This is a genomic window from Gillisella vitis (assembly GCF_001541345.2).
Classification (GTDB): domain Bacteria; phylum Pseudomonadota; class Alphaproteobacteria; order Rhizobiales; family Rhizobiaceae; genus Allorhizobium; species Allorhizobium vitis.
This window is the reverse complement of the sequence record NZ_LMVL02000005.1, coordinates 115,344-173,014: the sequence shown is the minus strand read 5'-3', so window position 1 is coordinate 173,014 and position 57,671 is coordinate 115,344. Positions and strand designations below refer to the sequence as shown.

At 58.6% G+C, this 57,671-nt stretch carries 46 protein-coding genes and 2 pseudogenes (2 of these 48 cut by a window edge); 23 read left to right on the top strand and 25 right to left on the bottom strand.

Annotation, left to right across the window (positions count from 1 at the left end; genetic code table 11):
• From ASB66_RS18100 to ASB66_RS18080, 5 genes are all read left to right on the top strand, one after another.
• On the top strand, positions 1 to 124 hold the 3' portion of the coding sequence (locus tag ASB66_RS18100; protein WP_060718765.1) for a hypothetical protein. The gene continues 104 nt to the left of window position 1, outside the view; the window shows 124 of its 228 coding nt (coding positions 105–228); its start codon lies beyond the left edge, outside the window; the stop codon is at positions 122 to 124.
• Between the two features lie 269 nt (positions 125 to 393).
• A complete protein-coding gene (locus ASB66_RS18095) occupies positions 394 to 1,887 on the top strand; it encodes a murein hydrolase activator EnvC family protein (protein ID WP_060718766.1) in 1,494 nt (497 codons plus the stop codon).
• On the top strand, positions 1,877 to 3,211 hold the full coding sequence (locus ASB66_RS18090) for a S41 family peptidase (RefSeq protein ID WP_060718767.1): 1,335 nt from the start codon (positions 1,877 to 1,879) through the stop codon (positions 3,209 to 3,211). Before ASB66_RS18095 ends, ASB66_RS18090 begins: the two co-directional genes overlap by 11 nt.
• Positions 3,212 to 3,395: 184 nt before the next feature.
• On the top strand, positions 3,396 to 4,586 hold the full coding sequence (locus ASB66_RS18085; RefSeq protein ID WP_114386865.1) for a divergent polysaccharide deacetylase family protein: 1,191 nt from the start codon (positions 3,396 to 3,398) through the stop codon (positions 4,584 to 4,586).
• 148 nt (positions 4,587 to 4,734) lie between these two features.
• Positions 4,735 to 5,262, top strand: coding sequence for an RNA pyrophosphohydrolase (locus tag ASB66_RS18080; RefSeq protein ID WP_060718768.1), 528 nt, complete (start codon positions 4,735 to 4,737; stop codon positions 5,260 to 5,262).
• A 6-nt stretch (positions 5,263 to 5,268) separates the two neighbouring features.
• Here ASB66_RS18080 and ASB66_RS18075 read toward each other — a convergent pair whose 3' ends face one another.
• Positions 5,269 to 6,015: a ParA family protein gene (locus ASB66_RS18075; protein WP_060718910.1), complete on the bottom strand. Its 747-nt coding sequence runs from the start codon at positions 6,013 to 6,015 to the stop codon at positions 5,269 to 5,271.
• A 278-nt stretch (positions 6,016 to 6,293) separates the two neighbouring features.
• On the opposite strand from ASB66_RS18075, the gene ASB66_RS18070 reads away from it, so the two are divergent.
• The 4 genes from ASB66_RS18070 (at position 6,294) to ASB66_RS18055 (ending at position 8,991) form a co-directional block, all read left to right on the top strand.
• Complete coding sequence (locus ASB66_RS18070) at positions 6,294 to 6,620, top strand: PadR family transcriptional regulator (protein WP_060718769.1); 327 nt, start codon at positions 6,294 to 6,296, stop codon at positions 6,618 to 6,620.
• Positions 6,617 to 7,189: a DUF1700 domain-containing protein gene (locus ASB66_RS18065; protein WP_060718770.1), complete on the top strand. Its 573-nt coding sequence runs from the start codon at positions 6,617 to 6,619 to the stop codon at positions 7,187 to 7,189. The genes ASB66_RS18070 and ASB66_RS18065 overlap by 4 nt, the downstream gene beginning before the upstream one ends.
• A 34-nt stretch (positions 7,190 to 7,223) precedes the next feature.
• On the top strand, positions 7,224 to 7,931 hold the full coding sequence (locus ASB66_RS18060; protein WP_060718771.1) for a GIN domain-containing protein: 708 nt from the start codon (positions 7,224 to 7,226) through the stop codon (positions 7,929 to 7,931).
• Between the two features lie 487 nt (positions 7,932 to 8,418).
• Positions 8,419 to 8,991: a hypothetical protein gene (locus tag ASB66_RS18055; RefSeq protein ID WP_060718772.1), complete on the top strand. Its 573-nt coding sequence runs from the start codon at positions 8,419 to 8,421 to the stop codon at positions 8,989 to 8,991.
• 375 nt (positions 8,992 to 9,366) lie between these two features.
• Here ASB66_RS18055 and ASB66_RS18050 read toward each other — a convergent pair whose 3' ends face one another.
• The 14 genes and pseudogenes from ASB66_RS18050 to putA all read right to left on the bottom strand — a co-directional run bounded on the left by ASB66_RS18050 (position 9,367) and on the right by putA (position 27,351).
• Positions 9,367 to 10,461, bottom strand: coding sequence for a protein-glutamate methylesterase/protein-glutamine glutaminase (locus ASB66_RS18050; protein ID WP_060718773.1), 1,095 nt, complete (start codon positions 10,459 to 10,461; stop codon positions 9,367 to 9,369).
• A 7-nt stretch (positions 10,462 to 10,468) separates the two neighbouring features.
• Positions 10,469 to 11,320 carry a CheR family methyltransferase gene (locus ASB66_RS18045; protein ID WP_060718774.1) on the bottom strand — a complete coding sequence of 284 codons (852 nt, stop codon included), beginning with the start codon at positions 11,318 to 11,320 and terminating at the stop codon, positions 10,469 to 10,471.
• Between the two features lie 26 nt (positions 11,321 to 11,346).
• On the bottom strand, positions 11,347 to 11,841 hold the full coding sequence (locus ASB66_RS18040; RefSeq protein ID WP_015917538.1) for a chemotaxis protein CheW: 495 nt from the start codon (positions 11,839 to 11,841) through the stop codon (positions 11,347 to 11,349).
• 1 nt (position 11,842) lies between these two features.
• Positions 11,843 to 13,669, bottom strand: coding sequence for a methyl-accepting chemotaxis protein (locus ASB66_RS18035; protein WP_060718775.1), 1,827 nt, complete (start codon positions 13,667 to 13,669; stop codon positions 11,843 to 11,845).
• Positions 13,670 to 13,754: 85 nt separating this feature from the next.
• A pseudogene (locus ASB66_RS18030) lies at positions 13,755 to 15,080 on the bottom strand (methyl-accepting chemotaxis protein); the annotation flags it as partial.
• A 96-nt stretch (positions 15,081 to 15,176) separates the two neighbouring features.
• Positions 15,177 to 15,692 (bottom strand): annotated as a pseudogene (locus ASB66_RS27150) (MCP four helix bundle domain-containing protein); the annotation flags it as partial.
• 98 nt (positions 15,693 to 15,790) lie between these two features.
• Positions 15,791 to 17,485: a methyl-accepting chemotaxis protein gene (locus ASB66_RS18025; protein WP_060718777.1), complete on the bottom strand. Its 1,695-nt coding sequence runs from the start codon at positions 17,483 to 17,485 to the stop codon at positions 15,791 to 15,793.
• A gap of 8 nt (positions 17,486 to 17,493) precedes the next feature.
• On the bottom strand, positions 17,494 to 18,021 hold the full coding sequence (locus tag ASB66_RS18020) for a chemotaxis protein CheW (RefSeq protein ID WP_060718778.1): 528 nt from the start codon (positions 18,019 to 18,021) through the stop codon (positions 17,494 to 17,496).
• Positions 18,018 to 20,075 (bottom strand): chemotaxis protein CheA, encoded by a 2,058-nt coding sequence (locus tag ASB66_RS18015; protein WP_060718779.1) that lies wholly within the window; start codon positions 20,073 to 20,075, stop codon positions 18,018 to 18,020. Before ASB66_RS18015 ends, ASB66_RS18020 begins: the two co-directional genes overlap by 4 nt.
• Complete coding sequence (locus ASB66_RS18010) at positions 20,072 to 20,440, bottom strand: response regulator (RefSeq protein WP_015917544.1); 369 nt, start codon at positions 20,438 to 20,440, stop codon at positions 20,072 to 20,074. Before ASB66_RS18010 ends, ASB66_RS18015 begins: the two co-directional genes overlap by 4 nt.
• A gap of 4 nt (positions 20,441 to 20,444) precedes the next feature.
• Positions 20,445 to 20,765: an STAS domain-containing protein gene (locus tag ASB66_RS18005; RefSeq protein WP_070153174.1), complete on the bottom strand. Its 321-nt coding sequence runs from the start codon at positions 20,763 to 20,765 to the stop codon at positions 20,445 to 20,447.
• A gap of 2 nt (positions 20,766 to 20,767) precedes the next feature.
• Positions 20,768 to 21,916 (bottom strand): HD domain-containing phosphohydrolase, encoded by a 1,149-nt coding sequence (locus ASB66_RS18000; protein WP_114386863.1) that lies wholly within the window; start codon positions 21,914 to 21,916, stop codon positions 20,768 to 20,770.
• A 429-nt stretch (positions 21,917 to 22,345) separates the two neighbouring features.
• The gene (locus ASB66_RS17995; protein ID WP_060718782.1) at positions 22,346 to 23,566 is read right to left on the bottom strand and encodes a TIGR03862 family flavoprotein; all 1,221 of its coding nucleotides are present in this window, start codon (positions 23,564 to 23,566) and stop codon (positions 22,346 to 22,348) included.
• A 65-nt stretch (positions 23,567 to 23,631) separates the two neighbouring features.
• Positions 23,632 to 27,351: a trifunctional transcriptional regulator/proline dehydrogenase/L-glutamate gamma-semialdehyde dehydrogenase gene (gene putA / locus ASB66_RS17990; protein ID WP_081089095.1), complete on the bottom strand. Its 3,720-nt coding sequence runs from the start codon at positions 27,349 to 27,351 to the stop codon at positions 23,632 to 23,634.
• Between the two features lie 142 nt (positions 27,352 to 27,493).
• Here putA and ASB66_RS17985 point away from each other — a divergent pair, with 142 nt between their 5' ends.
• Positions 27,494 to 27,955, top strand: coding sequence for an Lrp/AsnC family transcriptional regulator (locus ASB66_RS17985; protein ID WP_411910086.1), 462 nt, complete (start codon positions 27,494 to 27,496; stop codon positions 27,953 to 27,955).
• A gap of 27 nt (positions 27,956 to 27,982) precedes the next feature.
• On the opposite strand, the gene ASB66_RS26280 is transcribed toward ASB66_RS17985, so the two are convergent.
• A complete protein-coding gene (locus ASB66_RS26280; RefSeq protein ID WP_087729479.1) occupies positions 27,983 to 28,147 on the bottom strand; it encodes a hypothetical protein in 165 nt (54 codons plus the stop codon).
• 299 nt (positions 28,148 to 28,446) lie between these two features.
• On the opposite strand from ASB66_RS26280, the gene ASB66_RS17980 reads away from it, so the two are divergent.
• Complete coding sequence (locus ASB66_RS17980; protein WP_060718783.1) at positions 28,447 to 29,046, top strand: IMPACT family protein; 600 nt, start codon at positions 28,447 to 28,449, stop codon at positions 29,044 to 29,046.
• Positions 29,047 to 29,062: 16 nt separating this feature from the next.
• Here ASB66_RS17980 and ASB66_RS17975 read toward each other — a convergent pair whose 3' ends face one another.
• From ASB66_RS17975 to ASB66_RS17965, 3 genes are all read right to left on the bottom strand, one after another.
• The gene (locus ASB66_RS17975; RefSeq protein WP_060718784.1) at positions 29,063 to 29,851 is read right to left on the bottom strand and encodes an SDR family NAD(P)-dependent oxidoreductase; all 789 of its coding nucleotides are present in this window, start codon (positions 29,849 to 29,851) and stop codon (positions 29,063 to 29,065) included.
• Between the two features lie 11 nt (positions 29,852 to 29,862).
• Entirely contained in the window at positions 29,863 to 31,230 is a 1,368-nt protein-coding gene (locus ASB66_RS17970) for an aminotransferase class I/II-fold pyridoxal phosphate-dependent enzyme (protein WP_060718785.1), read from the bottom strand.
• Positions 31,231 to 31,344: 114 nt separating this feature from the next.
• On the bottom strand, positions 31,345 to 38,916 hold the full coding sequence (locus tag ASB66_RS17965; protein ID WP_060718786.1) for a type I polyketide synthase: 7,572 nt from the start codon (positions 38,914 to 38,916) through the stop codon (positions 31,345 to 31,347).
• Between the two features lie 529 nt (positions 38,917 to 39,445).
• Here ASB66_RS17965 and ASB66_RS17960 point away from each other — a divergent pair.
• From ASB66_RS17960 to ASB66_RS17950, 3 genes are all read left to right on the top strand, one after another.
• Positions 39,446 to 40,600, top strand: coding sequence for an MFS transporter (locus tag ASB66_RS17960; protein WP_114386817.1), 1,155 nt, complete (start codon positions 39,446 to 39,448; stop codon positions 40,598 to 40,600).
• A gap of 87 nt (positions 40,601 to 40,687) precedes the next feature.
• Entirely contained in the window at positions 40,688 to 41,950 is a 1,263-nt protein-coding gene (ispG, locus tag ASB66_RS17955) for a flavodoxin-dependent (E)-4-hydroxy-3-methylbut-2-enyl-diphosphate synthase (RefSeq protein ID WP_114386861.1), read from the top strand.
• A 106-nt stretch (positions 41,951 to 42,056) separates the two neighbouring features.
• A complete protein-coding gene (locus tag ASB66_RS17950) occupies positions 42,057 to 42,722 on the top strand; it encodes a YiaD family glycine zipper/OmpA-like lipoprotein (RefSeq protein WP_060718789.1) in 666 nt (221 codons plus the stop codon).
• A gap of 75 nt (positions 42,723 to 42,797) precedes the next feature.
• Here ASB66_RS17950 and ASB66_RS17945 read toward each other — a convergent pair whose 3' ends face one another.
• Together ASB66_RS17945 and ASB66_RS17940 are read right to left on the bottom strand one after the other, a co-directional pair.
• Positions 42,798 to 43,436, bottom strand: coding sequence for a LysE family translocator (locus ASB66_RS17945; RefSeq protein WP_060718790.1), 639 nt, complete (start codon positions 43,434 to 43,436; stop codon positions 42,798 to 42,800).
• A gap of 88 nt (positions 43,437 to 43,524) precedes the next feature.
• Positions 43,525 to 44,421, bottom strand: coding sequence for a polyprenyl synthetase family protein (locus tag ASB66_RS17940; RefSeq protein ID WP_060718791.1), 897 nt, complete (start codon positions 44,419 to 44,421; stop codon positions 43,525 to 43,527).
• Positions 44,422 to 44,705: 284 nt separating this feature from the next.
• Here ASB66_RS17940 and mtgA point away from each other — a divergent pair, with 284 nt between their 5' ends.
• The 3 genes from mtgA to rpmF all read left to right on the top strand — a co-directional run bounded on the left by mtgA (position 44,706) and on the right by rpmF (position 46,490).
• Positions 44,706 to 45,374 (top strand): monofunctional biosynthetic peptidoglycan transglycosylase, encoded by a 669-nt coding sequence (gene mtgA / locus ASB66_RS17935; protein ID WP_156544755.1) that lies wholly within the window; start codon positions 44,706 to 44,708, stop codon positions 45,372 to 45,374.
• 72 nt (positions 45,375 to 45,446) lie between these two features.
• Positions 45,447 to 46,106 (top strand): glutathione S-transferase family protein, encoded by a 660-nt coding sequence (locus ASB66_RS17930; protein ID WP_060718792.1) that lies wholly within the window; start codon positions 45,447 to 45,449, stop codon positions 46,104 to 46,106.
• Between the two features lie 198 nt (positions 46,107 to 46,304).
• Entirely contained in the window at positions 46,305 to 46,490 is a 186-nt protein-coding gene (rpmF, locus tag ASB66_RS17920; protein WP_007604390.1) for a 50S ribosomal protein L32, read from the top strand.
• A 125-nt stretch (positions 46,491 to 46,615) separates the two neighbouring features.
• Here rpmF and phaR read toward each other — a convergent pair whose 3' ends face one another.
• On the bottom strand, positions 46,616 to 47,191 hold the full coding sequence (phaR, locus tag ASB66_RS17915) for a polyhydroxyalkanoate synthesis repressor PhaR (protein WP_015917562.1): 576 nt from the start codon (positions 47,189 to 47,191) through the stop codon (positions 46,616 to 46,618).
• 239 nt (positions 47,192 to 47,430) lie between these two features.
• Between phaR and ASB66_RS17910 the strand changes: the two genes are divergently transcribed.
• The gene (locus tag ASB66_RS17910) at positions 47,431 to 48,612 is read left to right on the top strand and encodes an acetyl-CoA C-acetyltransferase (RefSeq protein WP_060718794.1); all 1,182 of its coding nucleotides are present in this window, start codon (positions 47,431 to 47,433) and stop codon (positions 48,610 to 48,612) included.
• A 347-nt stretch (positions 48,613 to 48,959) separates the two neighbouring features.
• Positions 48,960 to 49,685, top strand: coding sequence for a beta-ketoacyl-ACP reductase (phbB, locus tag ASB66_RS17905; RefSeq protein WP_060718795.1), 726 nt, complete (start codon positions 48,960 to 48,962; stop codon positions 49,683 to 49,685).
• 70 nt (positions 49,686 to 49,755) lie between these two features.
• On the opposite strand, the gene ASB66_RS17900 is transcribed toward phbB, so the two are convergent.
• Positions 49,756 to 50,013 carry a YMGG-like glycine zipper-containing protein gene (locus tag ASB66_RS17900; RefSeq protein ID WP_060718796.1) on the bottom strand — a complete coding sequence of 86 codons (258 nt, stop codon included), beginning with the start codon at positions 50,011 to 50,013 and terminating at the stop codon, positions 49,756 to 49,758.
• A 34-nt stretch (positions 50,014 to 50,047) separates the two neighbouring features.
• The gene (locus ASB66_RS17895) at positions 50,048 to 50,203 is read right to left on the bottom strand and encodes a DUF3309 family protein (RefSeq protein ID WP_015917565.1); all 156 of its coding nucleotides are present in this window, start codon (positions 50,201 to 50,203) and stop codon (positions 50,048 to 50,050) included.
• Between the two features lie 463 nt (positions 50,204 to 50,666).
• Here ASB66_RS17895 and ASB66_RS17885 point away from each other — a divergent pair, with 463 nt between their 5' ends.
• From ASB66_RS17885 to ASB66_RS17870, 4 genes are all read left to right on the top strand, one after another.
• Positions 50,667 to 53,828, top strand: a complete 3,162-nt coding sequence (locus tag ASB66_RS17885) for a helicase-related protein (RefSeq protein WP_060718798.1) — start codon at positions 50,667 to 50,669, stop codon at positions 53,826 to 53,828.
• A gap of 3 nt (positions 53,829 to 53,831) precedes the next feature.
• Positions 53,832 to 54,233, top strand: a complete 402-nt coding sequence (locus ASB66_RS17880) for an RNA-binding S4 domain-containing protein (RefSeq protein WP_060718799.1) — start codon at positions 53,832 to 53,834, stop codon at positions 54,231 to 54,233.
• A gap of 318 nt (positions 54,234 to 54,551) precedes the next feature.
• Entirely contained in the window at positions 54,552 to 54,890 is a 339-nt protein-coding gene (gene fdxA, locus ASB66_RS17875) for a ferredoxin FdxA (RefSeq protein WP_060718800.1), read from the top strand.
• Between the two features lie 688 nt (positions 54,891 to 55,578).
• Positions 55,579 to 56,148: a CarD family transcriptional regulator gene (locus tag ASB66_RS17870; protein WP_041697279.1), complete on the top strand. Its 570-nt coding sequence runs from the start codon at positions 55,579 to 55,581 to the stop codon at positions 56,146 to 56,148.
• A gap of 132 nt (positions 56,149 to 56,280) precedes the next feature.
• Here ASB66_RS17870 and ASB66_RS17865 read toward each other — a convergent pair whose 3' ends face one another.
• Positions 56,281 to 57,671: the 3' portion of a hypothetical protein gene (locus ASB66_RS17865; protein ID WP_060718801.1), read on the bottom strand. The gene runs 337 nt beyond the window's last position; only the last 1,391 of its 1,728 coding nucleotides appear in the window; its start codon lies off the right edge, out of view; it ends in the stop codon at positions 56,281 to 56,283.

Genomic DNA, 57,671 nt, shown 5'->3' with positions numbered 1-57,671 from the left:
TCGTGGCCCGCCGCCGCGCCATATGCATCGCCCACCGCCGCCACCGCCGCATTGCAAGGTTCGCAAAGTGGTCCGCTGGCACCATGGCGAAAAAATCGTCAAGCGGGTACGGGTCTGCCGTTAACGGCATGACGCATACCAATGCTGTATAATTGCCGCAATCACCAGTGATTGTTCAAGCTGAGGCCTGCACGTGGATAGCACGTGTGGGCCACATCCTTATTGAGAAGACTACACTTTTCGCTTCGGTGCAAATCGGTTAACTTGGCGTGATCGTCTGGATTTCGCGCCGTCTATTGGGAAATAGCGGCAAGGGATTTCCCTTCGGATAATAAAGCCCGGATAGACCGCAAAGAGACAGACAAAAGAGACAGAGGCACGATCAAAACCGCGATGACACCCCACTCTTTCGCACGCAGGCGTCTGGCCTCTCGAACACTGTCGTGCGGGACAATCGCAATCCTGTGTGCCATGGCCCTGTCCTCCGCCAAGGCCCAGCAAGTGCCAGCCCCCGATAGTCCAGCCTCGACGCAACCCTCCATCACGCCCAACAGCCCCAGCAACCCAACAAGCCCCGGCAACATCGCCCCGGCTGCGGGTCCCGACGCTTCAAGCCAGACGAGCCCCGACGATCCAGCCGGTGCTTTGCGGGCCAAGCGTGAGGACGTCTCCCGTCAATTGCAGGATCTGTCCCAATCCATGCAGCTTTCCTCGGAAAAATCCGAGGAGCTGCGCAAGAGCATTGATGCCCTGGACAAGAGCAGCAGCAGTCTGCGCCAGGCGCTGATCGATTCAGCCGCACGCCGCAAGGATCTGGAACAAAAAATCGCCGATGGCGAAAAGAAGCTTGCCGACTACGGTGTCCGCCAAGATGTCATCCATAAATCCTTCCGGGCGCGGCGCGCCGTGCTGGCCGAGGTGCTAGGCGCCCTGGAGCGCATGGGCCGCAATCCGCCGCCAGCCCTGCTGGTGACGCCGGAAGATGCCTTGGGGGCGGTGCGTACCGCCATTCTGCTTGGTGCTGTCGTGCCTGGGATGCGCAAGGAAACCGAAAAGCTTGCCGATGATTTGCAGGAGCTGACCAACCTGCGCAAGGCCAGCATCGATGAGCGCGAAAACATGGTCGCCAGCCTGAAAAGCCGCCAGGAAGAAGAAGCCCGCATGGACATGCTTCTGGCTGAAAACGCCCGCCTGAGCCAGCAGAACAACGCCCAACTGCAAGAAGAACTGGCGCGCTCGCAGGAGCTTGCGCAGAAATCCTCATCGCTCCAGGGTCTGATCGGCAGCCTGGAAAACGAAATCGCCTCTGTGCGCCAAGCCACCGACCAGGCAAAGCTGGAAGAGGAAAAGCGCCGCCAGATGACCGATGCACAACGGGATCAGGCGCGCCTTCAGGCCCAGACCACGCCGCCCGATAAAAACCGTATTGCCCCCGCATTTTCCTTTGAAGAGCTGAAAGCGAAGCTGGAACTTCCGGCTGTGGGCGATGTATTGCGGCAATTCGGCGATCCCGACGGCACCGGTCACGAGGCCAAGGGGATTGTTCTTGCCACTGCGCCGGCAGCCGTGGTGATTGCGCCCGCCGACGGTACGGTGGTGTATGCGGGACAGTTCCGCAGTTACGGGAAAATGGCCATCCTCAACACAGGCAACGGATATCACATAGTTTTGTCCGGCATGGACCGTGTCAACGTGCATTCCGGACAATTCGTGCTGTCCGGCGAGCCGATTGGTGCTATGGGTGAAAAGAGAGTCGTCAGCGCAGCTGCTTTCGCGCTGGAAACAGATCGCCCAACCCTTTACATAGAATTCAGAAAAGACGGTAACTCGGTTGATTCCCGACCATGGTGGGCGAAGGACGCCGGAAAGGTTCGCAATGATACGTAGGGCTTCTATAATGCTGGTTGGCGCGCTGATGGGCGCGACGGCGATGAGCGTTGTTTATTCGGCTGGCGTTCCTGCCGAGGCGGCAGGCAATTCCACTTATAAGGAACTGGCGATTTTTGGAGACGTGTTTGAGCGTGTCCGCGCTCAGTATGTCACGCCTCCCGACGAGAAAAAGCTGGTCGAAGCCGCCATCAATGGCATGTTGAGCTCTCTCGATCCCCATTCCAGCTACATGAACGCCCAGGAAGCGGCGGACATGCAGACCCAGACCAAGGGTGAATTTGGCGGCATCGGCATCGAAGTGACGATGGAAAACGACCTGGTCAAGGTCATCGCTCCCATCGACGACACGCCCGGCGCCAAGGCCGGCATTCTGGCCGGCGACATGATCTCCGAGATCAATGGCACGCCTGTGCGCGGCATGCAGCTCAATGACGCCGTTGAAAAGATGCGCGGCGCGGTCAATACCCCGATCAAGCTGACCATCCTGCGCAAGGGTGCTGACAAGCCGATCGAACTCAGCGTCATGCGCGAAATCATCCCGATCCGCGCCGTCAAATCGCGTGTCGAAGGCGATGTCGGCTATGTCAGGGTGATTTCCTTCACCGAAAAGACCTATGACGACCTGGAAGCCGCGATCAACAAGATCAAGAAGGAAGTCCCGGCCGATAAGCTGAAGGGCTTCGTTCTCGACCTGCGCCTCAATCCGGGCGGTCTGCTCGATCAGGCGATTTACGTCTCCGACGCCTTCCTGCAGAAGGGCGAGATCGTCTCCACCCGCTCGCGGGATCCGGAAGATACCCGCCGTTTCAATGCCACCGCTGGCGATCTGACTGATGGCAAGCCGCTGATCGTGCTGGTCAATGGTGGTTCGGCCTCGGCATCTGAAATTGTCGCTGGCGCGCTTCAGGATCTGAAGCGGGCAACCGTGGTCGGCACCCGCAGCTTCGGCAAGGGCTCCGTTCAGACGATTATCCCGATGGGCGACAAGGGCGCGCTGCGCTTGACGACGGCGCTCTATTACACGCCATCCGGCAAGTCGATCCAGGGGACTGGCATCCATCCTGATATCAAGGTGGAAGAGCCGCTGCCCGCCGATCTCCAGGGCAAGCTGCGTACCGAGGGCGAATCCTCGCTGCCGGGCCATATCCAGGGCCAGAGCGAGACGGAAGAAGGCTCCGGTTCGGTTGCCTATGTGCCGCCGGATCCGAAGGATGACGTGCAGCTCAACTACGCACTCGACCTGCTGCGCGGTGCCAAGACAGACCCGTCCTTCCCGCCGGACCCAAGCAAGGCCGTGCTGGAAAGCGCCAAGAAGAAATAAGGATCGTTTTGACTGTCCTCGAAATGCCGGCCTCAGGGTCGGCATTTTTCGTTTACGGCGCCCTTCCCATTGCACGCAGGCAAAGCTTGAACCGTATGAAATGGAAAGGCATGGTCATCGAAATGGCGAAGTGATTCGCGGCATGGAGAGGACAGTCCAATCCAATGCGTCGAAGGACAAGACATTGAGCGCTGATCTGCACGCAGCTTTGGGCCAGAACCGCAAGAAGCGCCGCACGGGCGGTCCGAAAATCTCTCCCTTCAAGGCACTGACCGCGGTGAGCTCGGTCGCTCTTCTCGGCCTGTCCGTTTACACGACACTCACGCCGCTTCCGCTGCGCAATCCGCAACCGCTCACCACGACGCAGCCAGTTGCGGCTGCCGTTCCTGCCGAGGAGCCAGCCGCGAAAGCCCCCGGCCCGTCCCGCAGCATGGAAGCCCGCGCCCCGACCTCTGGCGCCACGGTGGAGCGCTCGACCCTGCCGGACGGTTCGGTTGTCACCAAATATTCACCCGCCAGCCGGGACGGCTCCGGCCCGGCCCTGGTCGCCACTCCGCATGTGGGCCAGGACGCCCGCGTGGCAGCAATGCCCAATCCGGACCTTCTGGAAAACAGTCCAGAAGGGCAAATCCCGGTGACCGGCCACGACGGGCTGCGACCCGTCGAGCAATATGCACGGCCCTGGTCAGGCGCGCATGGCACACGGGTGGCCATCGTCGTCAGCGGCCTCGGCCTTAGCCAGACCGGCACGCAAAGAGCCATCAAGCACCTGCCGGAACAAGTGACGCTGGGTTTTGCCGCCAGCGGCAACAGCCTGTCGCGCTGGATGCAGGAAGCGCGGCGCGGCGGCCATGAAATCCTGTTGCAGGTTCCGATGGAGCCGGTTGGTTACCCGGCAAACGATCCGGGCCGAGGCACATTGCAGGTTGGGCGCGCTGCCACCGACACTCTGCGCGACCTGCACAAAGCCATGGCCAGCATGACCAATTATACCGGGCTGATGAATTACATGGGCGGGCGCTTTCTGTCCGATAGTGGGGCGATGGACCCTGTCATGCGCGATATTGCGGCGCGGGGCCTGCTGTTTCTCGATGACGGCTCCTCGGCAAGATCCCTGACATCGACATTCGCCAAGGCGATGAACATGCCGTTTTCCGTCGCCGATCTGCAATTGGACGACCAGATACAGGAACAGGCGATCCTGAAACGGCTGGACGAGCTGGAGCGGATTGCCCGGCGCAATGGCTCTGCAATCGGTGTTGCCTCGGCGTTTGATGAAAGCGTCAATGCCATTGCCAAATGGGCAGAAGGCGCCAAGGCACGCGGCATCGAAATCGTCGGCGTTTCCGCCCTTGCCATGGAAGCGCAACAGTGATTTTTACAAGCGGCCCGATGCCCAATGACCGCTTATAGCATGTCGCGTGATGAGGTAATCACCTGCCATGCTATAGAATTTTGTTTTCGCATGTCTTTTTCCCGAAACCGCTGCACACTTTCGGGAGACATGCTCCAGTGAGGACACCATGACCCAGACCACCGTCAAAGCCGAGGATCTACCTTATCGCCCGTGCGTCGGCATCATGGTGCTGAATGCGCAAGGCCTTGTCTGGGCCGGTCGCCGCATTCCGTTGCTCAATTCCGAATATGATGGCTCGCCGCAACTCTGGCAGATGCCGCAGGGCGGAATTGACCCGGGTGAAGATCCGAAAGAGGCGGCCTATCGCGAGCTTTACGAAGAAACCGGCATGAAAACCGTGACCCTGCTAGCCGAAGCGCCGACCTGGATCAATTATGACCTGCCGCCAGCCCTCATTGGCATTGGTCTTCGCGGCAAATTTCGCGGCCAGACACAGCGCTGGTTTGCCTTTCGCTTCGACGGCGACGAAAGCGAAATCCAGATCAATCCACCGCCAACCAGCCAGCATGCCGAATTCGATGAATGGCAATGGAAGCCAATGGCAGAACTGCCGGACCTGATCGTGCCGTTCAAACGCGGCGTCTACGAACAGGTGGTCGCCGCCTTCCGGCATCTTTCCCCTGCCAATGCCTGAGGTTTATCAGTAGGCGGCTCGCAACAGCGGCATTTCCATAAATCCGCGATTGCCGTTGCCAGCCCTGTTATCGGCAACCGGCATGCGGATAGTTGGCACCAGCATTTCCACCTCGTCGCAATAGCGCTCGGCATTGGCGATAGCCTTATCCAGATTGCTGACCCGCTCTGGGTCTAGGCGGTGCAGGCTGGTGCGATATTCAAACATATCGCGATAGGCGGCGCGCTCGATGATCGGCGTCGCCAGAACCCGCACCGACCGTTCTGCCAGAAGCAGTTTGACGGCACGAAGCGCGCGGGTGGTAACCAGCGAATTGACCCGTGACAGAACCACGGAATGGGGAATGCGAATATTGCCCTTGCTGTAGAGATATTGCAGCAGTTCGATCACCTGCGCGCCACCCTGGGCATCCATGGCACTGCCCTGGATGGGGATCAGCACATGATCGGAAAGACCAAGGGCTGTCGCTAGCAACGGCGATTGCGCGCCGGGCAGATCAACGATCACATAATCGGAGCTGCCACGATAAGCCTCAATGGTGCGTGCCAGGGCATTGACGGAGATATAGGTAGCGACGCGCATGTTGCCGGCATGACCGTCCGCGCCCTCGAACCAGCGAGAAATCCAGCGCTGCGGGTCCGTATCGATCACCGACACTGTGTAGCCCCGGCGCACCAGTTCCGTCGCAAGCAACAGAACCGCCGTGGTCTTTCCGGCACCGCCCTTGGTATTGGCGAAGGTAATGATGGGCATGAAGCAACCTCGGTCAGCCATAACGGAGCCATGCATCGCTCTCCAAGGCCCAAACATATCGGGCAACCCATTCGCATCGGGCAGATCCATTGTGACGCGACATGGTTAACCGGAGGTTATTTGTCGGACGAAATACGACGACAGCCCAGTGCGCGCCAAGTTCGTTTCCAACCATAAGCCCCATATCCTTTGCGCACTCATCCCCGCAGAAAAACTTAAACCACTACCTTGCATAAACAGATAGCTTGTTATATTCAAAATACGAAACTGAGGTACCCATGACTGACTCGATCCAAGTTCAATTGCGCAAAGGTGCCCTCGACCTCTGCGTCCTGGCTGTGCTGTCTCACGGCGAAAGCTATGGCTACGAAATCGCCAGTACATTGGTCAGCGCCGTCGGCATGGGAGAAGGCACGATCTACCCGCTGATGCGCCGCATGCAGAATGACGGATTGGTGGCCACCCGCATTGTTGAGTCCAGCAATGGGCCGCCGCGCAAATATTATCGGCTCACGGAACAGGGCCGAACAATTTTCGAAGCTCATCGCCGTGACTGGCGCTCCTTTGCAAGCGCCGTCGATAAACTTCTTGAGGATTTGCCATGACCAAGGATGCCTTCTTACGCATGCTGAGACTGGGGCTGGCCGGTTTGCCCGCTCAAGAAGTGGACGACGTGGTCGCCGATTATCAGGCTCATTTTGCCGAATCAGCCGCTTCCGGTCGCAGTGAACAGGAGGTTGCGGCGGCCTTGGGCAATCCGGCCAGAATTGCCAGAGAACTCAGGGCCGAAATGGGGCTGCGCCGTTTCGAATCCCACTGGAGCCTGTCGAACATGCTGGCGGCCATGATGGCTCTGGCGGGGCTCGCCATCGTTGACATCCTGTTTTTACTGCCCCTGCTCACCGTGACGTTCTTTATTGTGTTCGGCCTCGGAATTGCGGTCACGGCCATCGGAGCGGCTGGTGTGAAGATCATCATTACCACGATGCTGTTTCAGCTTGATGGACCAACAACAGAAACACTGTCGCAACTGCTGATCGGCGCGGGCCTTGTGAGCGGATTCCTGGGCGGTGGCGCGTTGTTGTTGATGGGGCTTGGCACCGGTATCCGCATACTCGGCCACTATGCACGGCTGCACTTTCGCCTGGCTCAATTAAGCCCGGATCACGCTTGAGCTTTCCCTGACACTTCATTGAAGGAACCGGACAATGACGAGGAAATTGGCATTCGTTGCAACGACGGGACTGATTGGTGCAGTCGTTTTTCTAGCATTAGGACTTGGAATTTCAGGCGAAAATTGGGGTGGAGCCCGGCAATTGTGGGCAACGACATCCTCCACCTGCGGATCGGGCCAATCCACCAACCAGCAGGTCACACTGCCCTTTACCGCCAGCGACAGTCTCACCATCGATTTGCCGGCTTCGGTCCGCTATCAGCCCGGTGATAAGGCAGAAGTCATCGTCAGGGGTGATCCTACCCTTGTTGAGCATGTGCGAATGAATGGTCGCCGGCTGAGCCTGGATTGTCACCTGCGCTGGTCGCAATCAAAACTCGATATCAGCGTGTCGGGGCCTGCGATAACAGACTGGACACTGCTTGGAAGCGGCGATCTCTCCCTATCCCACATCAACCAGCCTCAATTGCGATTGAGCATAAAGGGGAGCGGCAGCGTTTCCGCGACGGGAGCGGCCGAGACGGTCGATGTAGACATTTCAGGGTCGGGTGCCGCCCAGCTCAAGAGGCTAACGGCTCAGTCCGCACGGATCGTGATCCTTGGCAGCGGGAACGCAGACATGACCGCGCTGAAAGATGCGGATGTGTCGATTTCCGGGAGCGGCAATGTTGATCTCGCCGGTCACCCGACGTTGCGGCGTTCGGAAATCAACGGCAGCGGTCGCATCGTGCAAGTTCCTTAATCTCACCGAGCCACTCACACTCGACTGCATTGTTTTGCGTCCGCCCCCCAAATTTCTCTGTTCCCCTCCCGCCGACAATACCCTATGGTTGCATCAGGATTGGTCGGAACGGGGCCAATCCCGGAGCCTAGAAAACTCCTTACCATGCGGTCGGTGTCGGCCGTTAAATGACACCCCTCAGCCATAGGTTTGTGGCTGAGGCGGTGGGCCATGTTTATATGGTCCGCTCCCACCATTCTTTATGGTCGGGGAGGCCTCGACGCATGTCCAGAGCTTCGGCTTAAAGGTCGAGGCGGTCGTCATGGTACGATTTTTCTAGCTCCCCGGCCACCAGAGGCTCATGCCTCCGGTGGTCGATTGGTTTCTAGAGTTTGTCAGGGAAAAGTGGTCACCGGTTTTCCCGAAAAGACAAACGAAAACAAAAGAAACAAGCGCCTGTCTGGTTCAATCTGACCCTGACAGACTCTTGGTGCGGGAGGGATGGACAATGGCCGATTACAATCTCTGGGCTGATCTTTTCGATACATGGCAATCCTCGTCCGACTGGATCAAGGCTTTGGTGATTGTCACACTACCGGGGTTCGGCTTGGGCGTGCTGGGGCTGGTGCTGCGCCACCGGGCGCGATTGCAAAGAGAGCCAGCCATGTCAGGCCATTATCAGTGGATGAAGGAGCAACCGGCTGAAGACAGCATCGCCGCTGAAACAGTCGACGTGCTCCTGCTGAATTCACTGATGGATTTGCAAGCCCGGCTGGAGGAGGCCAAGCAAGCGCTCCAGCATCCAGTTCTGAAGGATTTCCAGGACAAGTGTGAAGCGATCTTGCGTTCGGAAATGCCTGAAAACGAAGAGCGGGAGAATTTGGACGGCTCCATGAAAAGCCGACACGCTCTCATACCTTCTTTACCTCCCGCAGACGGAGATAATGACGAGGTCCGCAGTCAAATTCGTCAGATCATTATCGAAAAATACCGTAACAACCGCCCCCCGGAGGAAGCGCTGCTTCGTGCGCGACAGGTCTTCCTGGATCATGATACCGAGCGGAACGCCCCGGCGCCGTGAGCGATTGTATCATGCAGGAAAAACCGAACCAGAGTACACGACACCAACGGCTCTCGGCTTTGCCGCCCCCTCTTGCCTCTGCCGCCACCTTCTCTCCGATGGGGAGAAGAGACCCGCGGCATCCTCTTGTGCCTTCTACGCGCAGCAAAAGCCGATAAACTCCTTTGCCCGCAGCCTTAAGATGAGGCTTAGTGCTGTCGTGTTGACCTCTTCTCCCCAGCGGGGAGAAGTCCCCGGCAGGGGGATGAGGGGGGCGAAGCCAATTGATCAAGTTGCGTCGTGTACTGTGAAAACCGAACAAGTCCGACTACTATAGCCTTCTGTTTTCGTTTGTCTTTTCCGGAAAACTGGTGATCAATTGTCCTAAGACCAACTCTAGCGCCTGCGGTCCTCCGCCAGAATTTCCGGTGCAATCTGGTGAAGCGGCACGGTCCTGTCGACGCCGCCATGGGCGATGGCTTCCTTGGGCATGCCGAAGACAATGCAGCTTGCCTCATCCTGGGCAAGCGTGAAGGCCCCGGCCTGGTGCATTTCCAGCATGCCGCGCGCGCCGTCATCCCCCATGCCGGTCATGATAACACCCATGGCATTGGCACCTGCCGACCGGGCCGCCGAGCGAAACAGCACATCCACGGACGGACGATGGCGCGACACCAACGGGCCTGATTTGACCGATACATAATACCGTGCCCCTTGCCGCTCCAACATCATGTGGCGATCCCCAGGCGCAATCAGCACATGGCCGCGCAGCACCGGATCACCGTTTTCAGCTTCCTTGATTTCCATTTCGCACAGGCCATTCAAGCGCTTGGCAAAAGCCGCCGTGAATTTTTCCGGCATATGCTGCACGATGACAATGCCTGGGGAATTGGCAGGCATTTTTTCCAGGAATTCCCGAAGCGCCTCAGTGCCACCGGTCGATGCCCCCACACAGACCACCATTTCGGTGGTCTTGGCCATGGCACGGCCAGTCGGTGGTGGCAGCATGGCATCCGCAGTCAGTTTCTTTGCTGGCTCACCGCTGGCGGAAGCACGGTCCATCACACTGGACTTTCGCGCACCGAGCCGCGCCTGGGCCGCACTTTTCACCACCTGGCAAATCCGTTCGCCCTGCTCAGCCAGATGATCGGCAGCGGCAATCTTCGGCTTAAGAATGATATCGACCGCGCCCGCCTCCATGGCCTGCATCAGGGTTTCGCTACCAGCCTCCGTCAGGGATGAGCACATCACCACCGGAATAGGGCGCTGCGACATCAGCTTGCGCAGGAAGGTGATGCCATCCATGCGCGGCATTTCCACATCCAGCGTGATCACATCCGGAATTTCCTCGGCAATGCGCCGGGCGGCAACGAAGGGATCGGACGCGGCGCCGATCACCTCGATATCAGGATCGGATTGCAGAACATTTGTCAGGATTTGCCGGACACTGGCTGAATCGTCGACAATAAGGACGCGAATTTTCTTCGGCATATGACAATCATACCTTCCTGAACACCGTGTTGGCCAATTGCTTGAGCGGAAGATCCAGCCCGGTAATCGATTCGGAATGGCCTATGAACATATAGCCACCTTTGCCAAGGCAATCGCAAAGGCGTCGCAACACATTGAACTGCGTCTTTTTATCAAAATAAATCAACACATTGCGGCAGAATATAACATCCATCGGCTCCCCCACCTGATAGCTGTCATCCATCAGGTTCAGCCGGGCAAAACCGACATGGGTGCGAAGCGCCGGTGCAATTCGAACCTCGTTACGCTGCTTGTCACGCGCATGCATCACATACCGCGCCGCCATGGTGCGCGGCACCGGCTCCAGCATATCGGCAGGATAGACACCCCGGCGGGCCTTTTGAAGCACATCGGTGGACAGATCCGTTGCCAGGATATGATAGTCCATCCCGCTGCGGCGTTCCATATATTCCGCCATTACCATGGCAAGCGTATAGGGCTCCGCACCGATGGAACAGGCCGAACTCCAGATGCGAACCCGACGCACGCCCCTGGACTCCAGATCCGGCAATGCCTTTTGCGTCAGATAGTCGAAATGGTTGGGCTCGCGGAAAAAGTCTGTCTTATTGGTGGTAACCGCATCGATCAGATGAACGGATTCAGTCGCAAGGCCGCCCTCATCGAAAATATAATGGCAATAGCTGTCGAAATCCGTAAAGCCGGTGGCGCGCAAACGTCTGCGCAACCGGCCTTCCAGCATCGTCGTCTTGGTATCCGGCATCTTGATGCCACTATATTCAAAAATGTAGTTGGCCAGACGCCTGAAATTTTTCGGGCTGATCCTATGATCTCCAACAACTGCTTCTGCCAATGCATTCACGCTGGCGGCCTCCCTGTCATGGTTTTTCAGGCGACGGCAAAAGCCGGTGCGGAAGAAGAGGCAAGGGCAGTTTCATCGCCCGAAAACAACCGCGCCAGGTCAATGATCACCACAAAGCCCGCCTCTCGACGGACGACGCCCTGAATATAATCAGAGCGCCAGCGGATGCCGATATCGGGCGCCTGCTCGATATCGGCATGCCGGAAGGGAATGACCTCGAAGACCTTGTCGGCCACCACCCCGACCGCAAGACTGCGATCGGAAAGTGGCACATCCATCACCAGAATCCGGGTATGCGGCGTCTTCACCGTGCGCGACATACCGAGCCGCAGACGAAGATCGATAACCGGCACGCCCTGGCCCCGGACATCCCGCAGGCCCAGAAGATAGTCCGGTCCATGCGGGATCTTGAACGGGTCCTCGTGATCGAGAATTTCCCGGACCACGGTAACGGGCACGGCAAACACTTCTTCACCAAGGCTGAAGGTGACGAATTGCGATTCTGACGATTGTCCACTCATGTTACGCGCTTTCCTGAAAGAGACGATCCTCCTCATCCGGTCCGCCCATGGAGAGATCGAGGGCAAAGCCCTTGGCTCTCGCCTGCTGAGCAGCAACCGTCTGAGACGACGTCGGTGTGCGGGGTTTTGCTGGTGTAGCCGTCCGGGCAGGCGCAGCGCGAGCGGCAACAGCCCGGGTCTGGGGGGATGGTCTTCTTGCGCCAGCGCCAGCGCCATCGACCTTGAAGAAGGCGATGGAAGCCTGGAGTTCCTCGGCCTGAGCGGCCAGTTCTTCAGAGGTTGCCGACATTTCTTCCGAAGCGCCCGCATTCTGCTGCGTCACCTTGTCGAGCTGCTGGATCGCTTCGTTAATCTGGCTGGCGCCGATATCCTGCTCACGGCACGCCGCAGAGATCTCGGAAATCAGGTCCGCCGTTTTGCGGATGTCTGGAACCAGCCGGGTCAGCATTTCACCGGCTTCTGTCGCAACCTGCACAGTCTGGCCCGACAGCGTGCTGATTTCAGCTGCTGCCGCCTGGCTGCGCTCGGCAAGCTTGCGCACTTCAGAAGCAACCACTGCAAAGCCCTTGCCATGCTCACCCGCACGGGCGGCTTCAACCGCCGCATTCAAGGCCAGCAGGTCGGTCTGACGGGCGATTTCCTGGACGATGGAGATCTTCTCGGCAATCGTGCGCATCGCACCAACAGCCCGGTTCACCGCTTCGCCAGAGGCTTCCGCATCCTTGGACGACTGGCGGGCGATCTTTTCGGTCTGGGCGGCATTGTCGGCATTCTGCTTGATATTGGCTGCCATCTCTTCCATCGAGGCAGAAGCTTCTTCAGCGGACGATGCCTGCTCCGTTGCGCCCTGGCTGACCTGCTCGGAGGCAGACGACAGCTGCTGGCTACCTGAAGACACATTGTCGGACGCAGACAAGGCATCAGCGACGACGCCACGAAGGCGCTCGACCATCAACTGAAGAGATTGGCCAAGTGTGTCCTTGTCAGACAGGGATTTCGGCGCCACCGTCAAATTGCCATCGGCAATCTGATTGGCGATGGCTGCGGTTTCTCTCAGATTGCCGGTCATGACCTTGACGCTTTCAACAACGTCGCGGATTTCATCATTGCTTCTGATGTCGATATCCTGACCGAGATCGCCGATGGCAACGGCATCTGCAACGGTCTTGATCTTTTTCAGGCCGGAATTGATGCCCAGGGCAATCCACACAGCAATAGCGACCGACAGAACAAGCAGGATGCCCAAGCCGGCAATCAGGCTATTGCGGGAAAAGTCATATTGTTCGTTGGTGGCTTCATCGGTCTGCTTGAGATCTGCGGAAATCTGTCCGTTCAAGCTACCCAGGCTTTGCAACAGGCTTGCGGTCAGCTTGGCACCCTCGCCCATGGAAATGTCACCCGCCTGCTTGTTGCTGGCATCCGTATTTTCAATGGCGAGCTTGAGGATGGAATCCTGCATGGTGATCCAACCGGGCAAGTGGGTCCGGAATTGCGCGACTTTTTCCTTGATCAAGGGATTGGTGTCCGCATCCAGTTTCACCAGGAGATCATTGATAAGCGCACGGCGCTCTTTCACGCCACCGACATATTCATCGATCTTGTTGGGATCGACGTTGATGATCGCATTTTTCTCATCGCGGATCGAAGACAAGACGGCGTCTGATAAATCGCTTGAGTTACGCAAATTTGCCGCGGGACCAGCAATGATGTCACTGATCGCGCTATTGAGTGACGAAAGATTGATGATCGCCATCGTCGCCATGGCGCCTGACATCATAATGATAAGGCCGAAGGCAAGGGCCAGTTTGAGTTTGATCGTGAATCGCATGGTAGTCCCCCAGATATTTCCGCATATTTAAGCGTGGTGGGACAGCCAATCTCTTGCCTGTCCCGGTCTTTGTCGCTGGCCGATTTCACGCGAGCTGGCGGAAATCGTGATCTTCGTCATCCGGTCCGCCCATGGAGAGGTCGAGGGCAAAACCCTTGGCCCTCGCCTGCTGGGCAGCAACCGTCTGAGCTGCTGACGGCTTGCGCACAACAGCCGCCGCTGTCGTGATTTTGGCCGGTCTTGCAGGCTGCGACGTATAGTTTTGGGCCGACTTCTTCTGCGCCTTCAGTCCATCGACCTTGAAGAAGGCGATGGAAGCCTGGAGTTCCTCGGCCTGAGCGGCCAGTTCTTCAGAGGTTGCCGACATTTCTTCCGAGGCGCCCGCATTCTGCTGCGTCACCTTGTCGAGCTGCTGGATCGCCTCGTTGATCTGGCTGGCGCCGATATCCTGCTCACGGCACGCCGCCGAGATCTCGGAAATCAGGTCCGCTGTCTTACGGATATCGGGAACCAAGCGGCCGAGCATTTCACCGGCTTCCGTCGCCACCTGCACCGTCTGGCCCGACAGCGTGCTGATTTCAGCCGCTGCCGCCTGGCTGCGCTCGGCAAGCTTGCGCACTTCAGAGGCAACCACCGCAAAGCCCTTGCCATGTTCACCGGCGCGCGCTGCTTCAACCGCCGCATTCAAGGCCAGAAGATCGGTCTGGCGGGCGATTTCCTGGACGATGGAGATCTTCTCGGCAATCGTGCGCATCGCACCGACTGCACGGTTGACCGCTTCGCCGGAGGCTTCCGCATCCTTGGAGGACTGGCGGGCAATCTTTTCGGTCTGGGCGGCATTGTCGGCATTCTGCTTGATATTGGCCGCCATCTCTTCCATCGAGGCAGAGGCTTCTTCAGCGGACGATGCCTGTTCCGTTGCGCCCTGCGACAGCTGTTCGGAGCTTGAGGACAGTTCCTGACTGCCGGAGGAAACGTTGTCAGACGCCGACAAGGCATCGGCAACAACACCCCGAAGACGCTCCACCATGCTCTGCAAGGCAAGGCCCAGCGTATCGACATTGGAGCGCGGAGTCGGCGTCACCGTCAAATCACCATTGGCAATCTTGTCGGCAATCGCTGTCGTTTCACGCAGATTGAGGGTCATGGATCGCATAGCGATACCCAATGAATCCTTGCTCGAGAGCGGTGTGATATCCTGGGACAAATCACCTTCGGAGATGCGGTTTGCCAAAGCGGCAGTTGCTCGCAGGTTTTCGGTCATCCCGTTAATCGTCGTGACAAGATCCTTGATCTCGTCATTGGTTTTCACCTCAACGGTCTGGTCAAGATCACCGATGGCAACGGCATTGGCAACGGACGTAACCTTGCCGAGGCCACGGGCAATACCCACAGCGATCCACAGAGCGACAGCAACCGATAAGACCATAAGCAACCCGATGCCCACCAACAGAACTGTTCGTGAAAAGGCATATTCCTGGTTGGTGCTTTCATCGGTTTCGGCAAGTTGCTTGGCAATCGACGCGTTGACTTCATCGACGCGGGCGAGCATGGCGTCAGCGGCCCTCGCGCCCTCTGCCATCGAGATTTCGCCGGCCTTCTGATTGCTTTCCGGCGTATTGTCAGCCGCCAGCTTCAACACGCTATCTTGCACCTGCCGCCAGGTCACGAGGCTTTTCTGGAACTCGGACAACGGCAGAAGCAACTTCTGATCGGTCGTATCGCTCAACAGCGCCAATGACTTGTCGATCTTTTCCTGCTCTTTCTTCACGCTATCGATATAGCCGAGAATGCGGACAGGATCGGTGTTGATAATCGCGTTTTTCTCATGGCGCATAGCAGAAAGAACCGCATTTGACAGACTTCCCGCATCTCGCAGATTTTCCGCCGGTCCCTTCACAATCACAGTAATTGCATCGTTGAGAGACGAAAGCTTATCGATAGACAGCGCTGCCATTGCACCTGACATGATAATGATCAGTCCGAAGGCGAGCACCAGTTTTAGTTTTATTGTGAACCGCATAAATATCTCCACTCATCCAGAACGGATGGCTGATCTGTGTGAACGCCTTCAGTAAGGGTGGATGTCACGGCGAACCCATGTCATCCACCTTAAGTCGATTATGCCGTCTGGCGAAAATCCAGATCCTCCTCATCCGGTCCACCCATGGAGAGATCGAGGGCAAAGCCCTTGGCTCTCGCCTGCTGAGCAGCAACCGTCTGAGACGACGTCGGTGTGCGGGGTTTTGCTGGTGTAGCCGTCCGGGCAGGCGCAGCGCGAGCGGCAACAGCCCGGGTCTGTTGTGCGGGCTTCTTCTGATGCGCACCATCGACCTTGAAGAAGGCGATGGACGTTTGCAATTCCTCAGCCTGAGCGGCCAGTTCTTCAGAGGTAGCCGACATTTCTTCCGAAGCGCCCGCGTTCTGCTGCGTCACCTTGTCGAGCTGCTGGATCGCTTCGTTAATCTGGCTGGCGCCGATATCCTGCTCGCGGCACGCCGCCGAGATCTCGGAAATCAGTTCCGCCGTCTTGCGGATATCGGGAACCAACCGTGTCAGCATTTCACCGGCTTCTGTCGCCACCTGCACCGTCTGGCCCGACAGCGTGCTGATTTCAGCCGCTGCTGCCTGGCTGCGCTCGGCAAGCTTGCGCACTTCAGAGGCAACCACGGCAAAGCCCTTGCCATGTTCACCGGCACGGGCGGCTTCAACTGCCGCATTCAAGGCCAGAAGGTCGGTCTGGCGAGCGATTTCCTGGACGATCGAGATCTTCTCGGCAATCGTGCGCATCGCACCAACAGCCCGGTTCACCGCTTCGCCAGAGGTTTCCGCATCCTTGGAGGACTGGCGAGCGATCTTTTCTGTCTGAGCGGCATTGTCGGCATTCTGCTTGATATTGGCTGCCATCTCTTCCATCGAAGCGGAGGCTTCTTCGGCAGACGACGCCTGTTCCGTCGCGCCCTGGCTGACCTGCTCGGAGGCAGACGACAGCTGCTGGCTACCCGAAGACACATTGTCGGACGCCGACAGCGCATCGCCAACCACGCCGCGAAGGCGCTCGATCATCGTATTGACATATTGCAGCATGTCGCCGATTTCATCGCGTGAACGGATTTGGGCAAACTCCGTCAGGTCGCCATCGGCAACCTTTCGCACAGCCACAACCGCACGATTGATACCGCCGGTGACGCTGATGACAATCCAGACCGCTGCCATGACGGCGATAACGGAGGCCGCAATCGACAGGGACAAAAGCATCAACCGGGTGCTGGCATATTCGGCATCGCCGGCAGCATCGGCATCGCGCAGGCGGGACTGCTCCAGAGTGACGACTTGCGACAGGAGATCATCGATCTCATTGACAGCCTTGCGGTTCTCATTCGTCGAGATTTTCAGTGCGCCCGCAGTGTCGCCAGCGATTGTCAAAGCCTTGATCTGGTCGTCGGTCTTTCGGAAATCGGCTTCCACGACGGCAAGCTTGTTCCAGAATACCTTGCCTTCTTCCGTTGCCTTGGCCATCACGGCTGCAAAAGCCTGGTCAAATTCGGCACGCGACGCATTGGCCTTGGCGATACTGGATTTGATTTCGTCTTCGGATTGGGCCAGCTGAACATTCTTTTGCTGACGCAATTGCTGAAGTTGCTCCATCTGGAGCTGTTGAGCCAGACGCAACCGTTCTACAGGACCTTCAAGCGTATTGCCCATGGCATCGTTCATCGAGCCCAGACTTTGAATTCCCATAACCGAACTGGCAATCAGCAACGCGACGACGATGCCGAAAGCCAACCCCAGCTTCATTTTAATTGTAAACCGCATAACAGACCTCAATTTGTTGCCAGACCAGCCGTGGGAGCGGCGATCCGGTCACTTGTGCTGGAGAAAATTGCCTGGAGATTGGGGAGAATGATGAACTCTCCATCCCGTTTGACCAGGCATTCAATGAAGTCGGGACGCCAACGCATGCCGACGCTGGGGGGCGGTTCGCTGGCGGAGTGCGCCAATGTCGTGACTTCGAACACCCGGTCCGTGCGAATGCCGGTCAGGGTGGTTTCACCATCGAGATCGAGCTCGATGACAATGATACGGCTGTCGATGGTTGGCTCCGTCGCTTCCATACCGAAGGCCAGCCGGATATCAGCCAGTGGAATGACCTTGCCGCGGAAATTGATGACGCTGGAGACGAAAGGCTTTGCGCCTGGCACCTTGGTTTCCGGCAGGAGATCAATGATCTCCTGCACGGTGATGGCCTCAATCGCGAACGTCTCACCATTCAGATTGAAAGTCAGCACGGCGACTTCGTCGCGGTCCGCCCAGAAATGCTGGAAATCATGTTTGCCGGGTACGATACTCATCCTGCTACACGCAATTGCGCCTCCTGCTGTTGGCCTGCGTTGACCAGATGCGTCACATCCAGGATCAGCGCGACACTGCCGTCACCCAGAATGGTCGCACCCGAGAAAGTCACGACGTCGTGGTGAAGCTTGGACATGGATTTGATGACGGTCTGGTGATCGCCGATGATCTGGTCGACCACCAGGCCGACGCGCTCGTCGCCGGTCGAGATGACCACGACCTTCTGGAAAGGATCAGGCTGCGTTCCCGTGCGGAACAGATCCCTGAGCCTGAGGAAGGGAACCAGACTGTCGCGCAGCGAAATGAAACTGCGGCCCCTGGAGCGCAGATCGTCCTCAATCGACAATTCGAGGCATTCCTCGACCGCCGACAGCGGAATGACGTAGCAGCCGGTACCGACGCGCACCAAAAGACCGTCGATGATCGCCAGCGTCAGCGGAATGCGCAGGGAGACTTCCGAGCCCTTACCGTTTTCACTGCGGATGTCGATCACCCCGCGCAGGGCCTCGACGGTTTTCTTCACCACATCCATGCCGACGCCACGTCCAGAAAGATTGGTGATCGTCTGTGCGGTGGAAAAGCCCGGCTGGAAGATCAGCTGCAACAATTCCTGATCCATCAGCTGCTGGCCCGGCTGGATCAGCCCCGAGGATTCGGCCTTGGCCCGGACCCGGTCGCGGTTGATGCCACGGCCATCGTCCTTGATGGTGATGATCACTTCACCCCCGGACTGATGGGCCGACAGCACCACCTTGCCGGCTTTGTTCTTGCCAGCTGCAAGGCGTTCTTCCGGCGGCTCGAGCCCGTGGTCGATGGAATTGCGCACCAGATGCACCAGCGGATCGGCCAGCCGCTCGATAACGGTCTTGTCCACCTCCGTGGTTTCGCCTTCCGTCTCCAGCTCGATGACCTTGCCGGTCTCGCGGGCGAGATCGTGGACAAGACGGCGGAAGCGGGTGAACAGGCTGCCAACCGGCACCATGCGCAGCACCATCATCGTGTCGCGCAGCTCACCGGAGAGCCGCTCGACATCTTCCGAAACGGACCGCAGCATGATGTCGGCGCTGGTATTGGCCAACTGCGACAGGCGGGACTGGGCAATCACCAGCTCGCCGACCCTGTCCATCAATTCGTCCAGCCGCTCGGCGGGAACGCGGACATTTTCGGCGGCACGGCCATGCTTGGCGTCATTGGAACCAGTCTGAGTGGCGGCAGGTGTCGCGGCCTGAACCTGGCTTGGCGCCTGCTTGTTGTCAGGTGTCACCGGCGCGGCGACGGCCTGTTCGACTGGATCATCGGCGGCAATGGTCTCGGAAGAGACCGCGGTCGCATCCTCAGCCAGTTCGAGATCCATGTCATCCATGACGAAGATGAAGACATCCTCGATATCCGACTTCGGCTTTTCGGTAACAAGCTCCACGCTCCAGCCGATATAAAGATCGGCAGGTGAAATCTCCTCAAGACCCGGGATAGCGCTCAAATCCGCTTTAACGGTGCATTTTCCAAGGTCGCGAAGCTCATTCAGAAGGCCGAGTGGATTGGTACCATTGACCATGGAATTAGCCGGCAGGCGGAATTTCATCCGCCATGTCGTCGTCGCCGACCGGGCTGCCGACTGCGACTTGGCGGCTCCGCCATTGCCGGGCTTTGCGGCTGGCACCGCATGCGCATTACCACCATGGTCGCCGACCGCGTCCTGCAACTTGGCCAGCAGCCGCTCTCCGGCTGCTTCATGATCGCCATTGGGAGTGGCAACCAGCGCCTTCATATGGTCCTGAGCATCGAGAACGGCGGCGACAAGCTCAGCGGTTGCCGGTACTTCACCCTTGCGGACCCGGTCGAAAGCGGTTTCGCAATGGTGGGTGAAAGCGGCCAGAGCCTCGAAGCCGAACATGGCTCCGGATCCCTTCAGGGTATGAAGACCGCGGAACACCGAATCGATCTGATCTTGATTGGACAGGTCATGCAGCAGGTCGAGCAGGCCGCTTTCGATCTGTTCGAACAGCTCTGCTGCTTCTGTCCTGAAAACCTGAATGGGATCCAGATTGGTCATTTGCCAAGAACCTTTCTAGCAATTTTCACCAGCTGTTCGGCATCGAACGGCTTGGTGATCCAGCCGGTCGCACCAGCGGCCTTAGCCCTGTTCTTCATGTCGGCGTCGGATTCGGTTGTCAGGAAGATGATCGGGATACCGGTATGGGCCGGAGACCGTCGCAGAGCCTCGATCATCGCCAAACCGTTCATGTTGGGCATGTTGAGGTCGGTAACGATCAGATCGAACTGCGATGACTTGGCCTTGTTCAGACCATCCAATCCATCGACGGCTTCAGTCACCTTGTAGCCGGCATTGGTCAGGGCGATCTTCGTTGTCATGCGGATGCTGGCGGAATCGTCAACGGTGAGAATATGGGCACTCATGGCATTACCTTTCATGTAACCAGAAAAATCGAGCGGACGGATCCATGTCGGTCAGGAAGCCGCTGCGCTCCAGCGTGGACAGAACACCACCAACCGCAGCGCTTCGAAGCGTCAGGTCCTGGCCATTCGTTTGCGCAGACATGCGCGCCGCTTCAATCAATTGAATAAAACTCAGGTCAACCTCCGCGTCCGCGGGGATATCGATAACGACGGCCTGAGCAGCCGAAAGGCCAGTCAGAAGCTGATCCCGGGTGGTCTGCACAGTGCGAATGGTCAGCGCCTGTGGCAAGGCAATGGTCTCATGCGGCAATGTTTGCGTTATCATCGTCATTCCCGTCCTGCTGGCTGGCGTGTTGATCGGTATTTCGTCTGCTTCTGGAGGCGAAGGGCATTTTCAGGATAGGCAGTATCCAGCGACGGTGCTCCGTCCATGTGGATCCTCATGTCTGTCTCGTCCGCCCCCATGACAGAGGCGATCTTCGACCATTGCCGCTCAAAAGCCTCGACGCAGGCCGGATCGAAATGACGACCCTTTTCGCGCCTGATGTGATCCAGCGCGTCTTGCAGCGACCAGGCTGGCTTGTAAGCACGGGGCGAGCATAAAGCGTCGAACACGTCCGCGAGCGCGACGATGCGCGCTTCCAGCGGAATTTCCCGTCCAGACAAGCCCTTGGGATAGCCCGTTCCATCCCATTTCTCGTGATGCCCGCCAGCGATCCGCTCGGCGACCCGCAACAGATCGGAGGTCCCGTTCTCCAGAATCTTGACGCCGATATCGACATGCCTGCGCATCATGTCCCGCTCGCTGTCGGTCAACCGACCGGGCTTGGACAGGACGCCATCGGGAATGCCGATTTTGCCAACATCATGCAGTGGGGCCGCCAGATAGATCTTGCGCTGCCGGTCCTCGTCGAGCCCAAGGTCCTGCGCCAGCAGCCTGGAAATCTGCGCCACACGCGAGACATGATCGCCGGTTTCCCCGTCGCGATATTCCATGGCTCGGGCCAGACGCCAGATCAGTTCCTCTTCGCTGGCAACCAAGGCTGCGGATTTGGCCGTCACGGCAGCAGCAAGACCATCAGCCCGCAACGACAGTTCCACCTGGGCACGCCGCAGGCTCAAAAGGTTCCGCGCACGGGCCTTCAACTCGACAGGATCGGCGGATTTCCGCAGAAAATCCGTCGCTCCCGCCTCCAGCGCATTCAAGCAGACCGCTGTTTCAGTTTCCGAAGTGATCATCAAAATAGGCACCAGCTCATAGTTCGGCATGGCACGTAAAGCGGTAATCACCTCGATACCCGAGCGCTTTGGCATGTTGTAATCCACCAGCACCAGATCGAATTGCCGGGTCTCACAAACGCGAATGGCTTCCTCTGGATCGGCGAAGGTTTCCACCTCCAGACCCGTAATTTCCAGGAGTTCCAGACGCAGTGCCAGCAATGTGGATCGGCTGTCGTCTATCACAACGGCATGCAAGGGAAGCTCCATTCCGCCATGACGGCTTGGACAGGCACGGTGACATGCGCATGTTCCCATGCGATGTGACAAACCATCTCAAGCACTGTTAATATCTGTGAATTTTTTGGGGCCGTTCCGCATCATGCGGGGAGCGATTTCCGGAACATTGTGGCAAAGCCATAGATATTTCCAGATTTCTGAACCGAATTCTCACGTTAGTAAGTTAAGATAGAACTAACACTGTTAGGCCACAACTATATTTAATTGATAGCTCTAATAAGCCATAGGATTTTGGGGTTTAATAACGTGTTGTTTTTGTTGATTCATCCAATATTTTTCTGACGAAAAACAACCAATGGACGTAAAAAACTTCCTGACGCGAACGGAGCTTATGTTCCCGAAACAGACAGGATCAGCCCGACAATTGTGGCATTCCAATATTTTGAATCAAGCATCTGCATCATCGGTGAGCCAGCGAATCACGCCAACCGCCGCCGCCCGCCCGGTGGCAAGACAGGCGGTCAGCAAATAGCCGCCAGTTGGCGCTTCCCAGTCCAGCATTTCGCCCGCGACGAACAGGCCAGACCGGTCCACCAGCATGTAACTGCTGTCGATCCCGGTCCAGTCTACGCCACCCGCCGAGGAAATCGCTTCCGCCAGCGGTCGTGGTCGCAGCAGCGGCACCGGCAAAGCCTTGATGAGACCAGCCAGCGACGCGGCATCACGGCTGGCAATGTCGGGAACAATCTCCCGCAAGAGCGCTGCCTTGACGCCCTCCAAAGAGGTCGCCTTACGGAGTCTGGTCGAGAAACTGGCCTTTATGGGCTGGCGGGCAAGATCGTCCACCAGTTTTTCAAGCCGTTTGCCGGGTGTAAGATCAAGCAGAAATTCCGCTTTGCCATGATGGTGAAGATCATCGCGCAGGGCCGCCGCATGGGCATAGACCAGGCTGCCCTCGATACCATGCCGGGAAATGACGAATTCGCCCTGAATCTCGCCGGCAGCCGATGTGGCGACAACCGATTTAACCGGTTCGCCGGCGAACCGATCACGGAACATATCGCTCCAGGTAACGTCGAAGCCGCAATTGGCAGGCTTGAAATCCGTGGCCGCAACGCCGATGTCCCGCAGCCACGGCACCCAGGCAGCATCCGAGCCCAAACGCGGCCAACTCGCCCCACCCAATGCCAAAATCACGGCATCTGCCATAACAGTGACATCGCCATCCGGCGTTGTAAAACGATAGCCATTTTCCGAAAAGCCAGTCCAGCGATGCCGGGTGCGGATCATCACGCCCCGATCCTGCAATGCCTTGATCCAGGCCCGAAGCAGTGGTGAGGCCTTCATCGCCTTTGGAAAGACCCGACCTGAGGAGCCGATGAAGGTCTCGGTTCCAAGATCTGCTGCCCAGGCGCGCACATCATCCGGCGTAAAATCATCGAGGGCTGCCTTTAAATGGCTTCCTGCCTCCCCGAAGCGGGTCGAAAACCGCGCATACTCTTCGGAATGGGTGATATTCAGCCCGGATTTGCCCGCCAGAAGAAATTTCCGGGCCAGAGTCGGCATTGCTTCATAGATCGTTACGGTCAAACCGGCCCGCGACAGACAATCCGCCGCCATCAGGCCCGCTGGCCCCCCACCGATGATCGCAACCGTCTTGTCTGTCATGCCGTCCCTTGCTTTCGAATGTCAGGCTTTTTGGGCAAAGGACAGGTTAAAAGCAAGAGGAACCCTCAGCCGATTGCCATCAGGCTGGCATTGCCTCCGGCGGCAGCCGTATTGGTGGACACCGAAACCTCCTCGACCAGCCAGTTCAGACAATAGGCATCATCAACACCAGATTTCTTAGCCAGCTTACCACTTGAAGTCGCCTGGGTCAGGACCAGCGGGCCAGGCAGCGCAGCGATTGCTTTTACCTGCTCGATGATCTGCTCACCCTCCCCTTCCAGCAATGCACCTGCGAACGGACCAGCCTCAGCCCAGTCTGACCTTGCGACAAAGCGGATACGGGCAAGCATCCCATCCGGCAGGCTCGCAAGCCCATCATGAACGCCCGCGCTTGTATCGACGACCATGCTGTTGCCTGTCGCCAGAGCGCTGGCCACTTGCCGGTAAAGCCCTTGGCTGGTGCGGGGCAGCAGCAAAATAGTGCCGCGCGGATGCAACGCATAAAGATTGCGCTCGCCGACCGGCCCTGGCAGATCCTGGACCAAACCGACCGCCGAAAGGCTGCCGAGGCTGCGCGCTGTCTCCGCCGCTGCCGTTTCGCCTTGTTCGTCAAGCCATTTGGCAAAATCCAGCAGGCCCGGATCGACATGAACCGAACTATGCTGCGGCGGCACCGGCGGCTTTTCAACCAGGCGGCCCAGATAGAGCGGGCCACCAGCCTTCGGCCCGGTGCCGGACAGGCCACGGCCACCGAACGGCTGCACGCCGACCACCGCACCAATGACATTGCGGTTGATGTAGAGATTGCCCGCCTTCACCCTTGAGGTTACATGGGCAATGGTCTCATCCAGCCGTGTATGCAGGCCGAAGGTCAGGCCATAGCCGGTGGCATTGATCTGGTCGATCAGACGATCAAGATCGTTGCGCCGGTAGCGCAGCACATGCAGGACCGGCCCAAACACTTCCCGCTTAAGATCGGACAATGCCCCGATCTCGATGATGGTCGGCGCAACAAAGGTGCCGTGCTGCGCACTATCGCCCGCACCGATCTGCTCCACCGCCTTGCCCTTGGCGCGCATGTCGTCGATATGCGCCTCGATCACGCCCTTGGCCTCGGCGGTAATCACCGGGCCGATATCGGTAGACAGCCGGTCGGTGCGGCCCAAGGTCAGTTCATGCAGCGCGCCTTTCAGCATGGCAAGAATGCGGTCCGCCACCTCGTCCTGAAGGCACAGAACCCGGAGCGCCGAGCAGCGCTGACCAGCGCTGTCGAAGGCAGACGCAATCACATCCGCTACCACCTGTTCGGCAAGCGCCGAGGAATCGACAATCATCGCGTTCTGGCCACCGGTCTCGGCAATCAGCGGGATCGGCCTGCCATTGGCCAGCAAGCGCCCGGCAAGCTCCCTCTGGATCAGCTTGGCGACCTCGGTGGAGCCGGTAAACATCACGCCCGCCACCTCTGGTGAGGCAACCAATGCCGCGCCAATCCGCCCGTCACCGGGCAGAAGCTGAAGGGCAGCGCCCGGAACCCCCGCCTGATGCAGGAGGCGCACGGCCTCAGCGGCAATCAGCGGCGTTTCCTCGGCGGGTTTGGCCAGAACCGGATTGCCTGCCACCAGTGCTGCCGCCACCTGTCCGGTGAAAATCGCCAGCGGAAAATTCCAGGGGCTGATGCAGACAACCGGCCCCAGCGGCGCATGTACCGGCCCCAGGGTGCGACGCGCCTGCTCGGCATAGTAGCGCAGAAAATCGATGGCCTCGCGCACCTCGGCAATCGCATTGGCCGCCGATTTGCCCGCCTCGCGCATGATCAGCCCCAGTAGCACCGGCAAGCGTGCCTGCATCAGGTCAGCAGCCTCATCCAGCATCCGCGCCCGCTCCAAAGGCACCGTCTGCGCCCAGGTCTTTGCATGAAGCGCGGCATCGGCCACCGCTTGGCGGGCCTCTTCCTCGGTTGCTTCCCTGATAAGGCCGACCACATCACGGTGGTCGCCGGGATTGACGACCGGGCGGACAGGCCCGGCACTTGTCCCCGCGATCAAAGCGGGGGCCGCATCCCAAGACCCGAGAGCGGTTTGGCGCAGGGTGTCGCCAAGCGCCTGCAAGACAGCTTCATTGCTGAGATCGAGACCTGCGGAATTTTTGCGGCCTTCGAAAAGATCGGCGGGCAAAGCAATCCTGTCATGCTTTGCACCCGACTGTACCATGGCAAGCACGGTTTCGGTCGGATCGGCAATCAACGCATCCACGGAAATGGCGGGATCGGCGATCCGGTTGACGAAGGAGGAGTTGGCGCCATTTTCCAGCAGGCGACGCACCAGATAGGCCAGCAGCGTCTCATGCGTGCCCACAGGCGCGTAAATCCGGCATGGGCGATCCAGCTTCGCTTTGCCCACGACTTCGTCGTAGAGCGGCTCTCCCATGCCATGCAGGCACTGAAACTCGTAGGAACCGGTTTTGAAATCCGGACCGGCCAGATGATAGATTGCCGCCAGCGTCTGCGCATTGTGGGTGGCAAATTGCGGAAAGATTACATCCCGCGCCGCCAGCAGCTTTTTGGCGCAGGCGATATAGGAAACATCGGTGTGAACCTTGCGGGTATAGACCGGAAAATCCTCCAGTCCATCGACCTGCGCCCGCTTGATCTCGGCATCCCAATAGGCCCCCTTGACCAGCCGCACCATGATCCGGCGCTCAGCACGGCGAGCAAGATCGATGATGAAGTCCAGCACGAAGGGGCAGCGCTTGCCATAGGCCTGCACCACGAACCCCATGCCGTTCCAGCCCGACAAAGCCGGATCGAGGCACAGGTCTTCCAGCAGATCCAGCGAGAGTTCCAGCCGGTCGGCCTCTTCGGCATCGATATTGAGGCCAATGTCATATTGCTTGGCCAGCAGCGCCAGCGCCTTGACCTGCGGCAGCAATTCACCCATCACCCGCTCAGCCTTGACGCGGCTGTAGCGCGGATGCAGGGCTGACAACTTGATGGAAATGCCGGGACCATCATAAATGCCGCGCCCCGCCGAGGCCTTGCCGATGGCATGGATGGCCTGCTGATAATCCCGAAAATACCGCGCCGCATCGCCAGCCGTGGTCGCCGCCTCGCCCAGCATGTCGTAGGAATAGCGAAAGCCCCTGGCTTCCAGCGGACGGGCGCGTTTCAGCGCCTCCTCGATGGTTTCGCCGGTGACGAATTGCTCCCCCATCATCCGCATGGCCATATCGACGCCCCGGCGTATGACCGGCTCGCCGCACCGGGCAATCAGCCGGGTCAGGGCCGCGGACAGGCCGCGATCATTAACGGTCGAGGTCAGCTTGCCGGTCACCACCAGTCCCCAGGTGGCGGCATTGACGAACAGCGACCGGCCGCCGCCGAGATGGGCTTTCCAATCGCCCTCGGCAATCTTATCGCGGATCAGCGCATCGCGGGTGGCGTGGTCGGGAATGCGCAGCAGCGCTTCGGCGAGGCACATCAGTGCCACACCCTCCTGGCTGGACAGCGAATATTCATGCACCAGCCCCTCGACGCCGCTGCCCCTGTGCTTGGCGCGCAAGGCTTCGATCAATGTGCGGGCGGTATCCTCGACGGCCCGGCGCATCGCATCCGGCAAGCGGGCGGCCTCCAGCAGCGGTGACAGGCATTCCGGCTCTGGCCGGCGATAGGCAGCCGTGATCGCCTGGCGCAGAGGGCTTGGCTGACTCAAGGGCGGCGCGAAAGCGGCAAAGATTGGATCTGGAGAGGATGAAACGGCCTGCGATGCGACGGAAACGGTCTGGTTCATCACTGTTATCCTGGATCGATGAAGATTTTTGCAATGACCGGATCATACCATGGGGCCAGTAAAATCAGCGAACTTGAATTAATGGACAATCTAGGTAAATTCTCTAAAAAATCGCTGTTTTTCAGGAGATATGATGACCAAAATGGAATCAGACAGTGGGATCGACCAATTCGATGTGAAAATTGTCGAGGCCCTGTCGCAGGATGGCCGGATGTCGATTACCGACTTGTCCGAGCGGGTTGGGCTTTCGAAAACACCCTGCCAGGTGCGACTGAAACGGCTGATGGACGAAGGCTATATTCTCGGCTTCCGCGCCGTGCTGGATGCCCGCAAATTCGGCCTGGACCACATCGCCTTCGCCGAGGTGAAGCTGTCCGACACCCGTGAAACGGCACTGACGGAATTCAACGCGGCGGTCCGCAAGATCCGGGAAGTGGAGGAGTGCCATATGATCGCCGGCGCCTTCGACTATCTGCTGAAGGTGCGCACCGGCGATATCCGTCGCTATCGGCAGGTTCTGGGTGAGAAAATCTCCAGCCTGCCGCATGTGGCGAGCACATCGACCTTCGTCGTCATGCAGGCGGTCAAGGAATATGGGCGGTAAACGGTTTTGTCTTGCCGACCTTGCCTGTTAGTGCACGGTGCCGGGCTGTTGATGGCTGTCATCGAGAATGCGGTAGACTTCGTAAAGGGCCTTGACGAGGACATCGGTGAGCGAATCGATTTCCTGGCTCAGAACCAGAGCCGCCAGATTGGAGGTTTCGATGGTCGCTTCCGGTTCAAAATCGTCAGACATAGGCCTTATCCTGTTTCCCCGGGATCATCCCGGCTTTCCGTTGGCGGCGACCAACGTCATCATGACGCGAAAAGACGCCGCAACACTGTCATTTTCTGCGGAGTTCGACCGGGTCAGCCATGACAGGCAGTCAAACTGCCGGATCAAAGCCCAAAACCCGAGCCGGATCTCCAGGCTCTCCCGAAGGAACCTAAAAGCCGTCGCTTGCGTGGGACTGGATCGTCTCCTTTTTTCTGATTAGCCGCTGTCGCGGCAAGCATCGGTCTTTTCTTGCGACTCAAATCACGTCACAAAAGGCGATGTTTACCCTTCCCGGCCTACACAGCTATGAACAGGAGATCAAGAAGAGCCGGTTCCGCGCCACCGCTTTTCCGATCTCCTATGAAAATGACATTCGTCCTCTTCTGGAGGGACAATCCGATGCTAGCGCCAACCACAATTGCTGGGCATGGCGGCTGGGGCAGACCTATCGCTTCAACGATGATGGCGAACCCTCCGGCACTGCCGGAAAACCGATCCTGCAAGCCATCGACGGCCAGTCGCTGGATGGCGTGCTGGTCATCGTTACCCGCTGGTTCGGTGGCATTCTTCTGGGCAGTGGCGGCCTGATCCGAGCCTATGGCGGCACGGCGGCGCACTGCCTGCGGCAAGCCGAAAAGGTGGAAATCATCCTACGGGCGACAAAAACCATCCGCGTCGGCTTTTCCGATCTGGCACTGGTCAAGGCCCGACTGACCACGATTACGGATCTGCTTGTGATCCAGGAAAGTTTTACCGATACCGGTGCCGAACTGATCCTCGCCATCCCGGAGGAAAGGTTGGAAGCAACCCTCGGCATGCTCAGTGACGTGAGTGCTGGACGAGTTCAGGTGCTCAAGGACGAGATTGGCGCGCTGTAAAGTCGCACGCGCGCCGTCAACGGCGGCTATACCACCAATATAAAACCGGACGCACCAGAGACCCAAAGCGGGCGAGCAGCAGGAGCGTCATTCCGAAGAAAATCTCCCGGCGGCCTTTTTGCAGCTGGCGAACGATGCGTGCCGCCACTGCATCCGCATTCCAGGGCTTAACCGTTCCCATCACGCGCTGTGCCTGGGGCGAGCGCATGGGCAATTCTGCGGCCAGTTGCGGCGTATCGGTATCGGGTGGAAAACAGATCGCCACCGTCAGTTTGGTACCAACCGCTTCCATGCGCAGTGAATCGGCAAGCCCCACCAGCGCCGCCTTGGAGGCGCAATAGGGACCATAGCCATGCAGACCAATGAAGGCGGCCCCGGAGGAAACCAACAGCATAGTGCCGCCGCGTGCGCTCATCCCCGCCCACAAGGCTTTGACGGCATGGATCGTGCCCATAACATTGATGTCGAGCTGCTGGCGCGCATCTGCGATGTCCATGGCAGCCATGCTGGCTGGATGCACGATACCGGCGCAGGTGATCAGCAGATCACAGGGTCCGAAACTATCCTCAGCCGCCAATAAGGCAGCCGACAGAGCCGGATAATCCGTTACATCAGCAGCATGAAGTCCGATATGTGAAAAACAGGGTTGTGGCAGGCTGTCACGGGCCGTCTCAAGCCGCGCCAGCGAGCGGGCAACAAGACTGACCTTTGACCCCGCCAGCAGATAGGCCCTCGCCAAAGCCAGCCCGATCCCGCTCGATCCGCCGGTTATGATCACATGGCGCGGCGGGTTGCGGCTATTCACGCTCTTGTCCTTTAGCGCTGCGCCAATTGCAACATGACCTTCTGGACATCCATCGAGCCCATGCCGAAATTCTCGGCCTTCAGCCGATCCAGAATTTCCGCCGCTTTATCAACGCTGCGGGTAATCTGTTCGGGCGTATGGGCGCTGGTGATGAAAAACCGCAGGCGCGCCAGCCCTTCCGGCACCGCCGGATAGATGATCGGCAAGGCATTGATGCCCGCCTCGAACAATTCATTGGACAGTTGCACAGCACGCACCGAATCGGCAACGATCACAGGCACCACCGAGAAACCTTCGCTCAGACCGGTATCCAGACCCCGCAGCTTGGCCTGCTCCAGGAAAAGCTGGCTGTTGCGGCGCAAAGCCTCGACCCGGTCCGGCTCCTCATCCAATACGGACAGGCTGGCGATGGCTGCCGCCGCCAGCGCAGGCGCCAGACCGACACTATAGACGAAACCACTGGCCTGCGCCTTCAACAGCGTGATGAGCGCCTCACTGCCGGCAACATAGCCGCCGCAGCTACAGGTGGTTTTCGACAGCGTTCCCATCCAGATATCGACCTCGGCGGGATCAAGATCGAAATGTTCGAAAATGCCGTGGCCACGCTGTCCAAGCACGCCCAGTGAATGGGCCTCGTCCATCATCAGCCAGAAATTATACTGTTTTTTCAACGCGAGAAGACCCGGCAGATCGGCAACATCCCCATCCATGGAGAAAATGCCCTCTGATATCACCAGGATCCGCTCATGCAGGGGCGCAAGGCTCGCCAGGATGCGCTCCAGATCCGCCATGTCATTATGCTTGAAGAAGCGGCGATTGGCGCCCGACAGCTTGATGCCGGTCAGGGCGCTGTTGTGAATGAACTCGTCGTGGATCACCAGATCTTTCGGCCCCATCAGGCTGCCGATGGTCGTGACATTGGTGAGATAGCCGCTGACGAAACAGATGGCGTCCTCGGTCTGGTAATTTTCGGCAAAGGCCTTTTCCAGCTCGGCATGAATGGTGCGCTCACCGGCAACGAGCCGGCTGGCGGAGGCCGAAATACCAAACTGGTCGATGGCTGCCATGGCGGCATCGCGAATGCGCGGATCGCTGTTCAAACCGAGATAGTCATAGGAGGCAAAATTATCATAAGCGCGCCCGTCGATATCAGCCGTTGCCCCGGAGGCACTCTCATGCGCCCGGTAAAACGGATTGGGCATATTCAGCTGCTCGCTGACAAGCTTCTGCATCACCACCTGCTTATATTCAGGCAGTTCGGCAAAACCAGGCTGGCTGCGCGACACGCTCTGCTGGCTGCGAGTGGCCCGGCTCCGGTCCACATCCTTTTGTACGCCACGCATACGGGCCAGCAGATCCTGACGCTTGTTCTCATTCATCCGCAGAAAACCCTAGAATTTTAGTCAATCGTCTATCACCTATGCCGAACAGAATGATGTTTATCAACACAAACATGAACAGCAGCGTAACGGATAGCAAAAACTGGGCCAGTTTTACTGGCCCTGCCCGCTGTGGCGGCGATGCAGATCGTCCATGATCTTACTGTCTTGCGGTAACGCCTCGTCCTTGTCGCCCGTCCGCCCACGTAGGCTGACCTTTTCATAGAGACGACGCGTCAGGTCCCCGACAGTGGCATTGTCGGCAAGACTGCTGAGGGGAATGTCAAAGCCGGTATTCTGCTCGAAATTCATCCCAAGCTCGACAGCCATCAAACTGTCCAGCCCGATATCCTTCAGCACACTGTTCAGCCCGATGCTTTCCTTGGGCACCCGCAACGTATCGGCAATTTCACCGGCAAGCACTGTAAACAGCACGTCCTGGGCCGCAGCCGGTGCCTTGCCGTCGATCAGCGCCACCAAATCAATCTCGCCGCCCTCACCGCTGCCAACATGCTGGTTGCTGCGGCGCATAATCAGCGAAAACAAGGGTTCGTTGACCACGGCAAGCGAATGTGCGGCAGCCCAGTCGAATTCGGAAATCATCACCACAGCCGCATCGACAGAGCCAGTATCGGCGGCGATATAGCGTCCGACCGCCGACAGCGCATCGCGGGCATCGAGCGCCGTCTTGCCGATCCTGCGTCCAAGCCGTTCATTAACCTGCGCATTGCGGGCCAGATAACCGGCATCGCCGATTGCCCCGAAGCCGATGGCAAGACCAGCCAGTCCCTCGGCGCGGCGCGCCCGCGCCAAACCTTCCAGGAAACCGTTGGCAGCGACATAATTGCCCTGGCCGGGATTGCCGACATAGGTGGTGATCGACGAAAACAGAATGAAATTGTCGATGCCATCCTGGCGGGTCAACCGGTCAAGAAGGGCTGCCCCCTTGGCCTTGACGTCGATGACCGGCTGATTTCGCTCGCGCGTCAGATTGGAGATGAAGGCATCGTCAAGCACCATCGCCGCATGGATAACGGTCTTCAATGGCGCAATGGCACGAAGCTCCGTCAAAAGCGTCGACAAGGCCGCTTCGCTGGTCACGTCGCAGCCACGAATATAGGCCGTTACGCCCTGCTTGGCCCAGCGGTCGACCACGGTCTGCGTCTCGGCATCAACAAGCCCGCGCCGCGTCGACAAGGCAATATGGCGCGCGCCCTGTTCTACCAGCCAATCGGCGGCGGCAAGGCCAAAACCGCCGATACCGCCGACCACCAGATGCATGCCATCCGCATCGACCGCCATCCGGCGCGCCGACTTTATCGCCACGCGGTCACGGCCCGCAACCGGCGGCAGAACAACGATCTTGCCGATATGGCCAGCATTCTGCATCAGGCGGAAAGCATCGCCGATCTCATCATGCTCGAAGGCGCGGAACGGCAGCGGCGTGAACACGCCCTGCTCGAACAGGCCACCGATCTCGGCCAACATGCGGCGCGACAGATCGGGATGCAGGACCAGCAATTGGTCGGCGTCGATGCCGAAATAGCTGACATTGCGACGGAACGGCCTGAGGCCAATCTTGCTGTCGGCGTAATAATCGCGCTTGCCAAGCTCCAGGAAACGCCCGAACGGCTTGACCAGCGACAGGGATTTTTCCATCGCCTCGCCAAACAGCGAGTTCAACACCAGATCGACACCTTCGCCGCCAGTCACGTCAAGCACATCGCCGACAAAACCGAGCGAGCGGCTGTCGAACACATGGTCCGCCCCCAGCGTTTCCAGGAAGCGCCGCTTTTCTTCCGTGCCAGCCGTGGCAATGATCTTGGCGCCGAAATGCCGGGCGACCTGCAAGGCTGCAAGCCCAACGCCGCCAGCGGCTCCGTGAATGAGGATGGTTTCGCCCGGGCGCACCCGCCCAAGTTCGTGAGTGGCATAATAAGCCGTCAGGAACACCACCGGAATGGTCGCCGCCGAAACCGGGTCCACGCCATCCGGCAACTTGGCCACACCCGCACGCTCAACCTTGACATGGGTGCCGAAAGCCGCAGCAGCGATTGCCATCACCTTGTCACCGAGGGCAAGATCGCTCACCTTGGCACCGACAGCGACCACTTCACCGGCAAATTCCATGCCGATCGAGGCCCCGGCAAAGCCGTCCTCAAGCGCCTCTTCCGGCAGCAGACCCATGGCCCACATCACGTCGCGGAAATTCAAGCCTGTCGCTGCGGTCTTCACCAGCACTTCGGTCGGGCCGATGACTGGGACCGGGCAGCTTTCCCAGCGGATGCTGGCCACCTGCGAGGGCACCTGCTGGCGAATGACGGCTGCCTCGAATGAATCAGTACGCTGCGCCGTCAGCGGGGCAGGACCAGGCACAGCGCGAATCTCGGCCATCCGCCCGGTTTCCGGCTCCACCAGCCATTCGCGGTTGTCGCCCTTGGCGGCCAACAGGCGCATGCCCCAGTCCAGCATGATTTCCAGCGTATTGCTGGAGGGGCCGGTATCGACGACCTGCATGTCGAACAGGTCGAACTCATTGCGCAACACACGGGCAAAGGCCCAAAGGCCTGCATTGACAGGCCCCGCATGGCTGGAGCGGGTCAAGTCCTTGCCGGTCATGCCGGTAACGGGCGCACCGCCGGGTAGAACCAGAGTGACGGGAAGCATCCTTGCAGCATCAGACGCTGATGCCGCAACGTCGCCAAGCGCCATGGCCAATGCGCTGAGAGCGCCGACCCGGTCCTGCAACAGCAGCGATCCATCCGCAGCCGCATCGGTATCCGGCATCAGCCAGACCATTCCGCCCAAGGCTGGTCCAGCTTTGCCCAGAGCGTCGGCCAAGATCGACCTGTCCGTTTCAAAGCTGCCCGACAGGCAAAGCAAAGATACTTGCGAACCGCCCAGTGCTCTTGCCGCCGCCGAAAGCCGGGCAATATCCGCGGTTTTTTCATGGACAATGATCACCGGTCCCCTGGCCGCAACCTCGTCAAGCGACCCGCCATCCTGACGCGAACCAGACTCTGGCTCAAGACCGTCAGTCCGGCCTTGGGCTTCCGCCACGATGAGGCTACCACCATCCGTCTGCAATTGCCGAGCGTGAACTGCGGCAAAACCAGCCTGTTGCAGGGACTTCGTCCAGTCTTCGCCGCCGCCAAGCCGACCGAGCGGAAATTCCTCGGAAACCGTCCTGTCGAACCAGCCATCCAGCAGACCGAAGGCGAAATCATGGAACAGGCCGGGCGCTGGCTGCACAGCGACAAGGCGACGGGCCGAGGCCAAGACGCCATGGCTGAGACGCGCCAGCATTTCGCCATCCAGCAAGCGGCCAAGATCAGCATGGGCACTGGCAATCAGATCGACCGGCGCTTTCAGGAGCGAAAGCTGATCCAACCCCTTTGCGTCAACGACAGTGACGCGCGGATCGGCCTCGAAAGACAGTTCCAGATTGCGGCGCAGGCCTGCCTCCGGCTCGTAAATCACCAGATTACCGCCAGACGCGCGAACCAGATCGGCGAGCTTGCGGCTAAGGTGAAGCGAACTGGCGCCAAGCTCGACCACCAGCGGCGGCGCATCGGCATCCAAGGTCGAGAGACAGTCGATCACTGCCTTCAGCAGCATACCATGACGCTCGGTGGCGAGCGTGGAATGAACGGCGAAATGGTCCAGCGTCGCTTCGCTGATCACCGCGTCCCAATCCAGACCCTCGTCCACAACACCTACAGGCTGATTGAGCGATGCATTGACGGCTGTCAGCACGTCATTGATCATCACCAGTTCAACGGTGCGTTCGGGGAAATCCCGGTAGAGTTCCCGGATCAGCTCGAAAGCGGGCGGAAGATCGCTGCCGTCTTCAAGCGTCCAGCTGCCATCTGCATACTGGGCAAAGCCGCTATCGGTCAGACTGTGCAGGGCATTGGCCAAGAATCGCCGCAACCGCACATCGCCCGGCAGATCAACCAGCGACACGCGCCGGTCTTTACCGGCAAGTCGCTCGGCAAGCGCATAGAAAGCGCTGAGCACGCAGGCATGGATCAGCACAGTGGCATTGTCCAGGTCGCGCTCCTGGGATGCGAAAACGTCGCCCAACGGTGCGACCAGGGCCGCACCCGGATCTTTCACCAGGGGCACCGCGATCGTTTCATAATGATAGGCAAGGCCATCGAGCGTTTTGTGCTGTTTCAGATAGGTGCGGCGGAACCGGCTATCGCTCAACGTGGCGATCCGTTCACCGGTCTCGCCGAACAGATGGAAATTCGCCTTGATCGAGCTGTCGCTGATCCGCTCAATCTCGATCACCGCCCGATGGACGGCAGCACCGAGAACCCGGGTCCGGACCCGTCCGAAACGCACGGGAATATAGGGCGCTCCACCCTGCTCGCCGCTGAAGCGGCCAAACAGCGCCACCAGCCCGTGAAACATCGCATCGACCGACATCGGGTTGAGATTATAGCGCAGCAATGGGTGGCCCGGCGCCGCTGCCGGTTTCAGGAACACTTCGACAAGCCGCTCGCCATGGCAAATCGCCTTTTCCAGCAATTGGAAGCGCGGCCCATAATCCAGGCCGAAATTGCGCGCCGTCCGGTAGGCAGCAGATTTATCCAGCTCCGATGTCGGGCTGGACAAGTCGAAATCCACCGCATCGTCCAATTCGGAGGCGGTGAGTTTACGAACCCGGGCAACCGCATTGAGCGTCCAGTCGTCATCACTCAGCCGCTCGCGCGAGCGGATCTGAAGATCGCCGGTCGCAGCGGAAATCAGCGTTGAAAGCTCAATGATCCGGCTGTCGCTCAATTCCAGTGGCCGCAGGATCTCGACATTGCTGATCTCAAGCTGATCGGAGCCGAAATGCGCCTGGGACGCCGAAATGGCAATTTCCACGAAACCGCTGCCCGGCAGAATGGCGCGGCCATCGACCACATGTTCGGCCAGATCCGGAAACAGATGAGCGTCGAGATGGTTTTTCCAATGGCCGCCATTCAAGTCGACCCGCCAACCGCTCAGCCGATAGGCCGTCTGGTCGAACCGCCCATAGAGATCGACGCGGTCACTGGTTGGCTCCGGCCGCAGATCGGCCCGCTCGAAAGGTACGCCCGGCAGGACGATATCGGCGCGACGCGGACCGAAGACCTTGGCCTCATCCACCTTGGCGCCACTGGCGACAGCGCGCGCCAAAGCCCGCGCCACCGGATCAACCCCCTCATCCAGCGTCTCACGGCTGAGGCTGGCACTGACGGCAACCGTCGACGACAGATGCTGAGCCGTTTCCGACACATAGCCGCCAAGGATCGCACGCGGAGAAATTTCAACAAACACGCTGCAACCAAGCGCGATAGCTGCCTCCGTCGCCCCTTGGAACTGCACGGGCTGGCGGACATTCTTCCACCAGTAATCCGAGGTCAGCGCCGTGCCCTCCAGTTGCTCACCCGTCACCGTGGAGATGAATGGAAGCATGGCCTGGCGCGGGGTAATCAGCGGCGGATCGGCAGAAAAAGCAGCCTTCGCCTTATCGATCAGCGGATGATGGAAGGGATAGTCGATATCCAGCACCTGGGCTGGCACCCGCTGCTTGCGGGCATGTTCCCTCAGCGCCCGGACAGCATCTTCACGACCCGAGACGGTCACCGAATTGGGCGCATTGATCGCGGCAATCGTCATGTCATCAAAGCCAAGTTCGGCCAGCATGGCGCGCGCATCGGCCTCGCCCAGTTTCAGGGCCGCCATCGTGCCTTCACCGGCCAGCACCGCCTGATGCTGCGACCGTTTGGCGATAACGCAAACGGCATCCTTCAAGGACAGCGCACCCGATACATAGGCGGCGGCGACTTCACCAACCGAATGGCCGTAAACGGCATCCGGCACCAGACCGGCAATTTGCAGCGCATCCGACAGCGAGGCCTGGATGGCAAACAGCATCGGCTGGGCAAGCCGGGTATCCTTCAATCGGACTTCCAGATCCGGATCGGTCAACGCCGCAACGAGATCAAGGTCCGAATGCGCGGTAAACAGCGTGGCAATCCGCTCATAGCTCTCACGGAAGCGGGCGTTTGCCCGGTAGGCATCGAGACCCATGCCCGCCCATTGGGCGCCATTGCCGGAAAACACAAAGGCGAGCTTGCCGTTGCGCGATAAGGCTTCGCCGGTTTCGCCGCCGGTCTTCGCCGTGGCAAGCCGTTCCCGCACCGCCTTGACGATGGCATCCGCGCTGCCACTTGCAACGAAACGATGGCGGAGCGGCGCACGGTTGGAGGCCGCAGCCGAGATCAGGTCTTCCAGATCACCATCGCTGTCAGCCGCCGTAAAGGCTTTTTCATAGCTGTCCAGCAATGCTTTCAGGCTTTCCTGAGAGTGGGCGCTGGCCATGAACAGGCGACCGGCACCGGCTGGATTAGCCGCGCCTGAGGCCAAATCAGGTCTCTGGGGATCGGCAATCACCACATGGGCATTGGCGCCGCCGAAGCCAAAGGAATTGATCCCGGCAAGGCGCGGCGCACCATCGCGCTCCAGTGCAACCGCCTGCGAGGCAACCCGGACATTCAGGCCATCGAAATCAATCGTGTCATTCGGCTCGTTGAAATGCAGCGAGGCTGGCAGCAGGTCGTGTTCCAGGGCCATCATCGCCTTCACCACGCCAAGCAGGCCGGATGCGGGTTCGGTGTGACCGATATTGGTTTTGATCGAGCCGATCCAGACCGGTTCCTTGCGACGCTGGCCGATGACCGTGCCAAGCGACCACACTTCCGCGGGATCGCCGACCTTGGTGCCGGTCCCATGGCCTTCGATGAAGGCCAGGCGATCCGGGTCGAGACCATTGCCGTCATAAACGGCGTGCAGCAGCACGGCCTGCGCTTCGCGCGATGGCAGCGAAATACCGTTGGTGCGCCCGGCTGCATTGGTGCCGCTGGCAACAATGGTCGCGTGACTGCGGTCGCCTTCACGCCGAGCTTTCTCGCTGGAGCGCAGCACCAGCACGGCACCGCCTTCGGCCCGGACATAACCGATGCCGTCATTGGCATAGGCCTTGCACAAACCGTCGATCGACAGCATCCGCGCCTGAGCAAACCCGACGAAAGGCAGCGGATGAACCAGCACGTTGACACCGGCAACGATCGCTGTGTCCACTTCACCGGAGGCAATAGCGCGCACCGCGTGATCAAGCGCGACCAGCGAGGACGAACAGGCCGTATCGACCGTCATACTCGGACCATTCAGGCCAAACACATGCGAGATACGGTTGGAGACCACCGAGAGCGTATTGCCGGTCATGAAATGAGGGCCGGGACCGGCAGGATCTTCCGCCGCCAGATTGGCATGGTCGAAACTTGAGGCGCCGACATAGACCGCGACATTCTGGCCGGAGAGGCTATTGGCCGGAATATTGGCGTCTTCCAGCGCCCGCCAGGTCAGCTCCAGCAGGATGCGCTGCTGCGGGTCCATAAAGGCGGCTTCACGCCGCGACATGCCGAACAGGGCGGGATCGAACTGATAGATTCCATCCATCACACCGGCAGCAAAGGTGTAATATTTTCCAGGCGTGCCAATTTCGGGATGCCAGTAGCGCGCAATATCCCAACGATCCCCAGGCAAGGTCGAGACTGTGCATGCGCCGGCACGCAAAAGATCAAACAACTCTTCGGGAGATCTTGCCCCCGGTGCCACGCAGGCACGCCCTATAATATCTACTGTCATCTATTCGTACGGATCTCAACAGTTTAGCGAGGTCTGATAGCCTTTCAGATGTCCTCAGATATGGTTGCCCTTCACTTAGAGAACCGACATAGGGGCGTCAATCAGGATTCACATAGGCACGCATACGCCTCATGAAAGAAAAACGCCGGAAACTTATGGCGTAGAACGATTTTTTTAACCTGATGAGGGGTAGCAGCGAAAGAGAAAACCGCCCCGAAAATCACTTCGGCTCGGTCGGATATGAGAGCGGAAACCAACATGCCCGTTCCGAATTTCCTCTTAAAATGAGCAGGTTATCCGATACCGTTCATACCTTTGCCCTCATGGACGATTTCGTCGCTTGTTGACAAAAAGGATGACGGTTTTAGACCTTTGCAAAGGAAGCCACCCAATTGCAACGCTAGCATCAAAATCCACCTGAACAAACATTCCCAACAGTAAGATACGATTCGTGACAGCGCAAATTCGGTCGGCGCTTGCAACTCTAATCGATTTAATGGACTTTCCGCGCAATCGGAGGATTGCGGACATGCAGCAAAGATTTTTCACCAGGGAACGTCTGGCCGTTTCACTTCTGTTCCTGATGAACGGGTTCATCATCGGCTCCTGGGCGCCCAAAGTCCCTGAATTTGCCCGAAATCTCGACCTGAGCGAAGCACAGCTCGGTCTGATGATCCTCGGTCTGGGGCTTGGCTCGCTCGCCTGCATGCCGGTGGCTGGCGCCCAGATCGCCCGTTTCGGCTCGCGCCGGGTCACACTGGCCTGCGCGCTGATTTTCCTGCCGACCCTGCTGCTGTTGACGCTTGCCCCCAATGTTCCCCTGGCGGCCCTGGCGATTTTCCTGTTCGGCGGCTTCATGGGTGCCATGGATGTGGCGATGAATGCCAATGCCGTGGAAACCGAAAAACAGATGGGGCGCTCGATCATGTCGTCCTGCCATGCCTTCTGGAGCCTCGGCGGGTTGATTGGCGCCAGCATTGGCGGGCCGCTGCTGGCCATGGCCGGATCGACAGTACATAGCCTTGTCGCCACAGTCCTCGCCGCCCTTATGCTGCTTGCCGCCTGGCCGATCACCCTTCGCGACCAGCCCCATCCCGATGCCGAGCACCGCAAGGCGCGCCTGCCGATGACGCCCCTGCCCTGGCTTCTCGGCATCGTCGCGCTGTTTTGCATGATCCCGGAAGGGGCCGTGCTCGACTGGGGTGCTTTTTATCTGCGCAATGAACTGGGCGGCTCCATTGCCACCTCAAGCTATGCCTATGCGGGCTTCTCCTTGACCATGGCGATCATGCGCTTTGCCGGCGACATCGTCCGCGACAGGCTGGGGGCGGTGACAACCATGCGGGTCTGCGCTGTGATTGCCATGATCGGCACGGCCATTGCTGGTTTTGCTGCTGAGCCATGGACCGCCGTCATCGGCTTTGCCATCATGGGCATCGGCATTTCCAACCTGGTCCCCATCGCCTTTTCCGCCGCTGGCAATCTGCCGGGCATGGCGCCGGGCGTCGGCCTGTCAGTGGTCAGCGCCATGGGCTATTCGGGTATTCTGGTGGCGCCCTCGCTGATCGGTTTCGTCGCCGAACATACGTCGCTAGCCCTGGTGTTTCGCGTGCTTCCAGTGCTCATCCTGGTCGCCTTGCTGCTCTCAGGCCTTGCCCGACATGCCGACCGGCCCAAAGTTTGATCGACACGCGCCGCTGTCACGATGTTGACAAGCGACCATGATTGATCCACCTGAAAGCGAATTATCCGCAAGATCGGGATGACAACCATGGCGCCAGCCGAAAACCCAGCCGACGATTTTGATCCGAAACCACGCCGCGCATCCGTGGCCGTCGATGTCGGCGGCGTCATTGTTGGCGGCGGCGCGCCTGTCGTCGTCCAGTCGATGACCAATACGGACACAGCCGATATTGACGGCACGGTGGCGCAGGTCGCAGCCCTGCATAAAGCCGGATCAGAAGTCGTCCGTATCACCGTCGATCGCGACGAGAGTGCGGCGGCTGTGCCGAAAATCCGCGACCGTCTGGAGCGGCTCGGCCTTGATGTACCCCTGATCGGCGACTTTCACTATATCGGCCACAAGCTTCTGGCCGATCATCCCGCCTGTGCCGAGGCGCTGGCCAAATACCGGATCAATCCGGGTAATGTCGGCTTCAAGGACAAGAAGGACAAGCAGTTTGCCGATATCATTGAGATGGCGATCCGCTATGACAAGCCGGTGCGGATCGGCGTCAACTGGGGCTCGCTCGACCAGGAACTGCTGACCCAGTTGATGGATGAGAACCAGGCCAAGGGCTTTCCGCTCTCGGCCCGGCAGGTGACCCGTGAAGCGATCTGCCAATCGGCGCTTCTGTCTGCCGAACTGGCCGAAGAGATCGGGCTTTCGCGCAACCGCATCATCCTGTCGGCCAAGGTCAGCCAGGTTCAGGACCTGATCGCCGTCTATTCCATGCTGGCGTCTCGCTCCGACCATGCGCTGCATCTGGGCCTGACGGAAGCGGGCATGGGCTCGAAAGGCATTGTCGCCTCATCGGCGGCCATGGGCTATGTGCTGCAACAGGGAATCGGCGACACCATCCGCGTTTCGCTGACGCCGGAGCCAAATGGCGACCGGACCCGCGAAGTGCAGGTGGCACAGGAACTATTGCAGGTCATGGGCTTTCGCCAGTTCATCCCCGTGGTTGCGGCCTGTCCGGGCTGCGGGCGCACCACGTCTACGGTGTTCCAGGAGCTGGCGCAGAAGATCCAGAGCGATATCCGCAAGAACATGCCGGTCTGGCGGGAAAAATATCCTGGTGTTGAAGGGCTGAATGTCGCGGTCATGGGCTGCATCGTCAATGGCCCGGGAGAAAGCAAGCATGCCGATATCGGCATTTCCCTGCCCGGCACCGGCGAAAACCCGGCGGCACCGGTGTTTATCGACGGTGAGAAGGCATTGACCTTGCGTGGTCCGAAAATCGCCGAGGATTTCGAAGCTCTGGTGATTGACTATATCGAAAAACGCTACGGTCAGCGGTCGGCAGCGGAGTAAGAGAGCCGTTCTGTCAGCAAGCAGTTCTGTAGCAGGTGGCATGTTTTCTTCATATTGCCGCAATTGCTATGTTCAGGATGAAATGAACCTACGGAGCCCTATCCCGATGCTGAAGAAATTCGTCCTTCTTGCCCTGACTGCCACCTATTTGAGTGCGTGCACCACCACCGATCCCTATACGGGTGAACAGAAAATGTCGAACACCGCCGGTGGCGCGATGATTGGCGCAGGCCTCGGCGCACTCGGCGGCCTGGCGGTCGGCGGCGGCGGTCATGGCAAGCGCAATGCCGCCCTGATCGGCGCGGGCATCGGCGCGCTGGCAGGCGGTGCCATTGGCAGCTATATGGACAATCAGGAAGCAGAACTGCGCGCCCAGCTTCAGGGCACCGGCGTGTCCGTCACCCGTCAGGGAGACCGGATCATCCTCAACATGCCGTCCAACATCACTTTCCCGACCGATCAGGACCAGGTGTTGCCGCCATTCTACCCAACGCTGAATTCAGTGGCGATCGTGCTGAAGAAGTTCAACCGCACCCTGGTCGATGTCAACGGCCATACCGACTCGACCGGCGGCTTGCAGCATAACCAGGATCTGTCGCAGCGCCGCGCCGAATCGGTGCTGAACTATCTCGGCTCGCAGGGCGTCGATCCGCGCCGCATGTCGGCCATGGGCTTTGGCCCCAGCCAGCCGATTGCCACCAACGCCACGCCACAAGGCCGCGCCCAGAACCGTCGCGTCGAAGTGGCGATTTCGCCGCTCAAGGACAATTGATCTCAGCCAAGGCTGCAGCCCATTCAAAGACAAAGAAAGCCGCCGAAAGGCGGCTTTCTTATTACAAGCTAGTTGTCACAAGCTGGTCGTCAGCATTTTCACGCCCGCCGCGCCGAACAGAAGCGCCAGAACGCCATCCACATAGCGCCTGCTGGCCCTGTAGACATGCACGGCCCGGGCGGTCGAAAACACCAGAGCATAGCCGCAGAAGACTGAAAACCCGGTCACCAGACATCCACCGACCACGAGCACCACGGACCCCAGTGAGGCATCCACTGGCACGCCCAGCGAAATAATCGCCAGCCAGCCGAAAATCGCTTTCGGATTGGTCAAGTGAATGAGATAGCCGCGCAGAAAGATAGCACCATAACGGTCCCGCTTGACCGGCTCGACCTGCTCCCTGGCAGGCTGTTGTTTTCGCAAGGCAGACAGTCCCGCCTTGATGGCGAGATAGAAAAGATAAAGCCCGCCTGCGATTTTCAGCAGAATAAGGGCCTGGCCATAATGATGCAGCAAGGCGGCAAGGCCAAAGGATGCCGCCATGGCCCAGGTAAAAGAACCTGCAAATATGCCAAGCGCAATCACCAGACCAGCCTTGCGCCCTTGCGATATGGCCGTCGAGATAATCGCCATATTCGCCGGGCCGGGGCTGATCACCGCCACCAGATAGACGAGATAGGCGGAGAAAAACTGCGCAAAATGATCGACAATCATGTCAGGCGCTTTCAGGAGAGAATAACGGTCACTGAGCCCTAAAACATCAAAGCAGAGTCCGCACCTGAAAACCTGTCACAGTGGCAATTCAATTCTTGCGATTGGCGACAAAACGGGCGGCCGCCATCAACACTGCGGCGCGTTCACCATAGGGAGACAGCAACGCGACCGCCTGATCGACCAGCCGGTCCAGCTCGGTTTCCGCCCAGGCCTGGCCCTTCAGGCCGACCAATGTCCCCTTGCCGCGCCCGGCATCCTTGCCCGTCGCCTTGCCCATAGTGGCAGCGTCGGCGGTCAAATCAAGGAGATCATCGGCAAGCTGGAAGGCCCGGCCGATCAACTCGCCGAACTGGCGCAACCGCTGCCGGTCCTCGTCCGAGGCTCCGGCAATTACTGGCCCAGCCTCGCAGGCAAAGCGCAGTAGAGCGCCGGTTTTCATAGCCTGCAATGTGACGATGCCAGCCTCATCCGGAGCGTGTTTCTCCGCAGCCAGATCCAGCGCCTGACCGCCCGCCATGCCACCAAGCCCGGCAGCCCGCGCCAGCGCCAGAACAAGCGCGGTCTTGGCAGCGTCGGGAAGTGTGGTTCGTGGTGCGGCAATGATCTCAAAGGCAAAGGTCAGCAGACTGTCACCAGCCAGAATGGCCGTCGCCTCGTCAAAGGCGATATGCACGGTTGGCTGGCCACGGCGCAGATCGTCGTCATCCATGGCGGGCAAGTCATCATGCACGAGAGAGTAGCAATGCAGGCATTCGAGCGCAGCACCAACCCGCAGGGCGGCATCGTCCTCACCACGAAACAGCCGGGCGCTTTCCACCACCAGAAATGGCCGCAGCCGCTTGCCGCCATTCAGCACGGCATGGCGCATGGCCGCCAAAAGCTGGCCGGGTCTGGCGATTTCTTCCGATTGGGATGCGGGCTGCAAAAGCTCGGTCAGCAGCGCCTGGACGCGCGTGGCTGTATCGCGGAGATGATCGTCAAACATCGCATGCCTCAGGTTTGCCGGCTGCTCTTTGCCATGCGCCTTCAGAAGGTGCAAGATACAATGAGTATTGGGGACTATCTGTGGGGTATCAGCCCGCCAAAGGGCCATGGTCTGGCGCTTAGCCTTATTCACGGCTAAGAAACAAGGGCGCAAATCAAGCAGTGTCGGGGCAGGTGATAGGATTGACGACGGACAACGCACCTGATGCTATCGATCCTCTGGACGCGACTGTGCCCGGACAAGACGAGCACCTCGACCAGGAGGGCGAAAAAGGAGACTGGCGGCTGGTGCTGCATCGAATAGCCAAGGCACTGCTTGCTGTTGCCCTTTTGCCTTTCGCGCTGATGGCGCTCTATCTGCTGCCCTTCATTCATCCGCCTTCCACCTTGATGCTGGCCGATCTCGTTCTGTTTCGCGGTTATGACCGGCAATGGGTGCCGCTGGAACGGATATCGCCCAATCTGGTCCGCGCGGTGATGATGTCGGAAGATGGGCAATTCTGTAGCCATAGCGGCGTCGACTGGGTGCAGATGCGCTCCGTAATCGACGATGCGCTGGACGGCGAAGAAACCCGCGGCGCCAGCACCATTACCATGCAGACCGTGAAAAACCTGTTTTTGTGGAACAGCCGGTCCTTTATCCGCAAAGGCATGGAAATTCCCCTGGCACTGACCGCCGACAAAGTCTGGTCGAAACGCCGGACCATGGAAATTTACCTCAATATCGCCGAATGGGGTCCTGGAATTTACGGTGCAGAGGCCGCAGCACTCCACCATTTCAAAATCCCGGCCGCCCGGCTTTCAGCCCGCCAGGCCGCCCTGCTCGCGGTTTCGCTGCCCAATCCCATTGATCGCAACGCCGGCAAGCCGGGACCCGGTCTGCGGCGGCTTGCCGCCATGGTGGAGCGCCGCGCCCGGGGCGCCGATCCATATATCAGCTGCATTGATAAGTGATGTCAAAACTTGGCATTGGCTTTGAGCCGTATGTGCCGGTTAGGATTGCGGACATTTCAGGAGACAAAACCGATGACGGACCTAACACTCTATATTGCCAATAAGAATTATTCCTCCTGGTCGTTCCGGCCCTGGATCGCTCTGACCGCAGCCGGGATCGACTTCAAAGAGGTGCTGATCCGCTTCGATTTTCCAGCCGGCAATCCCGGCATCAAGGCGATATCGCCGACCGGCCAGGTGCCAGTCCTCGTGCATGGTGACGTGAAGGTATGGGAATCGCTGGCCATTATTGAATATGCCGCCGAGCTTTTCCCCAATGCCGACATCTGGCCATCAGCCTCCTCGGACAGGGCCGTGGCACGCGCAATTTCGCTCGAAATGCTGGCTGGCTTCAGGGCGATGCGCAATGCCTGCCCGATGAACTTCCGCCGCTCGCCACAGGCGCTTGCTTTCAGCCCTGAGACACAGGCAGCGGTGATGGCGGATGTCTCCCGCATCGAAACCATCTGGCGAGAGCAATTGGCCCGTTCCGGCGGTCCTTTCCTGTTTGGCGCCTTCAGCGCGGCGGATGCCATGTATGCACCTGTGGTCAACCGTTTTTCGGCCTATCAACTGACCGCCGATCCGGTTAGTCTTGCCTATATGGATCGCATGCAGGCCCATTCCGCCTGGATCAAGTGGCGCGATGCTGCCCTGGCCGAACCCTGGATCGTGCCGGAGGACGAGGCCTGAACGGATTGCCCGATGCCCGCAAAGGCCGGGCAACACCGGCGTTTTGCGACCGCACGATGACAAAAAAATCCAGCCGGGGACTGGTCAAACCCCTGGGCGGCATGTATAAGGCCGCCAAATTCGAAGATCGGATGAGTGATTGTTCGGCTCCAAAAGGGCCGGTTCATCGGTTTTCGACCGTCACGTGGAGTAATTAAAATGGCTGTACCAAAAAGAAAAACAAGCCCGTCCAAGCGCGGTATGCGCCGTTCTGCCGACGGTCTGAAGGCTCCGACCTATGTCGAAGACAAGAATTCCGGCGAACTGCGCCGTCCGCACCATATCGATCTGAAGACCGGTATGTATCGCGGTCGTCAGGTTCTGACACCGAAGGAAAGCGCATAAGCGTTTTCTATCTGATTATATTAAAAAAGGCCGGTTTTTCCGGCCTTTTTCTTTGCCTATTATACAAAAACGGCCACCGTGCTGATTACGCCCAGCAAGGTGGCCGTTTTTGCATCAATGGACAATCAAAGCTTGTCGAGCTTGGTTTGCAGATTGCGCAACTGCTCCTTCAGATCGTCGATATCCTTGGTTTCCGGCCGCTTCGTCTCGCGTGCTGGCGTCGGCGTCATGAAGGGCGAAAACATCTGCATGGCCTGATGGAACATCTCGGTATTCCGCTTGACCTGCTCCTCCATCAGCTGGATCGGTGCCTGTAAATTCTTGGCAAGCGGTGTCTCACCAAAAGCGCGGGTCATCTGGTCGCGCATCTGGGATTGCTGTTCGGTAAAGGCTTTCATCGAATGTTCGAGAAAGCTTGGCACCACCATCTGCATCTGATCGCCATAATAGCTGATCAACTGGCGCAGGAAGGAAATCGGCAGCAACGTATTGGTGGTCTTGGCTTCCTGCTCGAAAATAATCTGGGTCAGGACAGAATGGGTAATATCCTCGCCGGATTTTGCATCCTGCACGGTGAACTCCTCACCCTTTTTTACCATCTTGGCCAGATCTTCCAGCGTCACATAGGTACTGGTCCCCGTGTTGTAGAGGCGGCGATTGGCATATTTCTTAATGATGATTTCGCCATCGGTCTTGGCCATTGTGTCTCCTAACCCGGCTTATGTCGTTATTATTGCTCTTCCCTGAGAGCGAAGTGTAATCGCAAATCGACGGGCGTGACAATCTCTTTGTGCGTCGCGGGATTGCGCTATCGAAAGCAGCGATAGCCATCCGCTGAAATGCAACCAAAGACTGAAATTTCCCAATGCTTTGAGTTTGACTTCTCGGGGAAGCTTTGACAGTCTCAGCCGCAGCAAAGAACACTATCGAGGAGATACCCATGTCTACGCCTTCCATCGTCATTGCCAGCGCGGCTCGAACGGCAGTCGGCTCTTTCAACGGGGCATTTGCCAACGTTGCCGCACATGATCTGGGTGCGACCGCGATCAAGGCCGTGCTGGAACGCGCAGGCATCGAGGCCGCCGAAGTCGACGAAGTGATCCTCGGCCAGATCCTGACGGCCGGCCAGGGCCAGAACCCCGCCCGCCAGGCCGCCATGAAGGCTGGCATTCCGCAGGAAAAAACCGCCTGGGGCCTGAACCAGCTTTGCGGCTCCGGCCTGCGCGCCGTGGCACTCGGCATGCAGCAGATCGCCACCGGCGACGCCTCGATCATCATCGCAGGCGGGCAAGAATCCATGTCGCTTGCCCCCCACTGCGCCCATTTGCGCGCAGGCACCAAGATGGGCGACATGAAAATGATCGACACCATGATCAAGGACGGCCTGACCGATGCCTTTTACGGCTATCACATGGGTGTCACCGCCGAAAATGTTGCCCGCCAGTGGCAGCTGACCCGCGACGAGCAGGATGCCTTTGCGGTTGCCTCGCAAAACAAGGCCGAAGCCGCCCAGGCCGCAGGACGGTTCAAGGACGAAATCGTCCCGGTCACCGTGCCAGGCCGCAAGGGCGATGTGATCGTCGATGCCGATGAATATATCCGCGCAGGTGCAACCCTGGACAGCATGACCAAGCTGCGTCCCGCTTTCGACAAGGAAGGCACCGTCACCGCCGGGAATGCATCTGGCATCAATGACGGAGCCGCCGCCGCCCTGCTGATGACCGAAGCGGAAGCCGTCCGTCGCGGCATCCAGCCTTTGGCACGCATTGCCTCCTGGGCTACCGCTGGCGTCGATCCGAAGATCATGGGCACCGGTCCCATCCCCGCATCCCGCAAGGCGCTTGAAAGGGCTGGCTGGAGTGTGAACGATCTCGATCTGGTCGAGGCCAACGAAGCCTTTGCCGCCCAGGCCTGCGCCGTCAACAAGGACCTTGGTTGGGATACGTCGATCGTCAATGTCAATGGCGGCGCCATTGCCATCGGCCACCCGGTCGGGGCCTCAGGTGCCCGTATTCTCAACACCCTGCTGTTTGAAATGAAACGGCGCGGCGCAAAGAAGGGTCTGGCGACCCTGTGCATCGGTGGTGGCATGGGCGTTGCCATGTGCATCGAAGGCCTCTGAGCGGATCAAGCCAGAAGCCCGATGGCTCCCCATCGGGCTTTGATGCCCTGATCCGTAGGAATATCGCCTGATCACCGCGCGGTCTTTCGACTGGATATAATCAAACGGAACTGGCTTCAGCGGCGGATCGCAACCAGACGATCAGAACAATAAAACAAGTCGGCAACCGGCGCGGCCATATTTTACCTGCATCATTCCAGTTCAATGTTTCCGGCGTCAAACCGTAGTGACTGGCGTTCTCTGTGTATTTCGCAGAAACACCCATTGAATTGGGGGATGTCACTCCTTGCCCCCTGGGGTAACGGAGAGACGCAACACAAGAAAACACTTATTGAGAGGAGACTGGAATGAGCAGGGTCGCTTTGGTAACAGGCGGAACGCGCGGCATCGGCGCATCGATTTCAACGGCTTTGAAGGCAGCTGGATATACGGTTGCTGCCAATTATGCCGGAAATGACGAGGCCGCAAAGGCATTTGAAGCCGAAACCGGCATTCCGGTCTTCAAATGGGATGTCTCCTCCTACGAGGCCAGCAAACAGGGTATTGCCGCCATCGAGGCGGCGCTTGGACCGGTTGAAATCCTGGTCAACAATGCGGGCATTACACGCGATGCCATGTTCCATAAAATGACGCCGGAACAGTGGAACGACGTGATCGGCACCAATTTGACTGGTCTGTTCAACGTCACCCACCCGGTCTGGACCGGCATGCGCGACCGCAGCTTTGGCCGCGTCATCAATATTTCCTCCATTAACGGCCAGAAGGGCCAGATGGGCCAGGCCAATTACTCTGCCGCCAAAGCTGGCGATCTCGGTTTCACCAAGTCGCTCGCGCAGGAAGGTGCTGCCAAAAATATCACCGTCAATGCGATTTGCCCGGGCTATATCGGCACGGAAATGGTTAGGGCGATCCCAGAAAAAGTCTTGAACGAGCGGATCATTCCGCAAATTCCGGTCGGACGCCTCGGCGAACCGGAGGAAATTGCCCGCATCGTGGTGTTTCTGGCGTCCGACGACGCCGGTTTCATCACCGGCTCGACGATTTCCGCCAATGGTGGCCAGTTCTTCGTCTGATACTCTGGCTTAATATCAAAAAAAGCCGCCGGATCGCTCCGGCGGCTTTTTATATTCAATGGTATGCGATTTAGCGGCAACGGCGCTCGTATTGACGGCCGTAACGGTCGCGGTAAACGCAGTAGCCGCGGCGTTCGGTCGACTGGCCGATCAAAGCGCCAATCACACCACCGCCGACGGCACCCACCGCAGCACCACCAACCGAATTGGTAGCAACGCCACCGATGACAGCACCGGATGCTGCACCAATTGAGGCACCACGTTCCGTCGGCGTACAAGACGCAATCATCGGCAAGAGCATGGCTATGGCAATAACTGTCTTTTTCATCAAAGCTTCCTCTTCTTCCTGGCCTGGATAACCGTCAGATACGGCCCATAAGCAGCAAAATAATAATGATCACGACAACCAGGCCTAAGCCACCGGACGGACCATAGCCCCAGTTGCGGCTATGACCCCAAGTCGGAAGCGCCCCAAGCAGCAACAATATGAGGATGATGACGAGAATTGTGCCTAGCATGGTGTTTCCCTTTACTTTTCAGCATGTCTTAATTCATGTGACCCTATAATGATCCAGGTCCTGTATTGTTCCACCCGGTCTGCCTATTCCTCCAAGAGACACGATTTCAAAGACCGGCGTTGTTTTCGGTTGTGAGGGGCTTCCATTATCTTGTCCCTCTGATGCCAGTGCCCCACAAGATGAAGCTTGGAACAAAACATGAAAGGGGAGGAGTCAGCGATTCGTCGCCGATTCGTTCTTTGGCTGTTCTGAATCAACGCCCGGCGCGCAAAACGACCAAAATCCACCGCAACCGGAGGTTATTTCTCTCCTATTCGCCTCTGCAGCCGGAAAAGCAGCGCCTGGGCAATTCTTTTCTTGCCTTTGCTCCAAGGCATCGCCATGTGTGGTCCCGAAAGAAGATCGGCTGTCGCCATCCTCTTTTGACAGTGCAGTCCGGAGCGACGATTTGACTTCGCAACCCATGATCCTGAGCGGCCGCGGCGTTATTGCTGTGCTGGGGCCGACCAATACGGGTAAGACCCATTATGCCATCGAGCGCATGGTTGCCCATGGGTCGGGTATGATCGGCCTGCCTTTGCGATTGCTGGCGCGCGAAGTTTACACCAGGCTGGTCGAGCGGGTCGGCGCGGCGCATGTCGCCCTCATCACTGGCGAGGAAAAGATCACCCCGCCCAATGCAAGGTTTTCTGTCTGCACCGTCGAGGCGCTGCCGCGCGAGACGAAAGTCGCGTTCGTCGCCATCGATGAAATCCAGTTGGCGGGCGATCTCGAGCGCGGCCATATTTTCACCGACCGGCTGTTGCATCTGCGCGGACGCGAAGAAACCCTGCTGCTTGGCTCGGCGACGATGAAGCCGATCCTTCAGCATCTGCTGCCGGGCATTACCGTCATCGAGCGTCCACGCCTGTCGCAGTTGTTTTATGCTGGCGAAAAGAAAATTACCCGGCTGCCACAGCGCACGGCAATCGTCGCCTTCTCCGCAGATGAAGTCTATTCCATTGCCGAATTGATCCGTCGCCAGCGCGGCGGGGCGGCTGTGGTGCTCGGCGCACTCAGCCCGCGCACCCGCAATGCCCAGGTCGGCCTCTACCAATCCGGCGATGTCGAATATCTTGTCGCGACCGATGCAATCGGCATGGGCCTGAACCTCGATGTCGACCATGTCGCCTTTGCCCAGGACCGCAAATTCGACGGCTATCAGTTCCGCAATCTCAATCCCGGCGAACTGGGCCAGATTGCCGGGCGTGCCGGACGCCATCTGAAAGATGGTACTTTCGGGGTGACGGGACGCGTCGATCCCTTTGAGCCGGAGCTGGTGGAACGGCTGCAGAGCCACCATTTCGATCCGGTCAAGGTGCTGCAATGGCGCACGGCCCAGTTCGATTTTTCCTCGATTGCCAACCTGCGCCGTAGCCTGGATGCCGCCCCCAAGGTGGCGGGACTGGTGCGGGCACTGCCGGCAATCGACCAACAGGCGCTGGATTATCTGGCCCGCTATCCGGAAGTCCAGGACCTTGCGTCATCGCCAAATCGGGTCTCACTGCTGTGGGATGCCTGCGCATTACCGGATTATCGGCGAATTACCCCGGCACAACATGCCGATCTGATTCTTACCCTCTATTCCGACCTTGCCCGGCACGGTAGTGTGAACGAAGATTTCATGGCAGAGCAGGTGCATCGCTCCGACCGGACAGACGGCGAGATAGATACTCTTTCTGCGCGCATTGCGCAGATCCGAACTTGGACGTATGTGTCGAACCGGCCAGGTTGGCTTGCCGATCCGACACACTGGCAAGAAAAGACGCGGGAAATCGAAGATCGATTGTCTGACGCGTTACATGAAAGGTTGACGAAACGCTTTGTTGATCGCAGGACATCTGTGCTTATGAAGCGCTTGAGAGAGAATGGGATGCTGGAAGCTGAAATCAGTGTGAACGGTGATGTCTTCGTTGAAGGACATCACGTGGGCCAACTCTCCGGATTCCGGTTTACGCCGATCTCTGGAACCGAGGGGCCGGACGCCAAGGCGGTGCAAACTGCTGCCCAAAAGGCGCTTGGCCTGGAATTCGAAGCGCGGGCTGCAAGATTGCATGCTTCGGGCAATGGGGATCTGGCGCTCAGTTCCGACGGTCTCGTCCGGTGGCTGGGTGATCCCGTCGCCCGGCTGACCGGTTCGGATCATATCATGCGCCCCCGCATTCTGCTGCTGGCGGACGAACCGCTGAGCGGCAATGCGCGCGATCACGTCGTCGCCCGCATCGAGCGCTTCGTCAATCATCATATCTCGACCATTCTGAAGCCGCTCGACGATCTGTCGCGGGCCGAAGACTTGCAGGGCCTTTCCAAGGGATTGGCCTTCCAGCTGGTGGAAGGGCTTGGAATTCTGTTCCGCCGCGACGTGACCGAAGAGGTCAAGTCGCTGGACCAGGATGCGCGCGCTTCCATGCGCCGCTACGGCGTGCGCTTCGGTGCCTATCACATCTTTATGCCAGCCCTGTTGAAACCAGCACCGGCCGAGCTGATCACCCTGCTCTGGGCCTTGAAGAACGATGGTCTGGACAAGGCCGGCTATGGCGATCTCATTCCGGTTCTGGCCGCAGGCCGAACTTCGGTCGTGACGGACCCAAGCTTCGAGCGCAATTTCTACAAGCTCGCCGGCTTCCGTTTCCTCGGCAAGCGCGCCGTGCGCATCGATATTCTGGAGCGGCTGGCGGATCTGATCCGTCCACTGCTGCAATGGAAGCCCGGCACCACACCGCGGCCAGACGGCGCCTATGATGGCCGCCGCTTCACCACCACAACCGCCATGCTCTCCATCCTCGGTGCGACACCTGATGACATGGAGGAAATCCTCAAAGGCCTCGGCTACCGCGCCGATGCCGTCAAGGCGGAAGAGGCCCAGGCCTTCCTTGGCACCCAGGACGACAAGCCTGCCGTAGCAGCAGCCACGGCACCGACACAGACATCCGAAAGCATCGAAAAAACCGACGAAGACGATGCGGATCAGCAAGGCGAAGCCACAGCGACGGAAACTGTCGCTGCTGAGCCGGTAACACTCGAGACCGTCCCAACGTCTTCGGTCCCAAGTGCTGAGATCAGCGCCGAAGCAACGACAGAAGCACCGGCAGAGGTCAAAGAGACCGACGTCGCAGCGACCGAGGCTCCATCCGCCGACCTTCTTGCCAATCCGGAAGGACCAACGGAACCCAAACCGGTTCTGCTCTGGCGCCCCGGCGGCCGCAATGACAACCAGCGCCAAGCCGGACGTCCCCAACAGGGCGACCGCCGTCCACAAGCTGCCAAACGCGCCCCGCAGCAGGGTGAGCAGAAGCCGGAAGCCCGTACAGAAGGTAGCCGTCCTGAAGGCAGAAGTGACCGGGACGACAAGCGCCGCGAGGGTGGCCATCACGGCAAGCCCCGCGACCGGGACGGAAACCGCGACAAGCACGCAAACCGGGGTGGCGACCGTGATGATCGCGGGCCGCGTAAGGACCGCGACAGGGATACAAAATCAACCCAGCCGCAGCGTTTCGAGGCAAAGCCACCGCGCAAGGAAAAGCCGATCGATCCGGATTCTCCTTTCGCTAAGCTGGCTGCCTTGAAGGAGCAGATGAAGAAGTAAGCCATGAGCGAACAACAGCCACTCGCCGGACCCTCTCAGCGGATCGACAAGTGGCTGTTTTTTGCGCGGATTTTCAAATCCCGTACTCTGGCCCAGCAACACATCGTCTCCGGCCGGGTACGGATCAACGGCAAACCGGGCAAGCAGCCCAGCGCCATTGTCCGGCCCGGTGACGTGCTGGATATCACCCTTCCCAATCACGACATGAAACTGGTCGTTCGCCAGCCCGGTACGCATCGCGGCCCCTACGAGCAGGCCAAACTCCTCTATGAGGACCAGTCACCGCCCCGCCAAGCCCGCGACGCCCTCACCGCGTTCGAGCAAGCGCAAAGACTTCCCGGCTCCGGGCGTCCGACAAAGCGCGAGCGCCGGCAATTGGACCGCCTGATGGATGGCGAAGACTGACACGAAATATCTCAAACCTCTTTGGTGCGTTGAAGATATTCGAAATCTGTAGAAGGCAAGGATACGCCAGCATTTTTGAGCCTGGTGCGAGAACTGACCGATACGGTTTGGGCCGAGCCTGCCAGCCACTAGGAAAATCGACCTCTATCGTATCGAGATACGGATGATTTATCCTTGCTAACGGACCTGGAAAGCATTAGCTCACTGCCCTTGTGGAAAAAGCTGTGCATGATATGGGACAGTCGGTTTTTCCTTGCCTAATCCGTTCCTGCAAGACGCGGCGTCGCACTCGCCATCGAGAGATCTCTGGAGTACCGCATGACGTACATCGTGACTGACAACTGCATACGCTGCAAATATACCGATTGCGTGGAAGTATGCCCGGTCGATTGTTTCTACGAAGGCGAGAATTTTCTGGCCATCAATCCCGATGAATGCATTGATTGCGGTGTATGTGAGCCGGAATGTCCGGCGGAAGCCATTAAGCCGGACACAGAGCCGGGTCTGGATAAGTGGCTGAAAATCAATACGGAATTCTCCCAGATTTGGCCAAACATCACCACCAAGCGCGATGCTTTGCCCGAAGCCAAGGAAATGGACGGTGTCGAAGGCAAGTTCGAGCTTTATTTCTCGGAAAAGCCTGGCACTGGCGACTGATTAGCGAGTTGCGACGCGGTCTCACCCGATCCCGGAGGCCGCTCCCGGTGCGTTACCAGTTAAAGACCACCTTGTCTCATTGCTTTTCAGATGTCTCAAATCTTTGCCGCATTTGAGATATTTGACATGCCTTCAGGTCACATCTTTGAGACATGGCATAAAACTGCATGGCAGCTTCTGTTTTTTATGACAGCAACCATGCAATTGAGGGTCGCTATGAACAAATTGCCGAGACCTGTGTGGAACCAAAGCACAAAAAGAATCGCTGTCACAGCTTGACGATTTTCTGAATTTCCAAAAAAATCAATAGGTTAAAAGATATTTTATTTTACCTTGGCGAGGCTGGCCAATGACAGGTCAAACCGACCCCTTAAAGAAGAACAGTTTCCGCCGTCAAGCTGTCGCAAGGCAGCAAAATATTGATTTCCTCACTTTTTTATGTTAAGCCTATAGAACTGATCCACACGTGAGGGCATTTGTGTGCCCAAACCTACCGCGAAAGCCGAAAAATCCACGAAAGTTATGTTTGTGACATGTAAACCTCGCCGGTTCTGTCGCTGATGTGCTTTTATTCGTTTGATCGTAACTGGATCAGCATGGAGTCACCCGACGGTTCCCCCGTCTCATCCGGGTCTTTCGGCCTGGGGTCGGCTGTCGCCGATACAGTAACAGGGAGTTTTTAGAGCGAATGACGACCCAGCAGAAAAAATCCTCGACACGTCAGGGCTTCAAGACAGGTGAGGCGATCGTTTATCCGGCCCATGGCGTCGGTACGATCACCGCCATTGAAGAGCAGGAAGTCGCGGGCATGAAGCTTGAGCTTTTTGTAATCGATTTCGATAAAGATAAAATGCGTTTGAAAGTGCCGGTCACCAAGGCTGTCACCATTGGAATGCGCAAGCTTTCGGAAACCGATTTTGTCGATCGGGCTTTGAAAGTCGTTCAAGGCAAGGCGCGTGTCAAGCGGACCATGTGGTCACGCCGGGCACAGGAATATGATGCGAAAATCAATTCCGGCGATCTGATTTCCATTGCCGAAGTGGTGCGTGACCTTTTCCGTGCCGAGCACCAGCCGGAACAGTCCTATTCCGAGCGTCAGCTCTATGAAGCCGCATTGGACCGCATGGCGCGTGAAATCGCCGCCGTCAACAAGATGTCTGAAACCGAAGCCGTTCGGCTGGTGGAAGTCAATCTTGCCAAAGGCCCGAAGCGCGGCAAGTCCGTGGAAGAAGACGAAACTCAGGAAGAAGCAGCGTAAGCTTGCTCATCTCAACATAAAAAAGCCCGGCATTGCCGGGTTTTTTTATGTCTTCTGCACATCCATGGATGCTGGAGCTCAGGTTTTGCAGCGGATTTTCCGAAAATGGATGTCCAGTTTTCGCTGAAAACTCTAAAACAATGCTCCGGCAAACAACTGTTCGTCGTCTTCAAAAACCTCAGCCTGATCTACAACCATGTCCAAGCCAGCCTGCAACGGCAGGAAACGCTGATGGATATCGCGCTCCTGCGCCATCGTGTAGATGGCAAAGATTTTCTGGCTGAGCGGCAGCGCAGCAGCGGGAATAGCCGATAGCGACGGCATATGTCCGCGGGCGCGGTCGGCGATTGCCAGGCAATCCAGCAGCAGACCACCCAATTCGCCATCGAAATCAAGCTTGGTCACCGCCGCGCTGATGCGGCTGAACACCAGCTGGCCTTCGGCCCCAAAGGCCTCAAGCCCCTTTTCCATATCCGTCGCGACAACACGGATCTTATCCAGCGCCAGGTTCAGCGGCTCATGAATATGGTTGATGTCGTCACTGTCGTCGCGGGTCAGCGACGCCGTCGCCTCTTCGACGCAGCGCATGTCCTCAACAATGGCATCGGCTGGGGTTTCCAGCTTGGCGGCAAAGGTGCGCAATTCACCACTGACGACATTCACGGACCGACCGGCATCACCAAGACGGGAGCAGCGAAGATTGGAATTCAGCGCCATGTAGTGAATATCGGTCTTGATCGACCGGATCGTCTCAATGCCTTCCTGAAGCGCCTGAGCGGACTGGGTAACGGAACTGACGACAGCATCCGATTCATGGCTGCGGTCCTGTACGCGCGCCGAAAGCGCGCAGGCGTGGCTGATATCGCTTTCCATCTTGCGCAGCAGGCTGCGATCATTATCGCCGCCCGACTGGTTCAATTCGTCACGCAGCGCCAGAACGCGAGCGGCATCGCTGGTAAAGCTCGACATATTGGCGGCAATCGATGTGCATTTCTGCCGGAAATCATCCAGGGATTCCTGCAATTGCGCGTGCGCAAGATGCAGGACAGCCTGGCGAAGCGCCTCTTTTTCAGCCGGATCACGCAGTCCGCCAGCCGCAAAAAATTCCTCCAGATAGTCAAGGCTACTCTGGATATGCTCAATGCGCTGGCGGGTAATGTCACCAATTTGCAAGGCCGAGAGCACGTTGGCGATCTTGCCCTGAATGGCGCGCGTGAGCCCTTTCACATCATTGGCAATTCCGGCCATTGTCTTGTGCTGGGTTGCCAACTGGTCGGAGCTGAGGGTCAGCGAACTGACGATGGTGGGAATGGTATTGCTGAAGTCCGACAGGATGCCATCGGAAAACGCCCGCGCCGTGTCCAACTGGCCGCGCATGCCCGCCAATTGCTCGGCAAACCGGTCGATCTCCTCGGCTCCGGACTGAATACGCTCGCGGATTTCATCGGCAAAGCCTGAAAACTCGGCAAGCCCTGCCCCGGTGATCTTCACGGTGATGGCGAATGTGCGCAGGTAGCGAATGG

Coding starts and splice junctions, on each gene's coding strand:
- ASB66_RS18095 (WP_060718766.1), top strand. CDS start 394: ATGACACCCCACTCTTTCGCACGCAGGCGTCTGGCCTCTCGAACACTG.
- ASB66_RS18090 (WP_060718767.1), top strand. CDS start 1,877: ATGATACGTAGGGCTTCTATAATGCTGGTTGGCGCGCTGATGGGCGCG.
- ASB66_RS18080 (WP_060718768.1), top strand. CDS start 4,735: ATGACCCAGACCACCGTCAAAGCCGAGGATCTACCTTATCGCCCGTGC.
- ASB66_RS18075 (WP_060718910.1), bottom strand. CDS start 6,015: ATGCCCATCATTACCTTCGCCAATACCAAGGGCGGTGCCGGAAAGACC.
- ASB66_RS18070 (WP_060718769.1), top strand. CDS start 6,294: ATGACTGACTCGATCCAAGTTCAATTGCGCAAAGGTGCCCTCGACCTC.
- ASB66_RS18065 (WP_060718770.1), top strand. CDS start 6,617: ATGACCAAGGATGCCTTCTTACGCATGCTGAGACTGGGGCTGGCCGGT.
- ASB66_RS18060 (WP_060718771.1), top strand. CDS start 7,224: ATGACGAGGAAATTGGCATTCGTTGCAACGACGGGACTGATTGGTGCA.
- ASB66_RS18055 (WP_060718772.1), top strand. CDS start 8,419: ATGGCCGATTACAATCTCTGGGCTGATCTTTTCGATACATGGCAATCC.
- ASB66_RS18050 (WP_060718773.1), bottom strand. CDS start 10,461: ATGCCGAAGAAAATTCGCGTCCTTATTGTCGACGATTCAGCCAGTGTC.
- ASB66_RS18040 (WP_015917538.1), bottom strand. CDS start 11,841: ATGAGTGGACAATCGTCAGAATCGCAATTCGTCACCTTCAGCCTTGGT.
- ASB66_RS18035 (WP_060718775.1), bottom strand. CDS start 13,669: ATGCGATTCACGATCAAACTCAAACTGGCCCTTGCCTTCGGCCTTATC.
- ASB66_RS18025 (WP_060718777.1), bottom strand. CDS start 17,485: ATGCGGTTTACAATTAAAATGAAGCTGGGGTTGGCTTTCGGCATCGTC.
- ASB66_RS18020 (WP_060718778.1), bottom strand. CDS start 18,021: ATGAGTATCGTACCCGGCAAACATGATTTCCAGCATTTCTGGGCGGAC.
- ASB66_RS18015 (WP_060718779.1), bottom strand. CDS start 20,075: ATGACCAATCTGGATCCCATTCAGGTTTTCAGGACAGAAGCAGCAGAG.
- ASB66_RS18010 (WP_015917544.1), bottom strand. CDS start 20,440: ATGAGTGCCCATATTCTCACCGTTGACGATTCCGCCAGCATCCGCATG.
- ASB66_RS18005 (WP_070153174.1), bottom strand. CDS start 20,765: ATGATAACGCAAACATTGCCGCATGAGACCATTGCCTTGCCACAGGCG.
- ASB66_RS17995 (WP_060718782.1), bottom strand. CDS start 23,566: ATGACAGACAAGACGGTTGCGATCATCGGTGGGGGGCCAGCGGGCCTG.
- putA (WP_081089095.1), bottom strand. CDS start 27,351: ATGAACCAGACCGTTTCCGTCGCATCGCAGGCCGTTTCATCCTCTCCA.
- ASB66_RS17985 (WP_411910086.1), top strand. CDS start 27,494: ATGGAATCAGACAGTGGGATCGACCAATTCGATGTGAAAATTGTCGAG.
- ASB66_RS26280 (WP_087729479.1), bottom strand. CDS start 28,147: ATGTCTGACGATTTTGAACCGGAAGCGACCATCGAAACCTCCAATCTG.
- ASB66_RS17980 (WP_060718783.1), top strand. CDS start 28,447: ATGTTTACCCTTCCCGGCCTACACAGCTATGAACAGGAGATCAAGAAG.
- ASB66_RS17970 (WP_060718785.1), bottom strand. CDS start 31,230: ATGAATGAGAACAAGCGTCAGGATCTGCTGGCCCGTATGCGTGGCGTA.
- ASB66_RS17965 (WP_060718786.1), bottom strand. CDS start 38,916: ATGACAGTAGATATTATAGGGCGTGCCTGCGTGGCACCGGGGGCAAGA.
- ASB66_RS17960 (WP_114386817.1), top strand. CDS start 39,446: ATGCAGCAAAGATTTTTCACCAGGGAACGTCTGGCCGTTTCACTTCTG.
- ispG (WP_114386861.1), top strand. CDS start 40,688: ATGGCGCCAGCCGAAAACCCAGCCGACGATTTTGATCCGAAACCACGC.
- ASB66_RS17950 (WP_060718789.1), top strand. CDS start 42,057: ATGCTGAAGAAATTCGTCCTTCTTGCCCTGACTGCCACCTATTTGAGT.
- ASB66_RS17945 (WP_060718790.1), bottom strand. CDS start 43,436: ATGATTGTCGATCATTTTGCGCAGTTTTTCTCCGCCTATCTCGTCTAT.
- ASB66_RS17940 (WP_060718791.1), bottom strand. CDS start 44,421: ATGTTTGACGATCATCTCCGCGATACAGCCACGCGCGTCCAGGCGCTG.
- ASB66_RS17930 (WP_060718792.1), top strand. CDS start 45,447: ATGACGGACCTAACACTCTATATTGCCAATAAGAATTATTCCTCCTGG.
- rpmF (WP_007604390.1), top strand. CDS start 46,305: ATGGCTGTACCAAAAAGAAAAACAAGCCCGTCCAAGCGCGGTATGCGC.
- phaR (WP_015917562.1), bottom strand. CDS start 47,191: ATGGCCAAGACCGATGGCGAAATCATCATTAAGAAATATGCCAATCGC.
- ASB66_RS17910 (WP_060718794.1), top strand. CDS start 47,431: ATGTCTACGCCTTCCATCGTCATTGCCAGCGCGGCTCGAACGGCAGTC.
- phbB (WP_060718795.1), top strand. CDS start 48,960: ATGAGCAGGGTCGCTTTGGTAACAGGCGGAACGCGCGGCATCGGCGCA.
- ASB66_RS17900 (WP_060718796.1), bottom strand. CDS start 50,013: ATGAAAAAGACAGTTATTGCCATAGCCATGCTCTTGCCGATGATTGCG.
- ASB66_RS17895 (WP_015917565.1), bottom strand. CDS start 50,203: ATGCTAGGCACAATTCTCGTCATCATCCTCATATTGTTGCTGCTTGGG.
- ASB66_RS17885 (WP_060718798.1), top strand. CDS start 50,667: ATGATCCTGAGCGGCCGCGGCGTTATTGCTGTGCTGGGGCCGACCAAT.
- ASB66_RS17880 (WP_060718799.1), top strand. CDS start 53,832: ATGAGCGAACAACAGCCACTCGCCGGACCCTCTCAGCGGATCGACAAG.
- fdxA (WP_060718800.1), top strand. CDS start 54,552: ATGACGTACATCGTGACTGACAACTGCATACGCTGCAAATATACCGAT.
- ASB66_RS17870 (WP_041697279.1), top strand. CDS start 55,579: ATGACGACCCAGCAGAAAAAATCCTCGACACGTCAGGGCTTCAAGACA.